This is a genomic window from Skermanella stibiiresistens SB22 (assembly GCF_000576635.1).
Lineage (GTDB): Bacteria > Pseudomonadota > Alphaproteobacteria > Azospirillales > Azospirillaceae > Skermanella > Skermanella stibiiresistens.
This window is the reverse complement of record NZ_AVFL01000043.1, coordinates 1-43,560: the sequence shown is the minus strand read 5'-3', so window position 1 is coordinate 43,560 and position 43,560 is coordinate 1. Positions and strand designations below refer to the sequence as shown.

Annotated in this window: 44 protein-coding genes, 1 tRNA gene and 1 rRNA gene; 26 read left to right on the top strand and 20 right to left on the bottom strand. The window is 65.3% G+C overall.

The features are described from left to right. A partial coding sequence (locus N825_RS31980) for an ImuA family protein (RefSeq protein WP_157619670.1) occupies positions 1-665 on the bottom strand: 665 nt, incomplete at its 3' end. Positions 666-749: 84 nt separating this feature from the next. Beyond that, positions 750-1,484, bottom strand: coding sequence for a DUF1194 domain-containing protein (locus N825_RS31975; RefSeq protein ID WP_037460703.1), 735 nt, complete (start codon positions 1,482-1,484; stop codon positions 750-752). Positions 1,485-1,689: 205 nt separating this feature from the next. Here N825_RS31975 and N825_RS38275 point away from each other — a divergent pair, with 205 nt between their 5' ends. The 4 genes from N825_RS38275 (at position 1,690) to N825_RS31955 (ending at position 4,439) form a co-directional block, all read left to right on the top strand. Continuing rightward, positions 1,690-1,851, top strand: coding sequence for a YqaE/Pmp3 family membrane protein (locus tag N825_RS38275; protein WP_037460701.1), 162 nt, complete (start codon positions 1,690-1,692; stop codon positions 1,849-1,851). 6 nt (positions 1,852-1,857) lie between these two features. Further along, a complete protein-coding gene (locus N825_RS31965; RefSeq protein WP_037460699.1) occupies positions 1,858-2,256 on the top strand; it encodes a DUF4112 domain-containing protein in 399 nt (132 codons plus the stop codon). A 45-nt stretch (positions 2,257-2,301) separates the two neighbouring features. Continuing rightward, on the top strand, positions 2,302-3,654 hold the full coding sequence (gene hemN, locus N825_RS31960) for an oxygen-independent coproporphyrinogen III oxidase (protein ID WP_037460697.1): 1,353 nt from the start codon (positions 2,302-2,304) through the stop codon (positions 3,652-3,654). A gap of 158 nt (positions 3,655-3,812) precedes the next feature. Beyond that, positions 3,813-4,439, top strand: a complete 627-nt coding sequence (locus tag N825_RS31955; RefSeq protein ID WP_037460695.1) for a glutathione S-transferase family protein — start codon at positions 3,813-3,815, stop codon at positions 4,437-4,439. Positions 4,440-4,448: 9 nt separating this feature from the next. Here the strand turns inward: N825_RS31955 and budC are convergent, their stop codons facing one another. The 3 genes from budC to N825_RS31940 form a co-directional block, all read right to left on the bottom strand. Beyond that, positions 4,449-5,216, bottom strand: a complete 768-nt coding sequence (budC, locus tag N825_RS31950) for a meso-2,3-butanediol dehydrogenase (RefSeq protein ID WP_037460693.1) — start codon at positions 5,214-5,216, stop codon at positions 4,449-4,451. 117 nt (positions 5,217-5,333) lie between these two features. Then, entirely contained in the window at positions 5,334-5,831 is a 498-nt protein-coding gene (locus N825_RS31945) for a YciE/YciF ferroxidase family protein (RefSeq protein WP_037460690.1), read from the bottom strand. Positions 5,832-5,969: 138 nt separating this feature from the next. After that, positions 5,970-6,605, bottom strand: coding sequence for a dual specificity protein phosphatase family protein (locus N825_RS31940; RefSeq protein ID WP_084165251.1), 636 nt, complete (start codon positions 6,603-6,605; stop codon positions 5,970-5,972). Positions 6,606-6,827: 222 nt separating this feature from the next. Between N825_RS31940 and N825_RS31935 the strand changes: the two genes are divergently transcribed. The 4 genes from N825_RS31935 to N825_RS31920 all read left to right on the top strand — a co-directional run bounded on the left by N825_RS31935 (position 6,828) and on the right by N825_RS31920 (position 10,711). Beyond that, positions 6,828-7,523 (top strand): response regulator transcription factor, encoded by a 696-nt coding sequence (locus N825_RS31935; RefSeq protein ID WP_037460687.1) that lies wholly within the window; start codon positions 6,828-6,830, stop codon positions 7,521-7,523. Then, on the top strand, positions 7,523-8,938 hold the full coding sequence (locus tag N825_RS31930) for a sensor histidine kinase (protein WP_051513787.1): 1,416 nt from the start codon (positions 7,523-7,525) through the stop codon (positions 8,936-8,938). Before N825_RS31935 ends, N825_RS31930 begins: the two co-directional genes overlap by 1 nt. Positions 8,939-9,017: 79 nt before the next feature. Then, positions 9,018-9,986, top strand: coding sequence for an acetylxylan esterase (locus N825_RS31925; protein ID WP_037460684.1), 969 nt, complete (start codon positions 9,018-9,020; stop codon positions 9,984-9,986). A gap of 44 nt (positions 9,987-10,030) precedes the next feature. Next, entirely contained in the window at positions 10,031-10,711 is a 681-nt protein-coding gene (locus tag N825_RS31920; RefSeq protein WP_198038995.1) for an esterase family protein, read from the top strand. Positions 10,712-10,715: 4 nt separating this feature from the next. Here N825_RS31920 and N825_RS31915 read toward each other — a convergent pair whose 3' ends face one another. After that, complete coding sequence (locus N825_RS31915) at positions 10,716-12,395, bottom strand: thiamine pyrophosphate-binding protein (RefSeq protein ID WP_037460678.1); 1,680 nt, start codon at positions 12,393-12,395, stop codon at positions 10,716-10,718. Between the two features lie 100 nt (positions 12,396-12,495). Then, complete coding sequence (locus N825_RS31910) at positions 12,496-13,014, bottom strand: invasion associated locus B family protein (RefSeq protein WP_037460676.1); 519 nt, start codon at positions 13,012-13,014, stop codon at positions 12,496-12,498. A 180-nt stretch (positions 13,015-13,194) separates the two neighbouring features. On the opposite strand from N825_RS31910, the gene N825_RS31905 reads away from it, so the two are divergent. Genes N825_RS31905 through N825_RS31895 form a run of 3 tightly spaced genes read left to right on the top strand, consistent with a single transcriptional unit; the run spans position 13,195 to position 16,731 of the window. After that, positions 13,195-14,850: a peptide ABC transporter substrate-binding protein gene (locus tag N825_RS31905; RefSeq protein WP_037460675.1), complete on the top strand. Its 1,656-nt coding sequence runs from the start codon at positions 13,195-13,197 to the stop codon at positions 14,848-14,850. Positions 14,851-14,878: 28 nt separating this feature from the next. Continuing rightward, positions 14,879-15,847 carry an ABC transporter permease gene (locus N825_RS31900; RefSeq protein WP_037460673.1) on the top strand — a complete coding sequence of 323 codons (969 nt, stop codon included), beginning with the start codon at positions 14,879-14,881 and terminating at the stop codon, positions 15,845-15,847. Further along, the gene (locus N825_RS31895; protein WP_037460671.1) at positions 15,844-16,731 is read left to right on the top strand and encodes an ABC transporter permease; all 888 of its coding nucleotides are present in this window, start codon (positions 15,844-15,846) and stop codon (positions 16,729-16,731) included. The genes N825_RS31900 and N825_RS31895 overlap by 4 nt, the downstream gene beginning before the upstream one ends. A gap of 49 nt (positions 16,732-16,780) precedes the next feature. Here N825_RS31895 and N825_RS31890 read toward each other — a convergent pair whose 3' ends face one another. From N825_RS31890 to N825_RS31855, 8 genes are all read right to left on the bottom strand, one after another. Further along, positions 16,781-17,473: a TetR/AcrR family transcriptional regulator gene (locus N825_RS31890; protein ID WP_084165250.1), complete on the bottom strand. Its 693-nt coding sequence runs from the start codon at positions 17,471-17,473 to the stop codon at positions 16,781-16,783. 114 nt (positions 17,474-17,587) lie between these two features. Beyond that, positions 17,588-18,184 (bottom strand): protocatechuate 3,4-dioxygenase subunit alpha, encoded by a 597-nt coding sequence (gene pcaG / locus N825_RS31885; RefSeq protein WP_037460669.1) that lies wholly within the window; start codon positions 18,182-18,184, stop codon positions 17,588-17,590. A gap of 4 nt (positions 18,185-18,188) precedes the next feature. Then, entirely contained in the window at positions 18,189-18,899 is a 711-nt protein-coding gene (gene pcaH / locus N825_RS31880; protein WP_037460667.1) for a protocatechuate 3,4-dioxygenase subunit beta, read from the bottom strand. After that, positions 18,896-19,288: a 4-carboxymuconolactone decarboxylase gene (gene pcaC / locus N825_RS31875; protein ID WP_037460665.1), complete on the bottom strand. Its 393-nt coding sequence runs from the start codon at positions 19,286-19,288 to the stop codon at positions 18,896-18,898. The genes pcaH and pcaC overlap by 4 nt, the downstream gene beginning before the upstream one ends. Next, a complete protein-coding gene (gene pcaD / locus N825_RS31870; protein ID WP_051513785.1) occupies positions 19,281-20,114 on the bottom strand; it encodes a 3-oxoadipate enol-lactonase in 834 nt (277 codons plus the stop codon). The genes pcaC and pcaD overlap by 8 nt, the downstream gene beginning before the upstream one ends. Positions 20,115-20,140: 26 nt before the next feature. Next, positions 20,141-21,472, bottom strand: a complete 1,332-nt coding sequence (locus N825_RS31865) for a 3-carboxy-cis,cis-muconate cycloisomerase (protein ID WP_051513783.1) — start codon at positions 21,470-21,472, stop codon at positions 20,141-20,143. 22 nt (positions 21,473-21,494) lie between these two features. Beyond that, positions 21,495-22,328, bottom strand: a complete 834-nt coding sequence (locus tag N825_RS31860; RefSeq protein ID WP_037460664.1) for a 3-oxoadipate:acetyl-CoA acetyltransferase — start codon at positions 22,326-22,328, stop codon at positions 21,495-21,497. An 89-nt stretch (positions 22,329-22,417) separates the two neighbouring features. Continuing rightward, on the bottom strand, positions 22,418-24,304 hold the full coding sequence (locus N825_RS31855) for a bifunctional sugar phosphate isomerase/epimerase/4-hydroxyphenylpyruvate dioxygenase family protein (RefSeq protein ID WP_037460715.1): 1,887 nt from the start codon (positions 24,302-24,304) through the stop codon (positions 22,418-22,420). 262 nt (positions 24,305-24,566) lie between these two features. Here N825_RS31855 and aroQ point away from each other — a divergent pair, with 262 nt between their 5' ends. The 6 genes from aroQ to N825_RS31825 all read left to right on the top strand — a co-directional run bounded on the left by aroQ (position 24,567) and on the right by N825_RS31825 (position 31,206). Next, entirely contained in the window at positions 24,567-25,016 is a 450-nt protein-coding gene (gene aroQ / locus N825_RS31850; RefSeq protein WP_037460662.1) for a type II 3-dehydroquinate dehydratase, read from the top strand. Next, positions 25,013-25,882, top strand: coding sequence for a shikimate dehydrogenase (locus tag N825_RS31845; RefSeq protein WP_037460659.1), 870 nt, complete (start codon positions 25,013-25,015; stop codon positions 25,880-25,882). The genes aroQ and N825_RS31845 overlap by 4 nt, the downstream gene beginning before the upstream one ends. Positions 25,883-25,935: 53 nt before the next feature. Then, positions 25,936-26,526, top strand: coding sequence for a TRAP transporter small permease (locus N825_RS31840; RefSeq protein WP_037460657.1), 591 nt, complete (start codon positions 25,936-25,938; stop codon positions 26,524-26,526). 13 nt (positions 26,527-26,539) lie between these two features. Then, positions 26,540-27,823, top strand: coding sequence for a TRAP transporter large permease subunit (locus tag N825_RS31835; RefSeq protein WP_037460655.1), 1,284 nt, complete (start codon positions 26,540-26,542; stop codon positions 27,821-27,823). A gap of 63 nt (positions 27,824-27,886) precedes the next feature. Then, positions 27,887-28,903: a TRAP transporter substrate-binding protein gene (locus tag N825_RS31830; RefSeq protein ID WP_037460653.1), complete on the top strand. Its 1,017-nt coding sequence runs from the start codon at positions 27,887-27,889 to the stop codon at positions 28,901-28,903. Positions 28,904-29,232: 329 nt separating this feature from the next. Beyond that, positions 29,233-31,206, top strand: a complete 1,974-nt coding sequence (locus N825_RS31825) for a BCCT family transporter (RefSeq protein ID WP_037460650.1) — start codon at positions 29,233-29,235, stop codon at positions 31,204-31,206. 37 nt (positions 31,207-31,243) lie between these two features. Here N825_RS31825 and N825_RS31820 read toward each other — a convergent pair whose 3' ends face one another. The 3 genes from N825_RS31820 to queE are packed head-to-tail and all read right to left on the bottom strand — an operon-like array spanning position 31,244 to position 33,375. Further along, positions 31,244-31,996 carry a sulfite exporter TauE/SafE family protein gene (locus N825_RS31820; RefSeq protein ID WP_037460647.1) on the bottom strand — a complete coding sequence of 251 codons (753 nt, stop codon included), beginning with the start codon at positions 31,994-31,996 and terminating at the stop codon, positions 31,244-31,246. Next, positions 31,993-32,694 carry a 7-cyano-7-deazaguanine synthase QueC gene (queC, locus tag N825_RS31815; protein WP_037460644.1) on the bottom strand — a complete coding sequence of 234 codons (702 nt, stop codon included), beginning with the start codon at positions 32,692-32,694 and terminating at the stop codon, positions 31,993-31,995. Before queC ends, N825_RS31820 begins: the two co-directional genes overlap by 4 nt. Before the next feature lie 48 nt (positions 32,695-32,742). Then, the gene (queE, locus tag N825_RS31810) at positions 32,743-33,375 is read right to left on the bottom strand and encodes a 7-carboxy-7-deazaguanine synthase (RefSeq protein ID WP_037460641.1); all 633 of its coding nucleotides are present in this window, start codon (positions 33,373-33,375) and stop codon (positions 32,743-32,745) included. 313 nt (positions 33,376-33,688) lie between these two features. Here queE and N825_RS31805 point away from each other — a divergent pair, with 313 nt between their 5' ends. The 9 genes from N825_RS31805 to N825_RS31765 all read left to right on the top strand — a co-directional run bounded on the left by N825_RS31805 (position 33,689) and on the right by N825_RS31765 (position 43,125). Further along, the gene (locus N825_RS31805) at positions 33,689-34,801 is read left to right on the top strand and encodes an ABC transporter ATP-binding protein (RefSeq protein WP_037460638.1); all 1,113 of its coding nucleotides are present in this window, start codon (positions 33,689-33,691) and stop codon (positions 34,799-34,801) included. Then, on the top strand, positions 34,798-35,967 hold the full coding sequence (locus N825_RS31800) for an ABC transporter ATP-binding protein (RefSeq protein WP_198038994.1): 1,170 nt from the start codon (positions 34,798-34,800) through the stop codon (positions 35,965-35,967). The genes N825_RS31805 and N825_RS31800 overlap by 4 nt, the downstream gene beginning before the upstream one ends. A 32-nt stretch (positions 35,968-35,999) precedes the next feature. Continuing rightward, positions 36,000-37,403, top strand: coding sequence for an extracellular solute-binding protein (locus tag N825_RS31795; RefSeq protein WP_051513781.1), 1,404 nt, complete (start codon positions 36,000-36,002; stop codon positions 37,401-37,403). Positions 37,404-37,504: 101 nt separating this feature from the next. Then, the gene (locus N825_RS31790; RefSeq protein ID WP_198038993.1) at positions 37,505-38,425 is read left to right on the top strand and encodes a carbohydrate ABC transporter permease; all 921 of its coding nucleotides are present in this window, start codon (positions 37,505-37,507) and stop codon (positions 38,423-38,425) included. 36 nt (positions 38,426-38,461) lie between these two features. Beyond that, entirely contained in the window at positions 38,462-39,286 is an 825-nt protein-coding gene (locus tag N825_RS31785; protein ID WP_037460635.1) for a carbohydrate ABC transporter permease, read from the top strand. A 34-nt stretch (positions 39,287-39,320) separates the two neighbouring features. Then, on the top strand, positions 39,321-40,268 hold the full coding sequence (locus tag N825_RS31780; protein ID WP_037460633.1) for an acetamidase/formamidase family protein: 948 nt from the start codon (positions 39,321-39,323) through the stop codon (positions 40,266-40,268). Between the two features lie 15 nt (positions 40,269-40,283). Beyond that, the gene (locus N825_RS31775; protein ID WP_051513779.1) at positions 40,284-41,021 is read left to right on the top strand and encodes a class II aldolase/adducin family protein; all 738 of its coding nucleotides are present in this window, start codon (positions 40,284-40,286) and stop codon (positions 41,019-41,021) included. Between the two features lie 12 nt (positions 41,022-41,033). Continuing rightward, the gene (locus N825_RS31770) at positions 41,034-41,555 is read left to right on the top strand and encodes a hypothetical protein (protein ID WP_037460630.1); all 522 of its coding nucleotides are present in this window, start codon (positions 41,034-41,036) and stop codon (positions 41,553-41,555) included. 16 nt (positions 41,556-41,571) lie between these two features. Further along, positions 41,572-43,125: a GMC family oxidoreductase gene (locus N825_RS31765; RefSeq protein WP_037460627.1), complete on the top strand. Its 1,554-nt coding sequence runs from the start codon at positions 41,572-41,574 to the stop codon at positions 43,123-43,125. A 48-nt stretch (positions 43,126-43,173) separates the two neighbouring features. On the opposite strand, the gene N825_RS31760 is transcribed toward N825_RS31765, so the two are convergent. Both N825_RS31760 and rrf read right to left on the bottom strand, forming a co-directional pair. Beyond that, positions 43,174-43,250, bottom strand: a tRNA-Met gene (locus N825_RS31760). 94 nt (positions 43,251-43,344) lie between these two features. Continuing rightward, positions 43,345-43,459 (bottom strand): 5S ribosomal RNA (rrf, locus tag N825_RS31755). Between the last annotated feature and the right edge of the window lie 101 nt (positions 43,460-43,560).

The window sequence follows — 43,560 nt, the reverse complement described above, 5'->3', positions numbered from 1 at the left end:
GGCCCCAGGCCGGGCTCTCCCGCCAGCGGCGCGCTGGGCGCCGACGCCAGACGCCAGCGGGTCACCGACGCGGTGGCGGCCAGTCGGCGGGCCCTGGTCTCGCCGCCGCGCAGCAGGAAGGCGGTGACGCCCCCGCTCTCGGCCGCCAGTTGAAGGCGGCGGCTGGCGACCATGTCGATATCGCCGATCTCCCCCAGCACCGCGCCGAGCGAACGGCAGCGCAACGCCTCCTCCATCGCCCACAGGATGTCGGCGTCACGTCGGGCACGGACCGTGATCAGCCGATCCGGTGTCAATCCATAGGATGCCAATCCCGGCGCGTGGAGGTCGTCGCCTCGCGTTATCCAAACGATCTGGCCGCGCCGCCGGGCGATCCGCGCCAGGAGGGCGGTGCCGAACCCCGTGGCGGCGACGTTGAACGGATCTCCCGGATCGCCGACGATCTCATGGAGACATCCCAGCGGCAGCCCACCATCCGGCAAGGCGCGGTCCACCTCCGGAACGCCAAGTGGCAGCAGATGCGCGCCATCCGCCCCGCCGATCCCCTCCATCCTCCTGATCCGGCCGCGAAGCTCGGCCAGCACCGCCGCCTTGGACGGGGTGGGTGACGAGGCGGCCGTGGGGGCGGCCATGGGGGCGACCGTGGGTGTTTCGAATACGTCCATGACCCAATCGCCCGCCCGCCATTATGTTCACTTTTTGTTCTATTATCAGCTAGGACTATTGTCAAGTTCAGGCCATGATCTTTCTCAGCCCGCGTCGCTGGGATTGGCGGCGATCTCGCGGATGAGCTTGCTCAGGATGGCGGCGGCGAAGTCGTCGAAATCGCGGGCGGCGATGTAGAAAGCGCCGGGACCACCGATGACGTTTTCCTCGTAATAGCGGTCGAGGTCGATCGGGGCGGCGCCTCCCCAGGGGTTGGGACGTTCGTTGAGGATCGGCAGGCCGTTGATCGTGATGCCGGCGGCGACCGCCTCGTCGCGCGCCACCGCCGGAGGGCGGCCCCGGTTGTTGACGCCATCGCCGGAGATGTCGATCACCTGCCGGACCCCCTCCAAGCCGTTGCCGGCAAACAGGGTGGCGCAATAGTCGATGGCGCCGCTCAGCGAGGTCCAGCGCGCCGACATGAAGGGCGCCGCGGTGATCTCGTCGGAGAACCGCCGAGCGTCGTCCTGGTTGGCGATCACCGTCCAGGGCACCACCGTACGCTGATAGTCGTCGCCCGCCCATTCCACATAGGTCACGGCCACGGCGCCGAACGGTCCGCCTCCCATAGCGGCGATCACACGTTCGTCGTTGAGCGCCGAGGCGTAGCCTTCCCGCTGAAGCGACGCCTCCTCCTCGTCCACGCTACCCGACACGTCGATCGCCAGGACCAGTTCCAGATCGACCGGCCGCTGGGCGCGCGCCGTATCGGGCGGGAGGATGGCCAAGAGACTGGCGAGCGCCAGGAGGCCGACGGTCGGAATGGGACGGACGCGCATCGGAACCCCCTTGGTGGAGAGCGATCGGATCATTGAACCAAGCCGCGGCCGATCATGCAAGCGCGGGCATTTTCAGGAAATATCGACGAATAGCCATGCTAAGGGATGCTCCCGCCAATTTTCAAGATCATGACGAATGGAACGAAGCACACCAAATAGCGTTGTGACGCTGCATAACTGAAATTGAGACCTGAAAGGCCGATCCATGGACATCCTTCGAATTTTGCTTGCCATCCTGTTGCCGCCGGTTGGCGTGTTCCTTCAGGTTGGCATTGGTCTTCAGTTCTGGATCAACATCCTGCTCACTCTGCTGGGATACATTCCCGGTATCATTCACGCGATCTATGTCATCCTGAAGTACAAGTAACAGCCCATGGCACCCCGCACCGCCCGAGTTCACGATTACGAGGCCGAGTTGGCCCGGCTGCAAAAGCTGGCCGACCTGCTGGATAGCCGCTGGCGCATCCCAGGCACCAGCATTCCGATCGGCCTGGATGGCATCGCCAGCATCGTGCCGGTGATCGGTGACAGCGCCACCGGCGTGGTCGCGGCCTATCTTGTGGCCCAGGCGGCGCGGCTCGGGGTGCCAAGAAGCATCCTGCTGCGCATGGCCGGCAATGTCGGGTTGGATTGGGCTGTCGGCTCCATCCCCGTGCTCGGCACCCTGTTCGACATCGGCTTCAAGGCCAACCGCCGGAACATGCGGCTGCTGCGCGAGCATCTGGAGCGGGAACACGGCTCCACCGCGCGCCCGACCTTGCGCAGGGTTTGACCCAAATCAAGGCGGGGCCGCCGCGGCGCGCGCAGTCTCGCCGTCATGAACGCAGATCTCATCGCCAAATATGACGGCCTTCGGGTCCCTCGCTACACCAGCTTCCCGACCGCGCCGCATTTCGGTCCGCAAATCCAGGCGGACGCCTATCTCGGCTGGCTGGCCGGCCTGCCCGCCAGCCAGGGGCTGTCGCTGTATTTCCATGTGCCGTTCTGCCGGTCCATGTGCTGGTATTGCGGCTGCCACACCAAGATCGTCGCCCGCTACGATCCGATCGCCCAGTACCTCGACCTGCTGAGACAGGAGGTCGACCTGATCGCCGACGCCCTGCCCGGCCGCATGACGGTGGACCATGTCCATTTCGGCGGCGGCACGCCGACCATGATCGGAGCGGAGGATTTCGAGCGGCTGATGGCCCATGTGAATTCCCGCTTCCATTTGAGGTCCGGCTGCGAGGTCGCGGTCGAGATCGATCCGCGCACCCTGACGGCCGAGATGCCGGAGGCGCTGGCGCGCGCCGGCGTCAACCGCGCCAGCCTCGGCGTGCAGGACCTGGACCCGACGGTGCAGACAGCGATCAACCGCGTCCAGCCGTTCAAGGTGACGGACGAAGCCGTCCGGTCGCTCCGCCGCGCCGGGATCGACGGCATCAACCTGGACCTGATGTACGGCCTGCCCCACCAGACGCCGGAAAGCTGTGAGGAGAGCGCCGAACGGGTGATGGAACTGACGCCGGAACGGCTCGCCGTGTTCGGCTACGCCCATGTCCCGTGGATGAAGAAACACCAGCGGCTGATCGACGAGAGCGTGCTGGCCGACGCCCGCGCCAGGTGGAAACAGTTCGACGCCATCGCGGCCGTCCTGAACGACAACGACTACCACCAGATCGGCCTGGACCATTTCGCGCTGGAAACGGACCCCATCACGATCGCACAGCGCGATGGCACGCTGAGGCGGAACTTCCAAGGCTACACCACCGACGACGCCGACGTGCTGATCGGCTTCGGCGCCTCCTCGATCGGCGCCCTGCCGGACGGCTACGTCCAGAACGATCCGGTGATGGAGAGCTATGCCGAGGCGGTGCTCGCCGGCCGCCCTCCCATCGTCAAGGGCAAGTCCTTGAGCGCCGACGACCGGTTGCGCCGCGACCTGATCGAACGGCTGATGTGTGATCTGGCGGTCGACCTGGATGTGGTGGCGGCCCGGCATGGCGTGTCATCCGACCTGTTCGCGCCCGATCTCGCCAAATTGGCCCCGCTCGCCGCCGATGGGCTGGCGCGCATCGAAGGGAATAGGATCACCATTCCGGAGGAGGTCCGGCCCTTGGTCCGCGCCGTGGCGGCCGCCTTCGATCCCTACCTCGACACGGCGGCCATGCGGCACTCGAAAGCCATATGAAAGGGGTATGAAGTGGGCCGAGCCGCTGATCAAATGACGAGCGGCGCCCTTGACCGCTCGCTCCCTCTGGTCTTCTCCGGTGAATTGGGCCAAACATAGGCGTGGGCGGACGCCGGGCGGCGTTCGCCGGGGGCCGGCTTGAGAGAGAACGCCACGCGATGATCACGCTCTACAGCTATCCGACGCCCAACGGGCACAAGGCTTCGATCATGCTCGAGGAGATCTGCCTGCCCTACGAGATCGTCCGGGTGGAGATCATGCAGGGCGAGAACCTGAAATCGGAGTTCCTCGAGATCAGCCCGCTGGGCAAGATCCCCGCGATGGTCGACACGGATACCGGGACGGGCAACGCTCCGCGCCGGGTTTTCGGGTCGGGCGCCATCCTGGAATATCTCGCGGAGAAGAGCGGCAAGTTGCTCCCCGACGATGTTTGCGCCCGCACCGAGGTTTGGAACTGGCTGGCCTTCGGCGTCAGCGATGTCGGCCCGACCTCGGTCGACATGTTCAGGTTCGCCGTCAGGGCTCCGGAGAAGCTGCCCTACGCGATCGAGTTGTTCCGGTCGGAACTGCTCCGCTGCTACAGGGCCCTGGATATCCAGTTGAGCAAGACCGAATACTTGGTCAATGGCGAGTACACGATCGCCGATATCTCTGTCTATCCGTTCATCGCCATCGCGGGACAGACCAAGCCGACGATGTTCGAAAACTTCCCGCATCTGAAGCGCTGGCATGATCTGGTCGGCGCCCGCCCCGCCGTCCAGCGCGGCATGGCCGTTCCGGAATGAGATGCCCTTTCACGCCTGGGGTGGCTGTCCATTCGAGGCGCTGAGACCACCATCGACCGGCAGGTTGACACCAGTGATAAATCGGGCGTCATCGCTCGCCAGGAAGACGATCACCGGGGCGATGTCCTCCGGTTCGGCGGCACGGCCCAGCGCGATCCGCTCCTTGAACTTCGCCATAAGCTCCGCGTCATCCTTCATGTCCGCCGTCAGGTCGGTGACGGTCAGGGACGGATTGACGGCGTTGACCCGCACACCCTTGGAACCCAGTTCCAGCGCCAGCGACCGGGTGAAGTTCGTCACGGCCCCCTTGGCCGCGTTGTAGAAACTCATGTTCCAATCGCCACCCAGGCCAGAGACGGAAGATACGTTGACGATTGAGCCCTTCGTCTCGATCAGGTGCGGCACCGCCGCGCGGCAGCCATAGAACACGCCGTTGACGTCTATCGCCATGACGGCATGCCAATCCTCGACCGGTGTCTCGGTGATCGAACCGGTTGGCGCAACACCCGCGTTGTTGACCAGCACATCCAGGCGGCCGAACCGCTCGACCGCCGCCGCGATCAGCCCTTCGACGGAGGTCTGGTCCGACACGTCCGTGACGTGGACAAGCGTGCGATCCGATGGCATGTCCTTGGCGACATTCCTCAGCTTGCCCTCGGTCCGGCCGGCCAGCACGACGGCGGCGCCCTCGGCCGAGAAAAGCAGCGCCGTGGCGGCGCCCATGCCTGATCCGGCACCGGTGACGATGACTGTCTTACCCTTGAAACGCTCGACCATGAAGTTCCCGACTTGAAGTTGCTCCGGCGATTGGCGCCCAGCGAGAAGGCTCCCTTTCCCGCCCCTGGAGGTGGGGCAATGGGAAAGGGAGCGATGACGAACCGCGAAGGATCGGATTTAGGCGGCCTTGAAGGCCCGCGCGTTGACGCCGCCCTCGGCGAGCTGGTTCAGCTTCTGATCGGTCGCCTTCTCCTCCTCGAGCGTCTGCTCCAGGAGACGGGCCACATCGGTCATCCCGCAGGTTTCGGCGAGGGTCCGCAGGGAGCCGTAGCTGGCGATCTCATAGTGCTCGACCTTTTGGGCGGCCATGATCAGGGCCACGTCCAGCACCTCCGGCGGATGTCCTCCACCAATCAGCTCCTCGGCCTCCTCGATCGAGCCTTGGGTCGCCTCGCAGGTGTTGCCGCCGGGGTCTGCCTTGAGGATCTGGAAGATCTGTTCCAGCCGCTTGACCTGACCCTCGGTCTCGGCGAGGTGGCTCTGGAAAGCCTGCTTCAATTCCGACGATGAGGCGGCGTTCGCCATCTTGGGTAGCGCTTCGACGATCTGCGTTTCGGCACTATAGGTATCCTGCAACTCCTCGATGAGAAGTTCCTTCAGTGCTTGTTCCGACATGATGGATTCGTCCCGCTGTGTTTGTTCGCGTCACCGGAACCGGAACGGCTCCGGGCGACACTCCCTCAACAGCGGATCGGCCGGATCATCGCGCGGCATCCCAGTCCCGTGGCGCCAAGCCGGGAACTCGGGATCACCTCAGGAATCGGGGAAGCCCAAGGCCAACTCGCGGGCTTCGAAACTGCTATCCATCGCGTGGGCCGCCAGGAACCAGAATGGAACGTGCCCGTACCGAAAGGATATCTGGTCTTCCGATCTCTCCTCGCCTTCCTTGGCCACACCCGCCAGATAGAGCGCGGAAACCAAACCGGTGCGGTCGGCGCCGGAAGTGCAGTGGATCAGGATCGGCTTCTCGGCGGTCCGCAGGATTTCCATCAGGTCGCCGAACTGGGTATCGGTCATTTGCCGCTTGGCGGACATGCGGAAATCCACATGCGCGATGCCAAGCCGGGCGGACTCCGCCACTTCCCGGTCATACCAGGGGCTTCCCGTGTTGTCGCCGCGCAGGTTGATGATCGTCCTGATCCCGTAATGCCGCCGGTAGGCGTCGATCCGCTCCGGCGTCGGCTGGGCCGAACGATAGACCTCGCCGGCGATGACCGGATGAAAATTTTCACCAAGGTTGACGACGCCCAGGTGAAGCACCGCGATGCCCAGGCTGGTCGAGAGGAAGCAGAGAAGCGACACCGCGGCCGCGCGGATATCCCCGGCCTGGAATTGGGGAAGCCAAGTGGATATCGATGGTCGCGCTGCCGAACTTGTCAGGACACTCATTGGAGGACTCGTCTTCCGCTTGGATCGCCTCGCCGAAAGGGAGAGGCGATCCCCCGCTCCGGCGGCGCCATCCAACACCATCAAGCTGACAGTGGCCTGACGGAGGAGTAGGATGATTGGCTGACCCCGCCGCGGGATCCCGGCATCGCGGACCGGTGTCCATCCCCGGGTCGACTTGATGTTTCCGCTGAATCGAACGTCACTGGCGTGGAAGACGGAAGAATGAGGATCTTGCTGGTCGAGGACCATCCGGCACTCCGCGAGATGGTGACCGGTCATCTTGGGCAGCGGGGATTCGCGGTGGATGTGGCCGCCACCGTGGAGGAGGCGCTGGGGGCCTTGGCCGCCACGACACACGACGCTCTCGTCCTGGACCTGGGCCTGCCGGACGGCGATGGCATGTCTGTCCTCCAAGCCGCCCAAAACCACCGGTCGGGCGCCATCCCAACCCTGATCGTCACCGCGCGCGACGCGCTGGAGGATAGGATCAAGGGCTTGGATGCCGGCGCCGATGACTACATCATCAAACCGTTCGACCTGATCGAGCTGGAGGCGCGATTGCGCGCCGTCCTGCGCCGGCCGGGATCCCGCACATGCACGGTGCTGCGCTGCGGCGCCCTGGCGTTCGACACCAACAACCGGCAAGCCTCGGTCAATGGCGAACCGATCGAACTGACCCGGCGCGAGGCCGATCTTCTGGACAGCCTGCTGCGCGCGGCCGGACAAGTGATCATCCGCGACGTGCTGGAGGAGCGGCTATACGCCTTCGATAATTCGGTCACGCCCAACGCGCTGGAAGCCACGGTTTCCCGCCTGCGGAAACGCCTGATGGGTGCTGGTATCCGGATCGAGACGCGGCGCGGCATCGGTTATCGATTGATCGGGGAGCCGTCGGATAAAACGGAAAGCGAACCGTGATGGTGGCCGCCCACAGTCTCCGCCGTCGGCTGACACTGGCGATGCTGTTCATCTTCAGCCTCGGGCTGGCGGCGTCCGGCCTCGTGTTCCTCAACGAGACGCATCAGACCTCGTCGTCGCTCCTTGACCGCACGCTGCGGCAGCAGGCGCGCGATTTGCTGACCGGCTTGCGCGTCACCCATGGGGAAGTGTCGCTCCAGCCGCCGGATGCCTGGACCACCGCCTATGCCCAGCCCGGGGCGGCGTTCGCCTATACCCTGTTCGACGCGGCGGGCCAGCCCGTGGCCCTGTCGCCGAACATCGAAGCGCCGCTGCCGCGCCTGGACATTCCCGCCGGGGAGGCGTTCAGCCCGCTCGACATCGTCGGACCGGACCGCCGCGCCTTCATGACCATCGCCGCGCCGGATGGCAGGACCCTGACGATCGCCCGCACCGATCCGACGCTGGAATCCCTGGCCGAAACCCTGATGGAAGAGAACGGCGAGCCCTTCGCCGTCCTCGTCATCTCGGTCGGGATCGCCTTCGTCATGGTCTGGTTCGTCGCCGGCTGGAGCTTGCGCCCGCTCGCCCGCGCGGCCCGGGAGGCGACGAACATCCTTCCAGGATCCCCCAACGCTCATCTGTCGCCCGCCGGCTTGCCGTCGGAGATCCAACCGCTGGTGGAGGCGGTCAACGGCGCGCTGGACCGGCTGGCCTGCGCCTATGACGCCGAACGCCGGTTCACCGCCGACGCCGCGCACGAGTTGAGGACGCCGCTGGCGGTGCTGAGCCTTCGGCTCCAGCGTGCGGAGATCAGCGGGTCGGCCAATTGGCCAGCCATCCGCCGCGACCTGTCGGAGATGAACCGCTTGGTCAGCCAACTGCTCGATCTCGCCCGCAAGGAAGCAGCCAATCGGGCCGCGAGCGTCACCGCGCTGGATTTGGTCGATTTCGGCCGCCCCCTCCGCGAAGCCGCCGCCGCCGTCCTGCCGATGATCGAGGGGGCCGGGCGGACGATCGAGGTCGAGACGCCGGACACCGCCGTGCCGGTACGGGGACGGCCGGACGACTTGCGCGACATGGTCCGCAACCTGCTGGACAACGCGTTGGCCCATGGCGCCGGCACGATCGGGGTGCGGTTGCGCGGCTGCGGAACCGACGCCGTGCTGGAAATCTCCGATCAGGGCCAAGGCGTTCCCGAACACCTGCGCGAAGACGTTTTCGCCCGGTTCCGCAAGGGAACATCCACCAGTTCGGGCTCGGGCCTGGGCCTCGCCATCGTCCGCCACGTCGCCCGCGCCCATGGCGGCGACGCGCGGTTCGTTGGTGACGCCACCGCGGGGTGCCGTATCGAGGTGCGGCTGCCGCTGGAGGTCGGCGTGGTGGAGCGCGGCGCGGGCGCCGCGGTGGTGGCCCCATTGGAAACCATAGGCTGAGGCGCGTCATTTCTTTGCTTCAGTCGCTGACATGGGGATACGCTTCGATCGAAGTCCAACCACGCCTTGCCGAGGCCCCATGCCGGCGCCGCTTGTCCACCCCTTCCCCTTCGATCCCACCCATGGCTATTCCGCCGACGACCTCCTGCGAGTCGGGTCGCCGGAGCCGCCGGATGACTTCGAGGCGTTCTGGCGGCATCGCCATGACGTGGCGCTGGCGGTCGACCCCAGGCCGGCGCTGAGCGGGGCGCGGGTCGATGCCGCGCATCCGGGTTGGCAGGTGCTTGATATCGAATACCGGTCCACCGGCGGGTTCCACATCGGCGGCTGGCTGATGCTGCCGCGGGACGAGCCGGTCGAGCGGGGGCTGGTGGTGGGGCATGGCTATGGTGGGCGGGAGGGGCCGGATTTCGGCCTTCCGGTGTCGCGCACCGCCGTGCTGTTCCCTTGCTTCCGCGGCTTGTCGCGGAGCACACGACCGCCGATCTCGCGCGATCCGAACTGGCATGTGCTGCACGACATCGACAAGCGTGACCGCTACATCCTGGGCGGCTGCGTCGATGATCTCTGGATCGCGGTATCGGTGATGCTGGCGCTGTATCCCTGGGTGGCGGGCCACGTCGCCTATTGCGGTACCAGCTTTGGCGGCGGCATCGGCGCGCTGGCGATCCCGTGGGACCCGCGCATCGTTCGGGGGCATCTGGAGGTGCCGACCTTCGGCAACCATCCGCTGCGCCTGACGCTGGACGCCACGGGAAGTTCGGCGGCGGTGCGGAAGTTCCAGCGTCGGCATGAGGACGTGCTGGACACCCTGCGCTATTACGACGCCGCCACGGCGGCCCGGTTCATCACGGTGCCGATGCATGTCGCGCCAGCGCTGTTCGACCCCGCCGTTCCGCCCGCCGGCCAGTTCGCGATCCACAACGCCATACCGGGCGACCGCAAGAAACTCTTCACACTCGACGCCGGGCACTTCGAGTACCCTGGACAGGCCGACCAGGAACTGGCCTTGCGGCGCGAACTCGAAGATTTCCTCGCAGGGTCATGAACCGGGAATATCATCGCTGGCACAGTCCAAGGCTTGGCCGGGACATGGAATTGCTGATCTTCGGGCACGCGGGCGCCAAGGTGCTGGTGTTTCCCACCCGTGACGGCCGGTTCTGGGAGTACGAGAACCTAGGGCTGGTCCGGAGATTGGCGCCGAAGATCGAAGCCGGGCATCTGCAACTCTACTGCGTCGACAGCGTCGATCACGAGACCTTTTACTGCTTCTGGCGAAGGCCAGCCGACCGCGTGGCGCGGCATCTGCTGTTCGAGGAGTATATCCTGAACGAGGTGATGCCGCTGATGGCATCGAAGAACTCCCATGACTGCACCATCGCGCATGGCTGCAGTCTTGGCGCCTACCACGCGGTCAACATCGCGTTCCGCCACCCGCAACTGTTCCGCAAGGTGGCGGCGTTTTCAGGGCGGTACGACCTGACGCTGAAGGTCGACCAGTTCGGCGATCTGCTGGAGGGGCACTACGACGACTCCGTCTACTTCAACACGCCGACGCATTTCATGGTCAGCCTGTCGGACGAGTGGCGGCTCCAGCATCTGCGCCGCATGGAAATCACCTTGGCGATCGGCGCCGACGATCCGTTCCTCGGCAACAACCGGCACCTGAGCCAGTTGCTGCGGCTGATGGGTATCGGGCACAGCCTCCACGTCTGGAATGGCCGTGCCCATGAGGGTCACGCGTGGCGTCGCATGGCGCCGCTCTACGTCTAGGCCGTCACCTTTGCGCCAAGGCCTGCTGGCGCAGCGCCGACAGGGTCGTCCGCGTCGTGATGACCTCAGGGTCCATGCGGAGTTCGATCACGGCGGCCTTGCCGGAGGCGACCGCCGCCTCGAACGCCGGGGCGAACTGCTCCGTCCGCTCAACCACCGCGCCGAAGGCGCCATAGCTTTGGGCCAGCGCCGCGAAATCGGGATTGGTCAGGGCGGTGGCGCTGACGCGATCGGGATAGCGCTTCTCCTGGTGCATGCGGATGGTGCCGAACATGCCGTTGTTGAACAGCAGGATGATCGGCGCCGCGCCCGTGTGCATGGCGGTCGCCAGTTCCTGGCCGGACATCTGGAACCCGCCGTCACCGACGAAACCGACCACCATGCGGTCGCGGTGGACCAGCTTGGCGGCGACCGCGGCCGGAACCGAATATCCCATGGCGCCGCTGGTCGGGCCAAGCTGGCGGCCGGGCCTGCGGTAGCTGAGAAAGCGCTGCGCCCAGCCGGAGAAGTTGCCGGCGTCGATCGTGACGATGGCGTCTTCCGGCAGCCGGTCGCGCAGCCAGACCGACACGGCGCCCAGATCGAGCGCGCCGTCGTAAGAAGCCGGCTCCAGCCATTCGAGGAAATCGCCGCGTGCCCCCTCCGTCCATTCCCGCCAAGGGGCGGAACGCGTCGGCACCCTGCCCGCCAGCGCCGCGATGAACGGGGCGGATCCGGACTGGATCGGCAGGTCGGGACGGAACACCCGGCCCAACTCCTCGGCGGAGGCGTGGACGTGGATCAGGGTCTGACTGGTTTCCGGCAGGTCGATCAACTCGTAGCCCTGCGTGGTCATCTCGCCCAGCCGGGCGCCGATCACCAGCAACAGATCGGATTGCTTGACACGCGCCAGCAGCTTGGGGTTCGGCCCCGTGCCAAGGTCACCGATCCAGGACGGGCTGGTGTTGTCCAGCACGTCCTGGCGGCGGAATGACGAGCAGACCGGCAGATGCCAAGCTTCGGCGAAGCGCTTGAGGTCGGCGCAGGCGGCGTCGGTCCAGCCGCTGCCGCCCACCAGCACCAGCGGACGCTCCGCCGCCGACAGCAGGTCGGCGACCCGGGTCAGGTCGGCGGCGCCGGGATGGGCTTGGACCTCGGTGAACCTGCCGGTCAGCGGCACGGTGACGGTGTCACGCAGCATGTCCTCCGGCAAGGCCAGCACGACGGGACCGGGGCGGCCGGAGGTCGCGACGTGGAAGGCTCGGCTGACGAATTCCGGGATGCGCGCAGCGTCGTCGATCTGCGCCGCCCACTTGGCGACCGGCGAGAACATGCGACGGTAATCGATCTCCTGGAACGCCTCGCGCTCGGCTTGGTCCCGCGCCACCTGTCCGACGAACAGGATCATCGGCGTCGAGTCCTGCATGGCGGTGTGGACGCCGATCGAGGCGTTGCATGCGCCCGGCCCCCGGGTGACGAAGCAGATGCCCGGCCGGCCCGTCAGCTTGCCGGCGGCCTCCGCCATGTTGGCGGCGCCGCCTTCCTGCCGGCAGGTGACCAGCTCGATGTCGGGAGCGTCGTGGAAGGCGTCGAGCACTTCCAAGTAGCTCTCGCCGGCGACGCAGAACGCCCGGTCGGCGCCATGGACGCGCAGCGAATCGACGAGGAGCTGCCCGCCTGAGCGGGGCTGTGACGTGCTTGACATGACCTACCTTGGAAGTAACGGAACCGTGCGATCGTACCCGAGTCTCAAGCGGCCCGGCCGGCTTGTCAACCGGGCCACCGCCCTGTTCAAGGCCTCGGCCTCAGCCGCGCTTCCGCTGATCCAAGGCCTTGAACGCGTTGGAGAAGCCCTTGAAGGAGATCTGCGCCGCGATGCGCCGGTCCGGCGGAATCTGGAAGCCGACGACGCCACGATTTCCGCTGCGGAACATGCTCAGGACCTGATCGCGCAGGGCCGCCCGGACGACGCAGAAGTTCGGATTGCACTCCTGGATCGGCATCTCCAGGGCGGGCTTGCTGTCGATCTGGAGCACCATGCCGGCCTCCTTGACCGCCTGGGGAGCCAGGTTGAAGCCCAGCGACGGCGTGTCGGAACCAGGACGGAAGTAGATCGCGACGCTGAGCAGGCCGAGGTTGGTCTCGCTCGACACGACGTCCTGGGTGATCAGGCACTTGGGCACGCCAGGGGCGGGGCGATCGGCGCATTGCAGCTTCCAATCGTCGAACCGCTTCTCCTCGGCGGCTGCCGCCGGGTTGATGGCGGCGAAGGCCGTCAGCGCGATCAGGGCGGCACCGAAACTGAAACGGATCGTCGGAACCATGCGAAACCTCCTTGTGGGGCCGCCGTATCCAAGGCGCCGATATCGCCTCTCGGCGCGATCGACGCTGGACCCGCGGCTGGACTGAACCCATAGTTCGAGTGATGTACCGCGCGCAATGTCTAAGGTGAACGGCCAGTGGCGATAAATCGGACTTTGTTGGGATACGGGCGCTTCAAGAGGATGGGCGCCGTGGCGGCCGTCCTGATGGGCATGACTTCGGCGGGTGCGGGGGCGGCGACGGCCAAGGACGAGCTGGTGATCGGCGCCGTCCAATTCCCCGGCACGTTCCACCCCAGCATCGACGCCATGGCGACCAAAGGCTACATCCTCGGCATGGCCCGCCGGCCCTTCACCACCTTCGATCAGGACTGGAAACTGATCTGCCTGCTCTGCACCGAATTGCCCAGCCTGGAGAAGGGAACGGCGGTCGAGGTCACCAGGTCGGACGGCACGCGCGCGATCGACGCCACCTTCACGATCCAGCCAGGAGCCACCTGGGGCGACGGCAAGCCGGTCACCACCCGCGACGTCCTGTTCACCTGGGAGGTCGGCCGCCATCCCTTGAGCGGCGTCACCAACGCGCAGCTGTTCTCCAAGGACATCGTCGGCATCACGGCGGTGGACGACAAGACCTTCGTGGTCCACTGGGACAAGTTCCGTTGTGGTTACGACGCGATCAACGACCTGCTGGTTCTGCCGGAGCACCTTGAACGGCCGGTGTTCGAGACGGACCCGGGCCAGTACCGGAACCGGACGCTCTACGACACCGACCGCACCAATCCGGGACTGTATTTCGGACCCTACAGGATCACCCGCGTCGAGGCCGGCGCCTATGTGGTGCTGGAGCCGAACCCGACCTGGTGGGGCGAGCAACCCGGCTTCAAGCGCATCGTCGTCCGCACGGTCGAGAACACCGCCGCGATGGAGGCGAACCTGCTGTCGGGCGAGATCGACTATGTCGCCGGCGAGGTCGGGCTGTCGATAGAACAGGCCTTGGCCTTCGAGAAGCGGCACGGCCAGCGTTACAACGTCGTCTACAAGCCGGGCCTGTTCTACGAGCATATCGACCTGAACCTGGACAATCCCATCCTGGCCGATGTCCGGGTCCGCCGCGCCTTGCTGACGGCGGTGGACCGCGAGGCGATCTCGCGCCAACTGTTCGGCGGCAAGCAATCGGTGGCCCATACCGGCGTCAACCCGCTGGATCGCTTCTACAGCGACGATTTCACCAAATACCCCTTCAACCAGCAGGCCGCCGTCAAGCTGCTGGAGGAGGCCGGCTGGACCGAGCTGAGGGACGGCATCCGGCAGGACGCCTCCGGACGGCGGCTAAGCCTGGAATTCCAGTCGACCGCCGGCAACCGCACGCGGGAGCTGGTGCAGCAGGTGCTCCAGGCCCAATGGCGCAAGATCGGTGTCGATGTCAGGATCAACAACCAGCCGGCCCGTGTCCTGTTCGGCGAGACGATGCGCGAGCGGAAGTTCCCGGCCATGGCGATGTTCGCTTGGCTCAGCTCGCCGGAGAACATCCCGCGCACGATCCTGCATTCATCGATGATCCCGGCGGCCGACAACGGCTTCTCGGGTCAGAACTACAACGGGTTCCGGGACGCGGAGGCGGATCGGATCATCGACGATCTGGAAGTCACCTGCGCCGACGACCAAGCCAAGCCGCTGTGGACCCGGCTCCAACAGATCTACGCCGAGAAGCTGCCGGCGCTGCCGCTGTATTTCCGCTCCGACAGCTACATCATGCCGCCTTGGCTGGAGGGGGTGCGGCCGACGGGGCACCAATACCCGTCGACGCTATGGGTCGAGCAGTGGCGCTCGAAATGATCGGTACCGCCGACAAGGCCCGGCGCTGATGCTGCGTTTCGCCGCGGTGCGGCTGCTCCAGGCGATCGTGGTCCTGCTGATCATGTCGTTCCTGATCTACGGGCTGATCGGGCTGATGCCCGGTGATCCGATCGACCTGATGATCAACGCCGATCCCAACGTCACCGCGGCGGACGCCGCTCGGTTGCGGGCGCTCTACGGGCTCGACCAGCCGATCTGGGAACGGTACCTGAACTGGCTGACGGCGGCGCTCCAAGGCGACTTCGGCTACTCGAGGCTGTTCTCCCGGCCGGTGCCCGAGGTACTGGCGCCGCGCCTGCTCAACACACTGTTGCTACTTGGGATGTCGCTCGTCCTGTCGCTGATGGTCGCCATCCCGTTGGGTGTCTTCGCGGCGCGGCGGCCGAACACCGCCACCGACACGGCGATCAATCTCGCCTGCTTCGCCGGCATCTCGGTCCCGCCCTTCTGGCTGGCGTTGCTGTTCATCATCCTGTTCGCGGTCGTCCTGGGCGTGCTGCCGGCGGGAGGCATGGCGCCGGTCGGCGGCGATGGCGGGTTGTGGGAGCGCCTGCCCTATCTGGTGATGCCCGTCGCCACCCTGACCCTGGTCAGCATCGGTGGCTACACCCGCTTCGTCCGTGCCGCCGTGATGGAACAGCTTCGGCAGGACTATATCCGCACCGCGCGGGCCAAAGGCGTGCCGGAGCGCTCCGTCGTCTGGCGCCACGCGCTGCGGAACGCGATGATCCCCGTTGTCACCATCGTGGCGCTGGGCTTCGGGTCGCTGTTCTCCGGTGCCCTCGTGACCGAATCCATGTTCGCGTATCTGGGCATGGGCAAGCTGATCTACGATTCGATCCTGGGCAACGACTACAATATCGCCCTGGTCGGACTGCTGCTGGCGACGCTGATGACGCTGGCTGGAAACCTGCTGGCCGATCTTGGCTACGCGGCGCTGGACCCCCGCATCACCTTCACCGAGACGCGCACGTGACGGCTTGGCGGCGTTTCCTGACGCATCGCGCGGCGGTCGTCAGCCTGATCCTGCTCGTGCTGCTGGCCGCGGCGGCGCTGGCGGCTCCGTTGATCGAGGCTGCCTTGGGCGTTGACGCCAACGCCGTCAGCCTGCTGGACCGCTTCGGCCCGCCCTCGGCGGCGAACTGGCTGGGCACCGACGAGCTTGGCCGCGACGTGCTGGTCAGGCTGCTCCATGGCGGCCGCGTGTCGCTGTTCGTGGGATTGGCCGCCGCGGTGGGATCGGCGGTGATCGGGACGGTGATCGGGCTGGCGGCGGGGTTTTACGGCGGCCGAGTGGACGGTTTCCTGATGCGGCTGACCGACGGGGTGATCGCCCTGCCTTTGCTGCCGCTGCTGATCGTGCTGGCCGCCGTGGATCTGGGCAAGCTGGGACTGCCGGCGGGGCTGGCGCAGTCGGACCAAGTCAGCCTCTACCGCATCATCGTGATCGTGGCGCTGGGGGGCTGGACGACGGTCGCGCGATTGGTGCGGGGCGCCGCGCTGAGCGTCCGGCGGCGCGAATTCGTCCGCGCCGCCGTGGCGCTGGGCGCCAGCGACACGCGGCTGATGCTGGTCCACATCCTGCCCAATGTCGCGTCGCCTATCGTGGTCGCCACCACGCTGTCGATCGGCAACATCATCCTGCTGGAATCGGTGCTCAGCTTCCTGGGCCTCGGCATCCAGCCACCGCTGCCAAGCTGGGGCAACATGCTGACCAACGCGCAGGAGCTGATCTGGTCGGCGCCGATGCTGGCGATCTACCCCGGCCTGCTGATATTCGTGACTGTCATCGCCTTCAATTTCGTCGGCGACGGCCTTCAGGACGCGCTGGACCCGCGGTCCGGGGGAACGCGGCGCTGAGGATGAGCCAGTTGGGATCATCTGATGGGGATGAGGCATCGAGGGCGGATCAGCTTCGTTTCAACCAGGCCAGCACGCTGTCGCCGATGATCCTCTTGTGCTTCTCCAGATAGGCAGGGTCGGAGAAATCCTGTCCGAAGATGGCGCCGAAGGTATGCCGGTTGGAAACGCGGAAGAAGCAGAAAGCGCTGATCAGCATGTGCAGGTCGACCGGATCGATGCCGTCGCGGAAGATGCCCTGAACCTGCCCTCGTCTGACGATGCCCTCGATGATCTGGATTATCGCAACGTTGAGGTTCTGGATCGACTTCGACGCGGCCATGTGCTCGGCGCGGTGGATGTTCTCGATGCTGACCAGACGGACGAAATCGGGATTGTTCTCGTTGTAGTCGACGGTGAACTCAACCAGCTTCCTGATGGCCCGCTCCGGATCCAGATCCTCCAGGTGAAGGCTCGCCTCGATCGCCCTGATGTCGCCGTAGGCCTTCTCCAGCACGGCGACATAGAGGCCCTCCTTGCTGCCGAAGTAATAATAGATGGCGCGCTTCGTCGTGCGCGTGCGCGCGGCGATGGCGTCGACGCGGGCTCCCGTCAGGCCGTGGTCCGCGAATTCCTTGGTCGCGACCGCCAGGATGTCCCGTCTGGTGCGTTCTGGATCGTTCCGCCGCGACGGCCTGCCAGAGGGAGTGACCGCGTTCTCATCGATGGCCTTCTCCTCGGCGGCCTGATCTTCGGTCAACATCGTTTCCCCTCACCCAAGCCTGCGATAGTTCTTCAAGCATTCTACCTTGGCTGGGCGGAGGATCCCAGCATCGAACGAACCGGATGGTTTGTTCGATGCTGGGAAGACAACCCCTCAAGCATCGAAGAAGACCGTCTCGTCCTCACCCTGAAGGCGGATGTCGAAGCGATAGACGGGTCCGCCCGCGGTTTTCTCCAACATGGCCACCAGCGTGTTCCTCCGGTCCGGCCCGACGAGGTTCAAGACCATGTCAGCCTCGTTGGCGGCGGTCTCGTCGCTGAAGTAGACTCGGGTGTACGCGTGATTCGGCATGCCGCGGGCGAACACGGCGACGTTCAGGTGCGGCGCCTGCGGCCGGGCATCGGCGCCGGCGACAGGGCCGGGCTTGATCGTCTCGATGCGGAAGGCTCCCTCGCCATCGGTGCCGGTGCGGCCAAAGCCGTGGAACGACGCTTCCCGGCCATCGGCGGGATGGGCGTAGCGGCCTTGGGCGTCCGCTTGCCAGATCTCGATCATGGCGTCGATCACGGGAGCCTTGGCGCCGTCCAGCACGCGTCCGGTGACGGTGATCCTGTGGCCGGCCAGCGCGGCCCCTGACAGGGTGCGATCAACGACGCGACCATCCGCGATGCCCTCGCGGCCATAGGGTTGCGGCGTCAGCCCATAGGCGAAATAGGGGCCGACCGTCTGGGAGGGAGTCTGTTTCGGCATGGCGTCAATCCTCGTCGATCGGGGTAGCGCGCGGACCGCGCAGAACGATGTCGAACTCGTAACCCAGTGCCATCATCGGCTCGGTCACATCCAGCGAGAAGCGCGACACCAGCCGCTCGCGGGCACTCTCGGGAATGCCTTGGTAGATCGGATCGAACGCCAGCAACGGGTCGCCGGGGAAGTACATCTGCGTCACCAGACGGGTGACGAAGCTGGGCCCGAAGAGCGAGAAGTGGATGTGGTTGGGACGCCACGCGTTGTGATGGTTGCCCCAGGGATAGGCGCCGGGCTTGATCGTGATGAAACGGTAACGTCCCTCGGCGTCGGTCATGGTCCGCCCACCCCCGAAGAAATTCGGATCGAGCGGCGCCGCGTGCTGATCCCAGCGGTGGACGTAGCGGCCCGCTGCGTTGGCTTGCCACAGTTCGACCAGCGTATGCGGCACCGGCCTTCCCGCCTCGTCCATCACCTTACCGGTGACGATGATCCGTTCGCCCAGCGGCTCGGCGTTGACGACGCCGTTCCGGGTCAGGTCGTGGTCGAGCGGACCGACGACGTCGTGACCGAACACCGGACCGGTCAGTTCCGACAGGCTGTGTGGCAGCGGGATCAGCGGCTTTTTGGGGCCACGCAGCAGGGTCGAGCGATAGTCCGGGACAATGTAGGGCGGATGGCTGTCCCAGTCCCTCGGCGTATACGGGGTGTTTGGCCTCATGGCTTTTCGCTCCCTTCCATTTTATCGAAGACTTCCCGTGCGGTCTGGAAGCCGTGGTTGGCGGTGGGGACACCGCAATAGATCCCGACCTGAAGCAGCACCTCCTTGATGTCGTCACGGGTAAGGCCGTTGTTGAACGCCGCCCGGACATGCATCGCGAACTCGTCCCAGTGGCCGAGCGCCGCCATCATCGACAGGGTCATGCAACTCCGGGTGTGGCGCTCCAAGCCCGGCCGCGTCCAGATCTCACCCCAGGCGTAGCGGGTTATGAGGTTCTGGAACTCCTCGTTGAAGGGCGTGCGCCGGGCCAGCGAGCGATCGACATGCTCATCACCCAGAACCGCGCGGCGAACCGCCATGCCCTTGTCGTGGCGTTCGGCGTCATCCATGACCGTTCTCCTTAGGGTTGGCTGGCGGCTTGGCTGGCGAGGTGAGGAAATCAAGCACCGCCTCGGTGAAGAATTCCGATCGCTCGACGTTCGAGAGATGGGCTGCATTGGTTCGGACCAACTTGGCGCCCGCTATCGCGCCCGCCATGAATTCCGAATGGGCGGGTGGTGTCGCCAAATCCTGGTCGCCGGCGATCACCAGTGTCGGCGCCGTGATGGCGGAGATGGCGTCGCGCTGGTCCATGTCGCGAACGGCGGCGCAGCAGGCGATGTAGCCTTGGGGCGGCGTGCCGGCGAGCATCGAGGCGACCCGATCGACGGCGGTCGGATCGGCGTCCCTGAAGCGCGGCGTAAACCAGCGCTCGATCACGCCGGGTACGATGGCGGCCATGCCATCACGGTCGACCGTCTCGATCCGCCTGGTCCAAGTCTCCGGCGATCCGATGAAGGCCGAGGTGTTGGCCAGCACGAGCCGGTCGACCCGCTCCGCCGCGTTCACGGCAAGCCACATGCCGATCATGCCGCCCTTGGACAATCCACAGAACGACACCTGGCGGATGGCCAACGCCTGCAGAAGATCGACCGCGTCGCGGCCCAGCCGCGCGATGTCGTAGGGGCCCTGTGGCGCGTCGGATCGGCCATGGCCCCGGCTGTCGTACCGGAGAACCCGGAAATGACGCGAGAAGGCGGGGATTTGCGGGTCCCACATCTCCAGGGTCGTCCCAAGCGAATTCGACAGCAGTAGGACCGGCGAGCCCTCCTCTCCATCGAAGCGGTGGAAGATCCGGGTTCCGTCCCCGGTTATCACATGACCCGTCGAGGGCATGATCGTTTCACTCCCTTTGGTTCGGTTCATCCGATGACGCGGTCGACGAAGGTGGCGGCCTGCCCGACATACCCGAGTGGGTCGAACAGGCGATCCAGCTCGTCGGCGGCGAGCTCGTTCGTCACGGCGGGGTCCTCAGCCAGGACATCGCGCAGGTGCCGATTCTCGGCGACCGCCTTTCGGGTGGCGTGCTCCACCAGCTCATGCGCCTTGAGACGGCCCATTCTGGCACCAAGGGCCATCATGACCCGTTCCGCCATGATCAGCCCCCGGGTCGTCTCCAGGTTGGCCCGCATCCGTCCGGGGTCGACCTCGAGGCCCGGTACCATGTCGGCCATCTGCCTGAGCCCTCCCATGGCGGTCATGGCGAGATCGGGCAGCGTCAGCCATTCCGCGTGCCAGTTGCCAAGACCCCGTTCGTGCTCTTGCGGCATCGCGGCGAGAAGGGTCGCGACCAGCCCGGGGGTCCGGGTGGAAGCGGCCAGGACGGCGGCGGCCGTCACGGGGTTCCGTTTGTGCGGCATGGTCGACGAGCCGCCCTTACCGGCACCGGCTGGTTCGAACACCTCGGCGACATCCGTCTGCATCAGCAGCGAAACGTCATGGGCGATCTTGCCCAGGGTGCCGGTCAGCATGCCTAGCCATACGCCGAATTCGACGACGCGGTCGCGGTGCGCGTGCCACGGCGTCGCCGGCAGGATCAGGTCGAGTTCGGCGGCCAGCGCTTCGGCGACGTCGAGCCCGCGATCCCCGAGCGCCGCCAGCGTCCCGGCGGCTCCGCCGAACTGGAGGGTCAGCAGTCTTGGCCGCAACTCCGCCAGCCGATCCTGGTGGCGGCGCACGGCATCCAGCCAACCGGCGGCCTTCAGACCGAACGTCACGGGCAAGGCGTGCTGAAGCCAAGTGCGGCCAACCATCGGGGTCGATCGATGGCGTGACGCCATACCCGCCAAACCCTCGGCCAGCCGTGCCAGATCGGCGTCGATGATCTCCAGCGCCACGCGGAACTGAAGCACCAGCCCGGTATCCATGGCGTCCTGGCTGGTGGCTCCCCAATGGACGAAGCGGGCGGCTTCGGCGTCCACGGCGCCAACCAGGGCGGTCAGCCGTCTGACCATCGGAATGGCGGGATTGCCCGATTTCGCCACACCATCGGCGAGGTCGCGCGGATCGAACAGCTCGGCCCGGCATTGGGCGGCGATCGGTTCCGCCGCGGTGACCGGGATGACCCCCGCCTTGGCCTCGGCGCGCGCGAGCGCCGCTTCGAAGTCGAGCATTCCCCGCAATCTCGCCCGGTCGTCGAACACCCCGATGGCATCCTCGGAGGCGAACAGCGGCGTGAACAAGTGGCCGAACATCGGCGATCCTCCCCTGCGCCTGTCAGTCGGCACGGATCGACAGCATCGCGCGGGCCTCCACCGGCGTGGCGGGTCGGGCATCGTATCTGGAACACAGATCGGCGGCGATCCTGACCAGCTCGGCGTTACCCGATGCCAGGCGCTCCTTGGTGACGCGGATGTTGTCCTCCAGGCCAGTGCGGACGCCATCGGCGCCGCGCTCCAGCACCCATCGCATCACCTCGCTTTGGTGGCGGCCAATGCCGGCCGCCGTCCAGGTGGCCGCCGGGATGACCCGCCTCAGTTCGGCCAGCAGGATGTCGAGGAGGCGCTCGTCCGCCGGCATGGCGTTCTTGACGCCCATGACGAACTGCACGTGCGGCCGATCACTCATCAAACCCTCGTCGATCAACCGCTTGGCCGCGTGGATGTGCGATAGGTCGAAGATCTCTATCTCCGGACGGATCTCGTGCTCCTTCATGCGCCCGGCCAGATCCCACACCAGCGCCGGCGAGTTCTCATAGACGATGGTCGGGAAATTGACCGAGCCGGTGGACAGCGACGCCATGTCGGGCTTGAGGTACAAGGCACTGCCGCGCGCGGCCTGATCACGGCCACGCCCACCGGTGGAGAACTGGACGATCATGCCGGGGCAACGCTCGCGGATGCCCTCCAAAACCCGGGCGAATAGCTTTGGATCGGACGACGACGATTCATCCGGATTGCGGACGTGGATGTGGACAAGGCTGGCACCCGCCTCGAAGGCCTCGTGGGTGGATTCGATCTGCTCGGCCGGCGTGACCGGCAATGCTGGATTATCCTTCTTGCGCGGTACGGAACCTGTAATCGCGACGGCGATCACGACGGGTCTGGTCATGGCTCTCCCTTTCCAAAATCTTGTTTTTGATTTCCGTGGTCTTATTTCGATCGAAGGGCGGCGTTGAAGTCGCCGGGCCTTCGGAACCTTCAGTTCATCAAGTCTTCGATGGCTGAGTGGTCGCGAAGTTTCGCCTGCATGGCCATTCGCACGCCGGCGTTGACGGCGCCAAACTGCTGGTAGCCGCGGCGCTGGACCACCTCGAAAAAGAAACGCTCGGCGAAGCTGTCGGTATAGGCGTGGGTGAAATCACCCTGCTCATCACGGTCGAACAGCAGGCCGAAGCGCCGCAACTCGGCCAGCGTGGTGTCGTCCATTCCGAGACGGGCGTCGAGATCGTCGTAGTAATTGGCCGGCACCGGCATCATGGGGGCGCCCGCCGCGGTCAGCGCCGTTACGCTCCGCTCGACCTCGTCGGTCGCGAAAGCGATGTGGTGTACTCCGGCGCCGGCGGTCGCCGACACGAACCGGCCCGTCGCGGTCTTGCGGCTTTCCGAGAAGTTCAACGGCAGGCGGACGCTCCTGTCCGGGCTGACGATCGCGCGGCTTCGGATCAGGCCATAAGGGTCCGGCAGTTCCCAAAGCCTCTCCAGCACGAAACCGAACACCGCCCGGTAGAACAGCACGAAGGCGTCCATCCGGCCCTCGGGCAAAGCCTGGGCGACGTGGTCGATAGACTTCAACTCACCATCCTGTCCCGATGGCGGCAACAGGTTGAAGTCGTCCTGCCAGATGGTGTGGCCCGAGGATCCGGGCTCGACCAAATAGACCAAGGTGCCATCGGGCGCCCGCACCGACGGTATCTTACGCTCCCCCTCGCCAGTCCGCTCCCGCCAAGTGCCATAGAGCAGCGCCTCGGCGCGATCGACCGCGCGGGTGGCGTCGTCGACCCTCAGGGCCATGGCGCAGACCGACGGCCCATGCATCTGGAAATGCTCGGAAGCGGCGCTGTCCGGTTCGGCGTTCAGCACGAGGTTGACGCTGCCTTGGCGGTAGAGTTCGACCGCCTTGGATTTGTGGTCGCCCGCGTGTCGGAAGCCAAGTGTCTTCAGGAAGCCGCCCAGTTCCGATTTGGCCTGCTCGTCGACCGCGAATTCCAGGAACTCGAACCCATCGAAGCTCACCGGCGACGGCAGGCCCGGCCCCCTTCCCGCCTCCGCCTCGGCCAGGATGAGCGAGCGTAGGCCGTCACGGGCCGTCTGGCGGGCGGGGGCGGCGCGGAAATCGTCGTTGAAGATCTCCAGTGACAGCGGACCCTCGTAACCGGACTCCAGCACCGCCTTCAGGAAGTTCGTGACCGGCAGCTCACCCTGACCCGGGAAATTCCGGTAATGGCGGCTCCACGACAGTGGGTCCATTTTGAGCAGCGGCGCGTCGGCGAGCTGGACGAAGAACAGCTTTTCCGCCGGAACACGGGCGATTCCCGAGGGATCGTCGTCCAGAGCCAGGGTATGGAAGCTGTCGACGATGAGTCCCAAGGCCGGGTGGTCCGCCCGTTGGACGATGTTCCAGGCGTGCGCCCAACGGCTGACGTTGCGGCCCCAGGCCAACGCCTCGTATCCAACGCGCAGGCCGCGCCTCGCCGCCCGCTCCGCCATTTCAAACAGATCGGCTGCGGCGCGCGCGTCGTCGTCGATGGCCGCGGGCTGCGTGTTGCTGCACACCAGCACCAAGTCGGTGCCGAGCGCCTCCATGATGTCGAACTTGCGCTCGGCTCGGTCGAGGTTGCGGCTCCGGATCGTGTCGGGCATCGCCTCGAAATCGCGGAACGGCTGGAAGATGGTGATGGCGAGGCCAAGCTCCTCGGAGATCCGCCGCACGTCATGAGGCGATCCGTCGAAGGTCAGCAGGTCATTCTCGAAGATCTCGACGCCGTCGAACCCGACGGCGGCGGCCGCCTCCAGCTTTTCCGGCAGGGTGCCGCTCAGCGAGACGGTGGCGATGGACTTGGGTAAAGGCCGCGACGCTACGGACATCTTCGGTTTCTCTCCCATCAAGAGGCTCAAGGGCTCGATGAGCCTCAGGGCCTGGTGATCGAACCGTGTTTCCTGACACCTGGACAGACCAGTCTAAGGAACGTTCCAGTTCGTACATTTTTTCTTGACAAGAACGTACCAGTCCGTCCATTTTGGCGCAAGAAAAAATAACAGGCGGTCTGGGAGGACCACAGAGCATGCGAACCAGCCTCATCGGCGGAGGTTCGCGGCAAGCCCATACCGCTCAGCCTGGAGCACCGTGATGGCCCCGAAAGTACTCGTCCTAAACGGACCGAACTTGAATCTGCTGGGCAAGCGCCAGCCGGAAATCTACGGATACGAAACCCTGGCCGATGTGGCGGACACGTGCCGCCGGGTCGGCGCGGATCTTGGCTTGGATGTGGATTTCCGCCAAAGCAACGCGGAATACATCCTGATCGACTGGATCCACGAGGCTCGCGAAACCGCGGCCGCGATCGTGATCAATCCCGCGGGACTGTCGCACACCTCCGTATCGCTGATGGACGCGCTCGCCGCCTGCGCCTGCCCGATCCTGGAAGTCCATATCTCCAACATCCATCGCCGGGAGGAGTTCCGGCACCTTTCCCATGTCTCGCGAGTGGCGGCCGGGGTGATCTGCGGCTTCGGAACGAACGGCTACTCCCTGGCCTTGCGCCATCTCGCCACCAGCCTCCAGGCGAACCCCACATGACAGGCTCCGTCACCGCCGCTACTGGGAAGCCAACTTTCCTCGCTGGCTTGATCGGCACCGGGATCCAGGCGTCGCGCACGCCGGCGATGCACGAGCGCGAGGGCGCCGAGCAAGGACTGCGCTATATCTACAAGCTGATCGACCTGGACAAATTGGGTCTTGGAACCGACGCGCTGCCGGATCTGCTGACAGCGGCGGTTCGGCTGGGCTTCGACGGCCTGAATGTGACATATCCCTGCAAGCAGGCGATCATTCCCCTGCTCGACGACTTGTCGGAGGATGCGCGGGCGCTTGGCGCCGTCAACACGGTCGTGCTCAGGGATGGCAAGAGCTTTGGTCACAACACCGATGGCTGGGGTTTCGCCGAGGGATTCCGCCGTGGCTTGCCGGATGTCAGGCGCGATCGCGTCGTGCAGCTGGGCGCCGGCGGCGCCGGAGCCGCCGTGGCCCACGCGGCGCTGACGCTGGGTACCGGTCAACTCACGCTTTTCGACGTGGATGGGGCACGGGCCGAAGCGCTCGCCGGCGATCTGTGCCGACGGTTCGGCCCCGGTCGCGCCGTGGCCGGCTCCAATCTGCCGGACGCCATGGCGCGGACCGACGGCTTGATTCACGCGACGCCGACCGGCATGGCGAAGCTTCCGGGCCTGCCCCTGCCGGCGGAACTGCTCCACCCCGCCTTATGGGTCGCCGAGATCGTCTATTTCCCCCTGGAAACCGAGTTGCTCCGCGTGGCGCGGCGGATGGGGTGCCAGACGTTGGACGGCGGCGGCATGGCGGTCTTCCAGGCGGTCGGCGCGTTTCAGCTGATCACTGGCCGAAAAGCCGATGCCGACCGCATGAGACGGCACTTCTCCTCGATGTAGTCTTTCGGCGAACAACGTTTCGCGAAGATGATCAATAAAAAAGGGAGGGAACCATGAACAGGATCGTTCAAGCCTATTTCTCGCTTCTGAAGATCGTCATCACACTCTGCCTGGCGGCCATGGTCGTCCTGGTGTTCGGCAACGTCCTGCTACGCTATGGCTTCAACATGGGCATCACGGCGTCGGAGGAGATCTCCCGCCTGCTGTTCGTTTGGCTGACCTTCCTGGGCGCCATCGTCGCCCTCAAGGAGCATGGACACCTTGGCGTCGACATCCTGGTCCGCCGCCTGCCCTCGTTGGGTAAGAAAGTCTGCCTGGTCGCCAGCCATCTGCTGATGCTCTACGTCACCTGGCTGATGCTCGAAGGCAGCTGGAAGCAGACGCTGATCAACATCGACGTGGCGTCGCCCGCCACCGGCATCTCCATGGGACTGTTCTATGGGGTTGGTGTCGTTTTCGGCGTCTCCGCCGCGCTGATCCTGCTTCACGACCTGTACGTCGTGGCGACCGGCCAGGTGACCGAGGCCGATTTGATCATGGTGCGCGAGTCCGAGGAGGTCGAGGAATTGGAGGAGATGCTGGAGCACCAGCATCCAGGCCAGACCTTGAGCCAGCCCACATTCATGACCCCTGCCAAGAAGTGACGGGAGAGCCATCATGACCATCACGATCTTCCTTGGCTCCCTCCTGGGATCCATGGCGCTGGGAATGCCGATCGCCTTCGCCCTGCTGCTGTGCGGCGTGGCGCTGATGTTCAATCTCGACCTGTTCGACGCCCAGATCGTGGCGCAAAACGTGATCAACGGAGCCGACAGCTTTCCGCTGATGGCCGTGCCCTTCTTCATGCTGGCCGGCGAGATCATGAATGTCGGCGGCTTGTCCAAACGGATCGTCGATTTGGCGATGAAACTGGTCGGCCATATCAGGGGCGGCCTCGGCTATGTCGCGATCCTGGCCGCCTGCATCCTCGCCAGCCTATCCGGTTCGGCGGTGGCGGACGCGGCCGCGCTGTCGGCCCTGCTGGTCCCGATGATGGTCAAGGCCGGCCACGACAAGGCGCGGTCCGGCGGTCTGGTCGCGGCCAGCGGCATCATCGCCCCCATCATCCCACCCAGCATCGGCTTCATCATGTTCGGCGTCGCCGGTGGCGTATCGATCACCCAGCTATTCCTAGCCGGCATCTTCCCTGGCATCATGCTGGGTGGAGCCTTGGCCATCGCCTGGTGGATCGAAGTCCGCAAGGAGAACATCGTCACGCCGCCGCGCGCCTCCCGGCGGGAGATCAAGGTGGCGCTGATCGACAGCTTCTGGGCGCTGATGCTGCCGATGATCATCATCTTCGGCCTGAAGTTCGGCATCTTCACCCCGACCGAAGCCGCCGTCGTGGCCGCCGTCTACTCGCTGTTCGTGGCGACGGTCGTCTACCGCGAACTGAAGCTGGATCAGCTCTACGAAGTCTTCTACACAGCCGCCAAGACGACATCGGTCGTGATGTTCCTGGTTGCCGCCGCGATGGTCTCCGCCTGGATGATCACTGTCGCCGACCTGCCGGGCATGGTCACGGACCTGCTGGCACCCTTGATGGATAGTCCGACACTCCTGCTGCTGGCGATCATGGCTTTGGTCGTCGTGGTCGGCACCGCCATGGACATGACGCCGACCATCCTGATCCTGACCCCGGTGCTGATGCCGGTTGTCCGGGAAGCGGGCATCGACCCGGTTTATTTCGGCGTGCTGTTCATCATGAACAACGCGATCGGCCTGATCACGCCGCCGGTCGGGACCGTGCTGAACGTCGTCGCCGGCGTCGCCAAGATCAGCATGGAGGACGTCATCAAGGGGGTCTGGCCCTTCATGCTCGCCCAACTGATCGTCCTGCTGCTGCTGGTCCTGTTCCCCGCCCTCGTCACCGTTCCGGCCGCCTTCTTCTCGGGACGCTGAGACCACCGACCCCGCCCCCACGACCCAACAAAGACAAACGATCCACACAAACGGAGGAATACCATGAAGAGTGGCATGAAGCTTTTCGGAACCGGCCTGATCCTGTCCAGCCTGATGTTCCTGGGGACGGCCGCCAACGCCGCCGACATCAAGTCGCGAACCGTCAAGTTCGCCTTCCAGAACACCAAGGAACACCCGCAGGGACAAGGCGCGCAGAAGTTCGCCGATCTGATCGCGGCCAAGAGCGACGGCAAGATCAAGGTCCGGCTGTTTCCCGGCGGAACGCTGGGTGGTGACGTGCAGACCATCTCCGCCATCCAAGGCGGCACGGTCGAGATGTCGGTGATGAACGCCGGTCTGTTGTCCGGTCTGTCGAAGGAGTTCGTCGTCCTGGACCTGCCCTTCCTGTTCAACAACGAGAAGGAGGCGGACGCCGTCCTGGATGGGCCGATCGGCAAGCACTTGACGGATACCTTGCCGGAAAAGGGACTGATAGGCCTTGGCTATTGGGACCTCGGGTTCCGCAACGTCACAAACAACCGGCACGCCATCGCCAAGGCTGACGATATCGCTGGCCTCAAGATCCGGGTCGTCCAGTCTCCCATCTTCATCGACCTGTTCAAGGCTTTGGGCGCCAATCCCGTCCCGATGCCCTTCCCCGAACTCTACACCGCCCTGGAGACCGGCACCGTCGACGGTCAGGAGAATCCAACGAAGACGATCGAACTCCAGAAGTTCTACGAAGTTCAGAAGTACATGACCGTCACCCGGCACGTCTACAATCCCCAGCTGCTGTTCGTCGGCAAGAAGCTGTGGGACCAGCTGTCGGATGACGAGAAGAAGATCTTCCGTGAGGCGGCGGACGAGGCGACGGCTTTCCAGCGCGGGATCTCACACCAGGAGAACATCGATTCCATCGCGGCCCTGAAGGGGCACAAGGTCCAGGTCACCGAACTGGCTCCGGAGGAGATCGAGAAGCTGCGGGCCAAGGTCCAGCCGGTGATCGACCAGTATTCCGCCCAAGTCGGCGAGGATCTGATGAAACAGATGAAGGCCGAGATCGAGAAGGCTCGCAACTGACGCCAGTCGATCGTGGACGCGGCCCAGCACCGCGTCCACGATCGGATCATCGGACCGCCAAGGGTGGCGGCACCTCGACCCGCTTCCTCTGGAGCAATTGCCTGAGCCATTGGCTGATCGAGAACTAGGGCGCGGTCAGCCCTTCATCGTCGTCGATTTCGTTGCCGATGGAGTGCGGGACATACTGGGCCCACGGCCGGACGCTTCCCGCCGCCGACCTCCGCGTGGAGTTAAATGCCTTTGGATTGACACTTTTCGGCCCGGTCAAGCGTTCAACCGCCTGAAGCTTCGGCAGCAGTCGAGCCAGAGGGAAAAGGAGAACGTCTGATATGGGGCGGAAGACGATCAATCCCCCTGTCTTCTGGGGAGCGAGCCTCATCATCGTGGTCTTGCTCGCGGTCGGCATCATCTATCCGCATGAGTCGGAGGAAATGTTCGCCTCCGTCCAATCCTCGATCATCGAAGGATTTGGGTGGCTTTACATCTTGTCCGTCGCCGCATTTGTTTTCATTTGTATTTACCTTGCCTTGGGCCAATCCGGCAACCTGAAGCTTGGTCCCGACGACTCCGAGCCGGATTTCAGCTATCCTTCCTGGCTCGCCATGCTGTTCGCGGCGGGCATGGGCATCGGGTTGATGTTCTTCGCCGTGGCCGAGCCGATCCAGCACTATGCCACGCCGCCTGAAAGCCAACCTCTCACGATGGAGGCGGCGCGCGAGGCGATGGTGATCACCTTCGTCCACTGGGGCGTCCACGCCTGGGCGATCTACGCTATCGTCGGGCTGTCGCTGGCCTATTTCAGCTTCAGATACAATCTGCCGCTGACGATCCGTTCCGGCCTCTACCCGCTTTTCAAGAACCGGATCAACGGGCCGATCGGCAACGCGGTGGACATCTTCGCGATCTGCGGGACGATGTTCGGCATCGCCACGTCGTTGGGGTTCGGCGTGCTCCAAATCAACGCCGGGCTGAATTACCTCTTGGAATTGCCGGTGGGGCTCACGGTTCAGATCCCGCTGATCGTGGTGATCACCGCCTTGGCCACACTGTCGGTCGTGAGCGGACTGGACGTGGGCATCCGCCGGCTTTCGGAGCTCAACCTGATCTGCGCGATCCTGCTGATGGTGTTCGTGCTGGCGGTCGGTCCGACGACCTTCCTGCTGAAGGCCTTCGTCCAGAACATCGGCACCTATCTGGACCATTTCTTCATCCGGACCTTCACCCTCTACGCCTATGAGCCACGCGACTGGCTGAATTCCTGGACGCTGTTCTACTGGGCTTGGTGGATCGCCTGGTCGCCCTTCGTGGGTATGTTCATCGCCCGGATCTCGCGCGGGCGGACGGTGCGCCAGTTCATCGGCGGCGTGCTGTTCATCCCGACGGGCTTCTCGTTCCTGTGGATGACGGTGTTCGGCAACACCGCGATCTCCCTCGACATGGGTGTCGCGGCGGGGGCGATCACACAAGCGGTCACGGCCGACGTGTCGGTGGCGCTGTTCCAGTTCTTCACCTACCTGCCGATGCCGGCGGTCACCTCCACCCTGGCGGTGCTGCTGGTGGCGATCTTCTTCGTCACCTCGGCGGACAGCGGGTCCATGGTGATCGACACCATCGCGGCAGGCGGCGCCGAGAACACGCCGATATGGCAACGGGTCTACTGGTGCGCCCTGGAAGGCATCGCGGCGGCATCGCTGCTGCTCGCGGGCGGGCTGACCGCGTTGCAGACCATGACGCTGATCAGCGCCCTACCCTTTACCTTCATCATGATCATGCTGGCCGCCGGACTGATCCGGGGCATGCGGGCGGATTTGGCCCGCGGCGGCACGGCACCCGCCGTCCCGGCAACCGGACTGACGTGGCGTCAGCGGCTGGAGCTGAGCCTGCACACTCCCCAGCGCGACGACGTCGACCGATTCTTGAGCGGGACCGTATCGCCGGCGCTGGAGATGGTCGCCCAGGAAATGCGGGGCCGCGGCCTGACCGTGACGGTCGGAGCCGACGGCGAGGATGGTGTGGCGCTGACCGTCCCGGCGACGGAGGTCAGGAGCTTCGTCTACGGCGTGCGGCCGATCCGGCAGCTCCTGCCGGCCTATACGGCGGCGGAGGCGACCTCGGCCGAGGAGCGGCGACCGCATAGTTGGGCGGCGCGGACCTTCTTCTCGGACGGAAGCCGGGGATACGACGTGATGGGCTTCACCCGCGAGCAGATCGTCAGCGACGTGGTGGCGCAGTACGAACGATATCTGGCTCTTACACAATCGAAGGCGACCGCGCTCTACATCACCTCACCCGATCCGGCCTAGCGCCGGATCGGGCATCCTTGGGGCGACAGAGGAGAAACTAGGCCAAGCCGTCGTACAGGAGCTTCAGACCGGCCAGGAACAGCAGACTGAAGCTGACGCGGTAGAACAGCGCCTCCGACACGCGCTTGGTCAGCCAAACGCCCATCCAGATGCCGATCGGCGCCAGTGGCGCCAGCATCAGCGAGGTGGTCAGGTTGCCGCCGCTCAATTGCCCCAGCCAGAAATACGGGATCAGCTTGACGAAATTGACGACACCGAAGAAGACGACCGTCGTTCCGGCCAGCAGCATCTTCTCCATCCGCTGGGGCAGCAGGTAGATCAGGATCGGCGGACCACCGGCATGGGCGAGGAAACTGGTGAAACCCGAGACGCCGGACCAGAACAGACCCTTGGCCGCCGAGGGTGGCGGCGCCTCCGCCAGTTTCCGTTGGAGCAAGGGCTTGAGCCACTGGTTGATCGAGAACAGGATCGCGATCACCCCGATCATCGCGCGCACGGCGTTGTCGTTCAGGTGGCCAAACGCCAGCACGCCCACGCCGATCCCGATCAGTGCCCCCAGCAGCAGGACCTTCATCTGTTCCCGGCTCCAGGTGCCGCGATAGGCCCACAGACCGAACAGATCCATCAGGCACAGGATCGGCAGCATCAGCCCCGCCGCCTCGCCCGGTGGGATGACCAGGGTCAGCATCGGCACGGCGAGTGCTCCCAGCCCGGACAGGCCGCCCTTGCTGATCCCGGACAACAGGACGGCGGGGACCGCCAGCGCGAAGAATGTGGCGTCGACGATCATTCGACCGCCGCTTGGTATCGTTCCCAGCCCCCGCTTCGAAGCTCGCAGGCTGGGCACGCGCCGCAGCCATAACCCCAGGCATGGCGGTTCGTCCGATCACCGACATAGCACGTGTGGGTATCCTCGACGATCAGATCGACCAGAGCCTTGCCGCCGAGATGCTCGGCCATGACCCAGGTCGCCGCCTTGTCGATCCACATCAGGGGAGTGTCGACGACGAAGCGCTGGTCCATGCCGAGGTTCAGGGTGACTTGGAGCGATTTGAGGGTGTCGTCGCGGCAGTCCGGATAGCCGGAATAATCGGTCTCGCACATGCCGCCGACCAAGTGACGGATGCCCCTCCGATAGGCCACGGCGGACGCGAAGGTGAAGAACAGCAGGTTGCGGCCAGGGACGAACGTGGTCGGTAATCCGTTCTCCTGGTAACGGATCTCCGCCTCGCCGGTCAGGGCTGTGTCGCTGACCTCGCCCAGCACCGACAGGTCGAGCATGTGGTCGTCACCCAGACGCGAGGCCCAGGCCGGCACCTGTTGGATCAGGTTGGTCCTGAACCGCTCCCTGCAGTCCAATTCCACCTTGTGGCGTTGGCCGTAGTCGAAGCCGATGGTCTCGACATGGTCGAAGCGGTCCAGGGCCCAGGCCAGGCATGTCGCCGAATCCTGGCCTCCGGAGAACAACACCAGCGCCTTGTCCGCCATGATTTCCTCGAATTTTCAATTGGATGGTGGGACCGCGCGCGGGCGGTCTCACGGGATGCCGATCAGCTTATGGGTCTGGAGGCTGAGGCGCCAGCGCGGATGGTCCTTGCAATAGTCCACGATCCGCGCCGTGTTGGCGAGGCGGTCGGGGCCATCCATCGGCTGAAGCCAGTGATGTTCGAACGGTAGGTTCTCCAACTCCGGCGGATCGAACGCCTCCTGCGGGAAGACCAGCTTCAACTCGTGGCCGCGCTTCAGGACCCAGTCGGCGCCGGCCTTGGGGCTGACGCAGATCCAGTCGACGCCCGGCGGCGGTTCCAAGGTGCCATTCGTTTCGATGGCGATCTCGAAGCCTTCGGCGTGGACGGCCTCGACCAGCGCCGTGTCGAGCTGGAGCAATGGCTCGCCGCCGGTGAACACGACGTAGCGGCGCTCCGTGCCCGGCCCCCAGCCCCGCGCGAGGGCGGCGGCCAAGTCCTCGGCGGTTCCGAAGCGGCCGCCGCCCTCACCATCGGTCCCGACGAAATCGGTGTCGCAGAATTGGCAGGTCGCTGTCGCGCGATCGCGCTCCCGCCCCGACCACAAATTACACCCCGCGAAGCGGCAGAATACCGCCGCGCGGCCCGCCTGGGCGCCTTCGCCCTGCAGCGTCTTGAACAGTTCCTTGACGGCGTAAGCCATCGCGTTTTTCCCCTTAATCGGCAGACGCGAATTTCCCCAATGGAGAGCCCGAAGTCCAGAGCGCAACGGCGTCGCCATGAAGGCGAAGATTTGATCAGTACACTGACTAATGCCCCGATATTGGGCAGGGCGGTGCCGGTGGGGCTGGTCGCGGCTGCCGGTCGGGAAGCGCTGGCGCGGCTGAGGAGGACTGGCACGCAGCTTGTATAGGTGACGAAGCAAATCTTCCGTCACCCCCTCCATCCGCCAGCCTCCATTCGCCAGCCTCCCAGGCAAACACGCTTCCAACCGCCACAAGGACAAGCGCAACGGCATGACGACCGTCAGATTCGACTCCGTGTGGAAACGCTACGACGGCTCCGACCTGGTGGCCGTCCAGGATCTCAACCTCGCCTGCCGGGAGGGCGAGATGCTGGCGCTGCTGGGACCATCCGGCTGCGGCAAGAGCTCGACGCTGAAGATGGCGGCCGGCCTGGAGCAGGTGTCGGAGGGCGAGATCTTGTTCGGCGACCGGCCCGTTTCCCGATTGTCGCCGGGCGAGCGCAATATCGCGATGGTGTTCGAGGATTACGGCCTCTATCCCCGCCTGACGGTGCGCCAGAACATCTCGTTTCCCCTGGAGGTCCGCCACTTCACCAAGGACGAGATCAAGAAGCGCGTCGATGGCGCCCTGGAACTGCTCGGTCTCAAGGACATGGCGGATGCCGGGGTCCAGGGGCTATCCGGCGGGGCGCAGCAGCGGGTCGCGATCGGCCGCGCGCTTGTCCGCGATCCGGAACTGATCCTGTTCGACGAACCGCTGTCCCACCTGGATGGCGATCAGAAGGTGATGCTGCGCACCGAGATCAAGCATTTGCAGAAGACGCGCGGCATCACGTCGATCCTGGTGACCCACGACCAGACCGAGGCCACCGCCATGGCGGACAGGATCGCGGTGATGCGCCATGGCGTGCTCCAGCAGGTCGACACGCCGGACGTGCTGTATCGCAGACCCGCCAATGTCTTCGTCGCGAACTTCATCGGCGAGCCTCCGATGAACCTGCTGACGGCGCAGGTGGCCGGGTCCACCGGCGGCATCCATATCGACGCGCTGGGCGAGACCCTGGCTCTGGGCGACGCCCGCAAGCGGCACCTGACGAATCTCAGGCACGGCCGTCTGATCGTCGGCGCGCGACCGGAGCACGTGGCGATCATGGCGCCGGGCGCCGTGTCGCAAGCCAATGCGATCGTGGCTTATCGGGAGCCTCGCGGCGACACCGACAGCTTGGTGGTGACCCCCTTCGGTTCCTCCGGGATCGACATTCGGATCGAGATGCCCGGTCCGGGCTCCTTCCGGTCGGGAGACAAGGTCGCCATCTCGCTGGCGCCCGAGAACCTGCATCTGTTCGACACCGAGACCGAACGCAACCTGGAGATCGAGCCATGACCATGCTGGCGCGGTCCAGGCACACTCCCGAGGCGGTCACCCGGCCAGCCGCGGGTTGCGAGGCGGGTGGATTGTCGCTCGCCGGCATCACCAAGAGCTTCGGCGCGATCAAGGCGTTGGATGATGTGACGCTCGCCGTGGAGCCGGGGGAGATCCTGGCGGTGACCGGCCCGTCCGGTGCCGGCAAGTCGACCCTGTGCCGGATCATCGCCGGGCTGGAACGGCAGGACCAAGGTGTCGGACGCTTTGGCGCCGAGGAGTTCACGCACCTGGCGCCTGGGCGCCGCCGGGTCGCCCTGATGTTCGAATCATACGCCCTGTATCCGCACATGAGCGTGCGCGAGAACGTGCTGTCACCCCTGCGCGCTCCGGGAGGTCCCGACCGCCAGCTCGACCATGACGGCACGGTGATGGAGATGCTGAAGCTTCTGGAGATCGACCAGCTCGCCGACCGATCGCCAAGCGCCTTGTCCGGTGGTCAGAAGCAACGTGTGGCGCTGGCGCGCGCCCTCGTCCAGGATCCCAGGATCCTGCTGCTGGACGAGCCGATCTCGCACCTGGACGCCAAACTCCGCCACAAGCTGCGGGGCGAGATCCGCCGCCGGCTGATGCGGCGCTCAACCCCTTCGATCTGGTTCACCCCGGATGGGCTGGAGGCGCTGTCGGTCGGCGACCGGGTCGCCGTGATCGACGAAGGCAGGATCGAGCAAATCGGCACGCCCGAGGATATCTGGCTGCGGCCAGCCACGGTCGGTGTCGCCCGACTGATCGGCGATCCGCCAATGAACCTGATCAAGGGCCATGTCGAGGTCAAGGATGGGCGGTTCCTGTTCATCCGGCGCGGCATGACCTTGCCCCTGCCGCCCCATCTGGTTCCCGTCGCCCGCCACAAGGTGGAAGGCCGCGTGACGTTGGGGTTGCGGGCCGACGGCGTATCGGTGGTGGCGCCGGGCACCGAGGGGACCATTCCGGGCGAGATCTATTCCCACGAGCCGTTCGGCAAGCACGACATCGTCACCTTCAGCATCGCCGGTGAGGTCAGGGTCAAGATCAAGACCCGCGATCAATCGTCCTTCCGGATCGGCGATGCCGCCGCCCTGCTCTGCCCGGCCGAGGGCATGGCTTTATTCGATACCGAAACCGGCAAGGCCTTGGCGCTTCCCTGACCAAGACTTGCCACACGTGGAGAGGTTTGTGCATGAAGATCGGTAATAGCGCAGTCATCGCCCTTTCCATGGCCGCCCTACTGGCCGGATCCTCGTCGGCGGCGTTGGCCGCTGATTTTTCCTACGCGGAGGCCGCCAAGCCCTATGCCGGAAAGACGATCCGGGTGCTGGACGAGGTGACCCCGCTACAGGAGGTCCTCGCCAAGATCGTGCCGGAATTCACCAAGGAAACCGGCATCAAGGTCGAGTACGAGTTGCTGAACCATGGCGAGGTGATCAACAAGGGCCAAGCGGACATGCTGTCCGGCCGCGGTTATTACGACGCGGTGATGCTGCACGGTTTCCAGATGGGTCAGATGCTGGAGGCCAAGGCGCTGCGTCCGATCGACGATCTGGTCAAGAACCCGGCGCTGAGCAACGCCAAGCTGGAAACCGCCGACTTCATCGAGAAGCCCTACAAGACTGTCGCCTTCCACGAGGGCCAGCAATACGGCTTCATCAACTGGAACTACAACACGGTCTATTGGACGCGCGCCGACCTGATGGGGGACGCGTCCGAGAAGACGGCGTTCAAGGCCAAGTACGGCTATGACTTGGCGCCCGCCAAGACGATCGAGCAGATGCGCGACATCGCCGAGTTCTTCACCCGGAAGAAGGGCGAGGCGCTCGCCGGCCAGCCGCTAGCCAGCGATTTCTACGGCATCACCTTCGAAGGCATCAAGGGCCAGGGGGCCCTGTTCAACTTCGTCAGCAACATCCTGCGGAACTACGGCGGCGATATCATCGACGCCGACGGCAAGCCGACCTTCGACAGCCCCGCCACGGTCGAGGCGCTGAAGATGTACGCGGATCTTTGGAAGTTCGCGCCTCCCGGCACGGCGGAATACTCGCTGATCGACGTCCCCACCGTGATGGGCAACGGCATCGCGGCGCAGGCCATCGCGTTCTCCGACTTCGTGCTGGGCGTCGACAAGCCAGGCGCCTCGCCCTTGGCCGGCAAGTTCACCTATGGCGCGATTCCGGTCAAAGCCGGCATGGACTCCAAGTTCGCGTCGGCCGACGCCGAGCCGTCGCTGACGGTGATCAGCGCCAACAGCCAGAATCCGGAGCCGACGTTCCTCTTCCTGCAATGGCTGGTCGAGAAGAAGCAGCAGGAAGCCCTGCTGGACGCCGGCGCCGGTGGTGTGCCCGTCCGCGAAAGCTCCTGGGCCATGCCGGTCATGAACGACGGCAACCTCAAGCCGCTGTTCGGCGCCATGAAGGCGTCGCTGCAGGTGGCCCAGGCCAAGCCTCGGATGCCGCTGTACCTAGAGATCGCCGACGCGCTGTCCGCCGTGGTCCAGAAGGTCGGCCTTCGCCAGCTGACGCCGGAGCAGGGCGCCAAGGAGGGGCAGAAGGTGCTGGTCGGACTGTGCGACGCCAAGTGCACGCTCTGAGCGGTTCCCGAGTTGACGGCGACGCATGATCGAGCCGGGCCGCCGTGACGCGGCCTGGCCCTTGGGGAGCGAGAGTTGAGAACCGATAGGAGCCCGCATCGATGGCGGCCGTGACCGACACCGCGATGAGCCAACCGGCGCCGCGCATCAGGAAAGAGCGATTCTGGTACCCGTACCTGCTGATCGCGCCGACCATGATCACCCTGGTGATCGTCTCGTTGATCCCGTTCCTCTACGCGATCTACCTGAGCTTCCATAAGGCCAAGTATGGCCGCGTCGGCGACTTCATCTGGTTCGACAACTACGCCGGCCTGCTGGCGGACGAGCGTTTCTGGAGCGCCATCTCGACCGCCGGGATCTTCGTCGCCATCGCCGTGCCGGTGGAGTTCATGTTGGGCCTCGCCGGCGCCATGGTGCTGAACCACGGTGTGCGCGGACGCTCGGTGCTGGTGCCGCTGCTGTTCATTCCCACGATGATGGCGCCGATCGTGGTCGGACTGCTGTGGAAGATCATGCTGGCGGGATCGTGGGGCTTCATCTCCTACAACGTACTGGAGCGCTTCGGCATCCTGGGCGAGACCTCGATCTTCGCGTCGCCCCATCTGGCGCTCGGCGCGCTGATCTTCGTCGATATCTGGCAGTGGACGCCGTTCATGATGCTGGCCTTCTTTGCCGGCCTCCAGGCTCTGCCACTGGGACCCTATCGCGCGGCGGCGGTGGACGGGGCCAATGGCGCGCAGATCTTTTTCCGGCTGACGCTGCCGATGATGTCGCCGCTGCTGGCGGTGATCGGACTCCTTCGGCTGATCGACGCCTTCAAGGTGTTCGACACCGTCTTCATCCTGACCGGCGGCGGACCCGGCATCGCGACCGAATCGCCCAGCGTGCTCGCCTACAAGATGACCTTCGAGTTTTGGAACATCGGCGAGGCGTCGGCCCTGGCGGTGCTGGTGTGGATCGCGTTCTTCGTGTTCTGCAACGCCTTCTACCAGATCGCCAAGAAGCGCCTGAACGCCTTCTGACCCAACCATGTTGATAACACCTTGGGAAGCCCGGCCATGAACGCCACGACCGGCAGGTCAAACCCGCTTTGGACGGTGCTCGCCGTCCTCTACGCCTTCGCCATCCTGTTTCCGGTGATCTGGATGGCGAGCATGATGTTCAAGCCCGCCGACGTCATGTTCGCGCGGCCGACGGTCTTCCTCTTCACGCCGACGCTCGAGCATTTCGATTATGTGATCGAGCTGGGATTCGTCTGGAACCTGCTGACCTCCTTCCTGCTCTGCACGATCTCCACCGCCTTGGTGGTCCTGATCGGCACGCCGGCGGCCTACGCCTTCGCGCGCTTCGAGATGCGGGGCAAGGACGACCTGTTCCTGTTCATCCTGGCGAGCCGCATGGGGCCGCCGGTCTGCCTGGTCATTCCGTTCTACCTGATCTTCGCCAAGATCGGCCTGATCGACACCTTCGCCGGCCTGACGCTGGCCTACATGACCTTCAACCTGTCGTTCTATGTCTGGGTGCTGCGCAGCTTCTGCCGGGACCTGCCGGTGGAGCTGGAGGAGGCGGCGGCCCTGGAGGGCTGGTCGCGACCCCAGATCTTCCGCCGCGTCGTGTTCCCGCTGCTGAGGAACGGCATCGTCGCCACGGCGGTGCTGTGCTTCATCTTCGCGTGGAACGAGTTCCTGTTCGCCTTCATGCTGGGTGGCAAGACCGTCCAGACCCTTCCGGTCGCGATCCCCAAGCTGATCACCTCGCAGGGCGTGCGCTGGGGCGAGATGGCCGTGGTCGGCATCGTGGCGCTGGTGCCGGTGCTGGCGGTGGTCATCGCCCTGCAACGCCACATCGTGCGCGGCCTGACGCTGGGCGCGGTCAAGGGATAACCCTGAGTTCAAGCAATAGAGACAAGGAGGCCCCATGGCCCATCACCACCTGAAGGCCAGCCCGGAAACCGTGCAGTGGGGGTTGTGGGACGGCACGATCCCTCCCGCCCTCACCGTGGCGTCCGGCGACACCGTGACGATCGACACCCTGTCGGGCGAGCCGAACGACATGCCCGACGCCGCGGCCGGGTTCGACATCCTGCCCGAGCACACCGCCGTCCATGCCTGGTGCCATCGGGGCCCCGGACCGCACCTGATGACCGGCCCCGTCTTCGTCCAGGGCGCCGAGCGGGGCGACGTGCTGGAGGTCCGGATCAAGAGCATCGACTTCCGCCAGAACTGGGGCTGGAACATCCAGCTACCGCTGCTGGGAACGCTGCCGGAGGACTTCCCCGAGGCGCGGCGGATCCATGTCCCGCTCGACGCGGCGCGCGGCGTTGTCCGGATGCCCTGGGGGCAGGAACTGGCGACATCGCCGTTCTTCGGCAATTTCGGGGTGGCGCCGCCGCCAAGCTGGGGCCGCCTGTCCTCGAAGGAGCCGCGCGCGTTTGGCGGCAACATGGACAACAAGGAACTGCTGGCCGGGACGACGGTGTATTTCCCGGTCTTCACCGAGGGCGCCCTGTTCTCGGCCGGTGACGGGCACGCGTTGCAAGGCGATGGCGAGGTCTGCCTGACCGCGATCGAAACCGCCTTGACCGGCACCTTCGAACTGGTCGTCCGCAAGGACATGAAGCTGACCCTGCCGCGCGCCGAGAGCGACACGGCCTGGATCACCATGGGCTTCGACGAGGACTTGGACGACGCGGTCAAGCACGCGCTCCGCGACATGATCAAGCTGATCCAGGAGAAGACCAACCTGTCCGCCCAGGACGCCTACACATTGTCCTCGATCGCCGTGGACTTGCGGGTCACCCAGACCGTGGATGGCAACAAGGGCATCCACTGCGTGATCGACAAATCGAAGCTGCCGACGGCATGACGGGGAGACTGCGAGTTGGATAACGCGGATCTTGAGCGGCGCGCCCGCGTCGAACTGGCGGCGGCCTACCGCGTCGCGGCGCTGGAGGGGATGGACGACGGCGTCTTCAACCACTTCTCGGTCGCGGTTCCGGGTCAGGAGGGCCGCTTCCTGCTGAAGCCCTTCGGGCCTCTGTTCGAGGAGGCGACGGCCTCCGGGCTGATCAAGGTCGACCTGTCCGGCCGGATCATCGAGGGCGAAGGCGTCTGGGAGCCGACCGCCTTCCATATTCACGCGCGGATCCATGCCGCCGTGCCTCGGGCGAAGTGCATCATGCACAGCCACGCGCCCTATGCCACGGCGGTGTCGAGCCTGACCGACATGCGCATCCTGCCGGTCAACCAAAGCTCCATGCGGTTCGTCCAGCGGACCGCCTATCTGGAACAGTATGGCGGACTGGTGCTGGACGAGCGGGAGGCCGATCAGATCGTGGCGGCGTTCCAAGACAAGGACGTGCTGATGATGGCCAACCACGGCGTCATGGTGATCGGCCCGAGCGTGTCCCACTGCCTCTATGACCTGCATTACCTGGAGGTCGCGGCACGCGATCAATGGAACGCGCTGGCCATGAACCAGCCGCTGCGGCTGGTGACCGACGCCGTGATCGACACGACGGCGGGACAGATGGTGGAGGAGCGGCGCATGGCCGCCGATATCCACCTCGCCGCCATGATGCGGAAGCTGGACCGGGAGAATCCCGGCTATCGCGCCTGAGGGAGGGCCGGCATGTCGATATCCTCACCAAAAGCCGCCGTGGCCCACAAGGACCCCAAGCTGCCTCCCGCTCCCGCCGTTCCGGAAGGGGACGCTTGGATCGGAGCTTTGCGGACGCTGGGTGCTGGAACCGCGGTGACGCTGGAGGCGGTGGTTCGGACTCTGTACCCGCATGATGGGCTTCCGGATCGCGTCTACCGCCGCGTCGTCCTGCACTTCGACCGGCTGGCCGGGGCGTTTCCCGGATTGGGGCAAAGCGTCGCCGAAGTGATCGATCATATCGAGGCCGCCCTACCCTTGCCCTTCGCGGAAAGATCCGAGAGTTACCGGGTCGCCGCCTTGAGGTCGATCGAGGGAAGCGCCGCCTTCACCCTGATCCAGCGGACGGCGGTGAGGTTCCTCTACGACGACGTCGAGATCTGGGAGGCGTTTGGCTACGAGGGGGCGTCCCATCATCTCGGCGGCTACGTGGAGAGGGGCTTCGACGATCTCGACTGGCTTCCCGAACCGCCGCCGCTTCCCACCGACATTTGAACAGGACCTAGACGGCATGGCGACCTACGCCTTCGACGATACGGATGTGGCGGTGATCATCGGCTCGGGCGCCGGTGGCGGCACGCTCGCCAACGAACTTTGCCAGCGGGGAATGAAGGTCGTGCTGCTGGAGGCCGGCGCGCACCTGACGGCCGACGACTTCGTCAATGACGAATGGGCCGGGTACGAGATGCTATCGTGGCTGGACAAGAGGACCGCCTCGGGAACCTGGCGGGTCGCCAAGGATCACCCGGTCTCGCCGGTCTGGCATTGCCAGGTCGTCGGCGGCACTACGGCGCACTGGTCGGGCTGCTGCTATCGCTTCATCGAGGATGAACTGCGGGCGCGAACCGTCTATGGCGACGTTCCCGGCGCCAGCCTGATCGACTGGCCAGTCACCTTGGAGGAACTGGCGCCGTTCTACGATCTGGCCGAACGCAAGATGGGCGTGTCGGGCACCAACGGGCTCCCGCCACTCCCGGCGAACAACAATTTCAAGGTGATGTACTGGGGAGCCAAGCGGCTCGGCCTCAACGTCACGACCGGCCGGCACGCGATCAATGCCGTTCCCTATGACGGACGACCGGCGTCCATCCAGGATGGCTTCACGATCACCGGCGACAAGCACGGTGCCCGTTGGTCGACGCTGAACGTCGAGATCCCGCGCGCGATGGCGACGGGAAGGCTCGACCTGCGGGCGGGCTGCCGGGCCGTGGAGATCGAGCACGGCGAGGATGGTCTGGCCAAGGCCGTCGTCTATGTCGATGCCGACGGGGTGCGGCAACGGCAGGGCGCCCGCGTGGTGGTGCTGGCCGCCAACTGCGTGGAAAGCTCCCGCCTGCTGCTGAACTCCCGGAGCGGGCGGTTTCCCAACGGCCTCGCCAATGGCTGGGGACATGTCGGGCGACACTATCTGCGCCACGTCGTCCAGACGGTCTGGTCGGTGTTCGACAAACCCGTGAATATGCACCGGGGCGAGTTGATGGCCGGGCTGATCCCGGATTTCGCGCGGCACGAGCCGGATCGGGGGTTCGCCGGCGGATACTATATCGAGTTGAACTCGATGGGCTTGCCGACCACGGCGGCGTTGATGGAACCGGGCTGGTGGGGCCGCGACTTCGCCGGCGTCATCGAGCGCTACGCAAACATGGCCGGGCTGTTCATGACCGGGGAGGACATGCCGCAACCGGACAACCGCGTGACCTTGGGTGACGAGATCGACCGCTTCGGCGTCCCTGTCGCCAACATCCACTATGACGACCACCCGAATGACCTCGCGATGCGAAACCACGGCTTCAAGACGCTGGTGGCGATCCACAAGGCCGCCGGCGCGTCGCGCTCGATCGAGACCCCGGCCTATCCCGCCAGCCACAACCTGGGCAGCAACAGGATGAGCGCGCGGCCGGAGGATGGCGTGGTCGATGCCTGGGGCCGTACCCATGAGGTGCCGAACCTGTTCATCGCCGACGGCAGCCAGTTCGCCACCGGCGGCGCCTGCAACCCGACACTGACCATCGTGGCGCTGGCGATCCGGCAGGCGGCGTTCATCGCGGGCGAAGGCAGGGCCTGACGGCGGACAACGAAAAGCCGGCCAAGTCAGTGACTTGGCCGGCTGGTCTGGTTGCGGGGGCAGGATTTGAACCTGCGACCTTCAGGTTATGAGCCTGACGAGCTACCGGGCTGCTCCACCCCGCGTCAGGGCGTTGGACATGCTTTGAGAACTTGTGACGGTGTTCGGTGTCGTGTCGCGTCCTTGATCCGAAGCCGTTGGCTTCCGGGCGGTTGGCGGACCTGGCGGCGACCTACTCTCCCACGTCTTGAGACGCAGTACCATTGGCGCGGAGGGTTTTCACGGCCGAGTTCGGGATGGGATCGGGTGCGGGCCCCTCGCTATGACCACCAGGTCGACCAACCGCCTGGGAGCTTGGGCTTGGATATTGACGTGACGTGACTGATCGAGGATGTTGCGTGACGCATGTTCGACGGATGCTTGGTGCGCTTGGGC

Excerpts from the sequence above, each read along its gene's own strand:
- N825_RS31820 (WP_037460647.1), bottom strand. The coding sequence starts at position 31,996 with ATGATCGTCGACGCCACATTCTTCGCGCTGGCGGTCCCCGCCGTCCTG.
- aroQ (WP_037460662.1), top strand. The coding sequence starts at position 24,567 with ATGGCCCCGAAAGTACTCGTCCTAAACGGACCGAACTTGAATCTGCTG.
- pcaC (WP_037460665.1), bottom strand. The coding sequence starts at position 19,288 with ATGGATGACGCCGAACGCCACGACAAGGGCATGGCGGTTCGCCGCGCG.
- N825_RS31965 (WP_037460699.1), top strand. The coding sequence starts at position 1,858 with ATGGCACCCCGCACCGCCCGAGTTCACGATTACGAGGCCGAGTTGGCC.
- budC (WP_037460693.1), bottom strand. The coding sequence starts at position 5,216 with ATGGTCGAGCGTTTCAAGGGTAAGACAGTCATCGTCACCGGTGCCGGA.
- N825_RS31910 (WP_037460676.1), bottom strand. The coding sequence starts at position 13,014 with ATGGTTCCGACGATCCGTTTCAGTTTCGGTGCCGCCCTGATCGCGCTG.
- N825_RS31785 (WP_037460635.1), top strand. The coding sequence starts at position 38,462 with ATGAACGCCACGACCGGCAGGTCAAACCCGCTTTGGACGGTGCTCGCC.
- hemN (WP_037460697.1), top strand. The coding sequence starts at position 2,302 with ATGAACGCAGATCTCATCGCCAAATATGACGGCCTTCGGGTCCCTCGC.
- N825_RS31955 (WP_037460695.1), top strand. The coding sequence starts at position 3,813 with ATGATCACGCTCTACAGCTATCCGACGCCCAACGGGCACAAGGCTTCG.
- queC (WP_037460644.1), bottom strand. The coding sequence starts at position 32,694 with ATGGCGGACAAGGCGCTGGTGTTGTTCTCCGGAGGCCAGGATTCGGCG.
- pcaG (WP_037460669.1), bottom strand. The coding sequence starts at position 18,184 with ATGCCGAAACAGACTCCCTCCCAGACGGTCGGCCCCTATTTCGCCTAT.
- pcaH (WP_037460667.1), bottom strand. The coding sequence starts at position 18,899 with ATGAGGCCAAACACCCCGTATACGCCGAGGGACTGGGACAGCCATCCG.
- N825_RS31780 (WP_037460633.1), top strand. The coding sequence starts at position 39,321 with ATGGCCCATCACCACCTGAAGGCCAGCCCGGAAACCGTGCAGTGGGGG.
- N825_RS31945 (WP_037460690.1), bottom strand. The coding sequence starts at position 5,831 with ATGTCGGAACAAGCACTGAAGGAACTTCTCATCGAGGAGTTGCAGGAT.
- pcaD (WP_051513785.1), bottom strand. The coding sequence starts at position 20,114 with ATGCCCTCGACGGGTCATGTGATAACCGGGGACGGAACCCGGATCTTC.
- N825_RS31915 (WP_037460678.1), bottom strand. The coding sequence starts at position 12,395 with ATGTCAAGCACGTCACAGCCCCGCTCAGGCGGGCAGCTCCTCGTCGAT.
- N825_RS31940 (WP_084165251.1), bottom strand. The coding sequence starts at position 6,605 with ATGAGTGTCCTGACAAGTTCGGCAGCGCGACCATCGATATCCACTTGG.
- N825_RS31865 (WP_051513783.1), bottom strand. The coding sequence starts at position 21,472 with ATGTTCGGCCACTTGTTCACGCCGCTGTTCGCCTCCGAGGATGCCATC.
- N825_RS31905 (WP_037460675.1), top strand. The coding sequence starts at position 13,195 with ATGGGCGCCGTGGCGGCCGTCCTGATGGGCATGACTTCGGCGGGTGCG.
- N825_RS31765 (WP_037460627.1), top strand. The coding sequence starts at position 41,572 with ATGGCGACCTACGCCTTCGACGATACGGATGTGGCGGTGATCATCGGC.
- N825_RS31830 (WP_037460653.1), top strand. The coding sequence starts at position 27,887 with ATGAAGAGTGGCATGAAGCTTTTCGGAACCGGCCTGATCCTGTCCAGC.
- N825_RS38275 (WP_037460701.1), top strand. The coding sequence starts at position 1,690 with ATGGACATCCTTCGAATTTTGCTTGCCATCCTGTTGCCGCCGGTTGGC.
- N825_RS31855 (WP_037460715.1), bottom strand. The coding sequence starts at position 24,304 with ATGTCCGTAGCGTCGCGGCCTTTACCCAAGTCCATCGCCACCGTCTCG.
- N825_RS31935 (WP_037460687.1), top strand. The coding sequence starts at position 6,828 with ATGAGGATCTTGCTGGTCGAGGACCATCCGGCACTCCGCGAGATGGTG.
- N825_RS31890 (WP_084165250.1), bottom strand. The coding sequence starts at position 17,473 with ATGTTGACCGAAGATCAGGCCGCCGAGGAGAAGGCCATCGATGAGAAC.
- N825_RS31920 (WP_198038995.1), top strand. The coding sequence starts at position 10,031 with ATGGAATTGCTGATCTTCGGGCACGCGGGCGCCAAGGTGCTGGTGTTT.
- queE (WP_037460641.1), bottom strand. The coding sequence starts at position 33,375 with ATGGCTTACGCCGTCAAGGAACTGTTCAAGACGCTGCAGGGCGAAGGC.
- N825_RS31805 (WP_037460638.1), top strand. The coding sequence starts at position 33,689 with ATGACGACCGTCAGATTCGACTCCGTGTGGAAACGCTACGACGGCTCC.
- N825_RS31835 (WP_037460655.1), top strand. The coding sequence starts at position 26,540 with ATGACCATCACGATCTTCCTTGGCTCCCTCCTGGGATCCATGGCGCTG.
- N825_RS31825 (WP_037460650.1), top strand. The coding sequence starts at position 29,233 with ATGGGGCGGAAGACGATCAATCCCCCTGTCTTCTGGGGAGCGAGCCTC.
- N825_RS31930 (WP_051513787.1), top strand. The coding sequence starts at position 7,523 with ATGGTGGCCGCCCACAGTCTCCGCCGTCGGCTGACACTGGCGATGCTG.
- N825_RS31800 (WP_198038994.1), top strand. The coding sequence starts at position 34,798 with ATGACCATGCTGGCGCGGTCCAGGCACACTCCCGAGGCGGTCACCCGG.
- N825_RS31840 (WP_037460657.1), top strand. The coding sequence starts at position 25,936 with ATGAACAGGATCGTTCAAGCCTATTTCTCGCTTCTGAAGATCGTCATC.
- N825_RS31900 (WP_037460673.1), top strand. The coding sequence starts at position 14,879 with ATGCTGCGTTTCGCCGCGGTGCGGCTGCTCCAGGCGATCGTGGTCCTG.
- N825_RS31790 (WP_198038993.1), top strand. The coding sequence starts at position 37,505 with ATGGCGGCCGTGACCGACACCGCGATGAGCCAACCGGCGCCGCGCATC.
- N825_RS31770 (WP_037460630.1), top strand. The coding sequence starts at position 41,034 with ATGTCGATATCCTCACCAAAAGCCGCCGTGGCCCACAAGGACCCCAAG.
- N825_RS31860 (WP_037460664.1), bottom strand. The coding sequence starts at position 22,328 with ATGACCAGACCCGTCGTGATCGCCGTCGCGATTACAGGTTCCGTACCG.
- N825_RS31845 (WP_037460659.1), top strand. The coding sequence starts at position 25,013 with ATGACAGGCTCCGTCACCGCCGCTACTGGGAAGCCAACTTTCCTCGCT.
- N825_RS31795 (WP_051513781.1), top strand. The coding sequence starts at position 36,000 with ATGAAGATCGGTAATAGCGCAGTCATCGCCCTTTCCATGGCCGCCCTA.
- N825_RS31925 (WP_037460684.1), top strand. The coding sequence starts at position 9,018 with ATGCCGGCGCCGCTTGTCCACCCCTTCCCCTTCGATCCCACCCATGGC.
- N825_RS31975 (WP_037460703.1), bottom strand. The coding sequence starts at position 1,484 with ATGCGCGTCCGTCCCATTCCGACCGTCGGCCTCCTGGCGCTCGCCAGT.